Source organism: Frankia sp. Mgl5, from assembly GCF_023242985.1.
GTDB lineage: Bacteria > Actinomycetota > Actinomycetes > Frankiales > Frankiaceae > Parafrankia > Parafrankia soli.
This window is the reverse complement of the sequence record NZ_JALKFY010000681.1, coordinates 1-57671: the sequence shown is the minus strand read 5'-3', so window position 1 is coordinate 57671 and position 57671 is coordinate 1. Positions and strand designations below refer to the sequence as shown.

At 68.2% G+C, this 57671-nt stretch carries 29 protein-coding genes, 1 tRNA gene and 2 pseudogenes; 23 read left to right on the top strand and 9 right to left on the bottom strand.

What is annotated here, in order from left to right; translation table 11 throughout:
* Nucleotides 1–104 precede the first annotated feature (104 nt).
* The 3 genes and pseudogenes from MXD62_RS40875 to MXD62_RS24395 all read left to right on the top strand — a co-directional run.
* Nucleotides 105–485: pseudogene (locus MXD62_RS40875) on the top strand (recombinase zinc beta ribbon domain-containing protein); the annotation flags it as partial.
* 9 nt (nucleotides 486–494) lie between these two features.
* The gene (locus tag MXD62_RS24400; RefSeq protein WP_248831784.1) at nucleotides 495–1169 is read left to right on the top strand and encodes a hypothetical protein; all 675 of its coding nucleotides are present in this window, start codon (nucleotides 495–497) and stop codon (nucleotides 1167–1169) included.
* A gap of 230 nt (nucleotides 1170–1399) precedes the next feature.
* Complete coding sequence (locus tag MXD62_RS24395) at nucleotides 1400–1867, top strand: transposase (RefSeq protein ID WP_368862445.1); 468 nt, start codon at nucleotides 1400–1402, stop codon at nucleotides 1865–1867.
* A 7-nt stretch (nucleotides 1868–1874) separates the two neighbouring features.
* Here MXD62_RS24395 and MXD62_RS24390 read toward each other — a convergent pair whose 3' ends face one another.
* A complete protein-coding gene (locus MXD62_RS24390) occupies nucleotides 1875–3416 on the bottom strand; it encodes an AraC family transcriptional regulator (RefSeq protein WP_248831783.1) in 1542 nt (513 codons plus the stop codon).
* A gap of 168 nt (nucleotides 3417–3584) precedes the next feature.
* On the opposite strand from MXD62_RS24390, the gene MXD62_RS24385 reads away from it, so the two are divergent.
* The 17 genes and pseudogenes from MXD62_RS24385 (at nucleotide 3585) to MXD62_RS24295 (ending at nucleotide 39057) form a co-directional block, all read left to right on the top strand.
* Nucleotides 3585–5450 (top strand): siderophore-interacting protein, encoded by a 1866-nt coding sequence (locus tag MXD62_RS24385; protein WP_248831782.1) that lies wholly within the window; start codon nucleotides 3585–3587, stop codon nucleotides 5448–5450.
* Nucleotides 5451–5714: 264 nt separating this feature from the next.
* Nucleotides 5715–6701, top strand: a complete 987-nt coding sequence (locus tag MXD62_RS24380) for an ABC transporter substrate-binding protein (protein WP_248831781.1) — start codon at nucleotides 5715–5717, stop codon at nucleotides 6699–6701.
* Nucleotides 6698–7741 carry an iron ABC transporter permease gene (locus MXD62_RS24375; RefSeq protein ID WP_248831780.1) on the top strand — a complete coding sequence of 348 codons (1044 nt, stop codon included), beginning with the start codon at nucleotides 6698–6700 and terminating at the stop codon, nucleotides 7739–7741. The genes MXD62_RS24380 and MXD62_RS24375 overlap by 4 nt, the downstream gene beginning before the upstream one ends.
* A 68-nt stretch (nucleotides 7742–7809) precedes the next feature.
* Nucleotides 7810–8847 (top strand): iron chelate uptake ABC transporter family permease subunit, encoded by a 1038-nt coding sequence (locus MXD62_RS24370; RefSeq protein WP_248831779.1) that lies wholly within the window; start codon nucleotides 7810–7812, stop codon nucleotides 8845–8847.
* Entirely contained in the window at nucleotides 8844–9728 is an 885-nt protein-coding gene (locus MXD62_RS24365; RefSeq protein ID WP_248831778.1) for an ABC transporter ATP-binding protein, read from the top strand. The genes MXD62_RS24370 and MXD62_RS24365 overlap by 4 nt, the downstream gene beginning before the upstream one ends.
* Nucleotides 9728–11482, top strand: a complete 1755-nt coding sequence (locus MXD62_RS24360) for an ABC transporter ATP-binding protein (protein WP_248831777.1) — start codon at nucleotides 9728–9730, stop codon at nucleotides 11480–11482. The genes MXD62_RS24365 and MXD62_RS24360 overlap by 1 nt, the downstream gene beginning before the upstream one ends.
* A complete protein-coding gene (locus tag MXD62_RS24355) occupies nucleotides 11479–13224 on the top strand; it encodes an ABC transporter ATP-binding protein (protein WP_248831776.1) in 1746 nt (581 codons plus the stop codon). The genes MXD62_RS24360 and MXD62_RS24355 overlap by 4 nt, the downstream gene beginning before the upstream one ends.
* A 610-nt stretch (nucleotides 13225–13834) precedes the next feature.
* A pseudogene (locus MXD62_RS40870) lies at nucleotides 13835–14863 on the top strand (condensation domain-containing protein); the annotation flags it as partial.
* A 393-nt stretch (nucleotides 14864–15256) separates the two neighbouring features.
* Nucleotides 15257–30724: an amino acid adenylation domain-containing protein gene (locus tag MXD62_RS24340; RefSeq protein ID WP_368862446.1), complete on the top strand. Its 15468-nt coding sequence runs from the start codon at nucleotides 15257–15259 to the stop codon at nucleotides 30722–30724.
* A 31-nt stretch (nucleotides 30725–30755) separates the two neighbouring features.
* Nucleotides 30756–31010 (top strand): phosphopantetheine-binding protein, encoded by a 255-nt coding sequence (locus tag MXD62_RS24335; protein WP_248831775.1) that lies wholly within the window; start codon nucleotides 30756–30758, stop codon nucleotides 31008–31010.
* A 70-nt stretch (nucleotides 31011–31080) separates the two neighbouring features.
* Nucleotides 31081–31923: an alpha/beta fold hydrolase gene (locus MXD62_RS24330; RefSeq protein WP_248831774.1), complete on the top strand. Its 843-nt coding sequence runs from the start codon at nucleotides 31081–31083 to the stop codon at nucleotides 31921–31923.
* A 5-nt stretch (nucleotides 31924–31928) separates the two neighbouring features.
* Nucleotides 31929–33002 (top strand): SidA/IucD/PvdA family monooxygenase, encoded by a 1074-nt coding sequence (locus MXD62_RS24325; RefSeq protein WP_368862444.1) that lies wholly within the window; start codon nucleotides 31929–31931, stop codon nucleotides 33000–33002.
* A 34-nt stretch (nucleotides 33003–33036) separates the two neighbouring features.
* A complete protein-coding gene (locus MXD62_RS40865; protein WP_248831786.1) occupies nucleotides 33037–33288 on the top strand; it encodes an MbtH family protein in 252 nt (83 codons plus the stop codon).
* A 519-nt stretch (nucleotides 33289–33807) separates the two neighbouring features.
* The gene (gene dapB, locus MXD62_RS24310; protein WP_285224165.1) at nucleotides 33808–34554 is read left to right on the top strand and encodes a 4-hydroxy-tetrahydrodipicolinate reductase; all 747 of its coding nucleotides are present in this window, start codon (nucleotides 33808–33810) and stop codon (nucleotides 34552–34554) included.
* Nucleotides 34555–34685: 131 nt separating this feature from the next.
* Complete coding sequence (locus MXD62_RS24305; protein WP_248831772.1) at nucleotides 34686–36311, top strand: (2,3-dihydroxybenzoyl)adenylate synthase; 1626 nt, start codon at nucleotides 34686–34688, stop codon at nucleotides 36309–36311.
* A gap of 67 nt (nucleotides 36312–36378) precedes the next feature.
* Nucleotides 36379–37827, top strand: a complete 1449-nt coding sequence (gene tcuA / locus MXD62_RS24300; protein ID WP_248831771.1) for an FAD-dependent tricarballylate dehydrogenase TcuA — start codon at nucleotides 36379–36381, stop codon at nucleotides 37825–37827.
* Between the two features lie 3 nt (nucleotides 37828–37830).
* The gene (locus MXD62_RS24295; protein ID WP_248831770.1) at nucleotides 37831–39057 is read left to right on the top strand and encodes an FAD-dependent monooxygenase; all 1227 of its coding nucleotides are present in this window, start codon (nucleotides 37831–37833) and stop codon (nucleotides 39055–39057) included.
* Between the two features lie 317 nt (nucleotides 39058–39374).
* Here MXD62_RS24295 and MXD62_RS24290 read toward each other — a convergent pair whose 3' ends face one another.
* From MXD62_RS24290 to MXD62_RS24260, 7 genes are all read right to left on the bottom strand, one after another.
* The gene (locus MXD62_RS24290) at nucleotides 39375–43703 is read right to left on the bottom strand and encodes an amino acid adenylation domain-containing protein (protein WP_248831769.1); all 4329 of its coding nucleotides are present in this window, start codon (nucleotides 43701–43703) and stop codon (nucleotides 39375–39377) included.
* 1179 nt (nucleotides 43704–44882) lie between these two features.
* Nucleotides 44883–46382, bottom strand: coding sequence for an ISL3 family transposase (locus MXD62_RS24285; protein WP_248831768.1), 1500 nt, complete (start codon nucleotides 46380–46382; stop codon nucleotides 44883–44885).
* 30 nt (nucleotides 46383–46412) lie between these two features.
* The gene (locus tag MXD62_RS24280) at nucleotides 46413–46670 is read right to left on the bottom strand and encodes a hypothetical protein (protein WP_248831767.1); all 258 of its coding nucleotides are present in this window, start codon (nucleotides 46668–46670) and stop codon (nucleotides 46413–46415) included.
* Complete coding sequence (locus MXD62_RS24275; protein ID WP_248831766.1) at nucleotides 46667–48400, bottom strand: ATP-binding protein; 1734 nt, start codon at nucleotides 48398–48400, stop codon at nucleotides 46667–46669. Before MXD62_RS24275 ends, MXD62_RS24280 begins: the two co-directional genes overlap by 4 nt.
* Nucleotides 48397–49074, bottom strand: coding sequence for a toll/interleukin-1 receptor domain-containing protein (locus tag MXD62_RS24270; RefSeq protein WP_248831765.1), 678 nt, complete (start codon nucleotides 49072–49074; stop codon nucleotides 48397–48399). The genes MXD62_RS24275 and MXD62_RS24270 overlap by 4 nt, the downstream gene beginning before the upstream one ends.
* 359 nt (nucleotides 49075–49433) lie before the next feature.
* Nucleotides 49434–49506: transfer RNA gene (locus tag MXD62_RS24265), tRNA-Arg, on the bottom strand.
* A gap of 233 nt (nucleotides 49507–49739) precedes the next feature.
* On the bottom strand, nucleotides 49740–50621 hold the full coding sequence (locus tag MXD62_RS24260) for an aldo/keto reductase (protein WP_248831764.1): 882 nt from the start codon (nucleotides 50619–50621) through the stop codon (nucleotides 49740–49742).
* Between the two features lie 426 nt (nucleotides 50622–51047).
* Between MXD62_RS24260 and ssb the strand changes: the two genes are divergently transcribed.
* Together ssb and MXD62_RS24250 are read left to right on the top strand one after the other, a co-directional pair.
* Nucleotides 51048–51899 carry a single-stranded DNA-binding protein gene (ssb, locus tag MXD62_RS24255; RefSeq protein WP_248831763.1) on the top strand — a complete coding sequence of 284 codons (852 nt, stop codon included), beginning with the start codon at nucleotides 51048–51050 and terminating at the stop codon, nucleotides 51897–51899.
* A 104-nt stretch (nucleotides 51900–52003) separates the two neighbouring features.
* Nucleotides 52004–54241 (top strand): phospholipid carrier-dependent glycosyltransferase, encoded by a 2238-nt coding sequence (locus tag MXD62_RS24250; protein ID WP_248831762.1) that lies wholly within the window; start codon nucleotides 52004–52006, stop codon nucleotides 54239–54241.
* Between the two features lie 23 nt (nucleotides 54242–54264).
* Here MXD62_RS24250 and MXD62_RS24245 read toward each other — a convergent pair whose 3' ends face one another.
* Entirely contained in the window at nucleotides 54265–55632 is a 1368-nt protein-coding gene (locus MXD62_RS24245; RefSeq protein ID WP_248831761.1) for a DUF1254 domain-containing protein, read from the bottom strand.
* A gap of 194 nt (nucleotides 55633–55826) precedes the next feature.
* Here MXD62_RS24245 and ettA point away from each other — a divergent pair, with 194 nt between their 5' ends.
* On the top strand, nucleotides 55827–57509 hold the full coding sequence (gene ettA, locus MXD62_RS24240) for an energy-dependent translational throttle protein EttA (RefSeq protein WP_248831760.1): 1683 nt from the start codon (nucleotides 55827–55829) through the stop codon (nucleotides 57507–57509).
* The last annotated feature ends 162 nt before the right edge of the window (nucleotides 57510–57671 follow it).

Here is a 57671-nt window from a genome sequence, read left to right as displayed (position 1 = left end):
CCACGGAACTTCTCATGATCCCTGGGAACGGACACAGGTGTAGGCGCGGAGCGCATCTGGATCGTCACTCTGACGCACGATAACCCTTCAGCGACGGCCTACGCACCAAGACCGGCCTTCCCTGGTCTCCTGCCGCGATCCTCACCATCCTGCGCAACCGCGTCTACCTCGGTTACATCAGCTTCCGTGATGTCGAGCACGCCGCACCACACTCCACCATCATCGACCCCGACGTCTTCGACCAAGCCCAGAAGATCCTGGCGGAACGCGCCAAATCCACCGCCACCAAACGCGCCGCGTCCGGCTCCGACTACCTGCTCACCGGAAAGATCCGCTGCGCCCACTGCGGCAGGCACTACATCGGCACCGCCGCCCGCGGAAACCTCTACCGATACCGCTACTACAGCTGCTGGACCCGCAACCGCTACGGCACCAGCATCTGCCCCGCCGAACGGCTCCCTGCCGAACAGGTCGACGCGGCCATCCTCAACGCCATGATCGAAACCCATGCCGGCAGCGGACTGGTCACCGAGGCCGCCGCCTCGCTCGCCGGCCGCATCGCCGACACCCGCGCCGCCCACCGCGACGAACTCGCCACCGTCGACAGCGAGATCAGCAAGGCCGAGACCGCGATCGACCGCTACTTCACCGCCTTCGAAGCCGGCACCATGACCGACGCGCTTGCCGGTAGCCGCATCGAGAAGCTGACCATCAAGATCAAGGAGCTGCAGGGCCGTCGGGCCGAACTCGTCGACCACCTCGCCGACGACGCCACCCAACCCGTCCCACCCACCGCCGCGGACCTGACCCGCCTGTCCACCCAAATCGCCGACGCCATCCGCGACGGCGCACCGGCCACACTGCGCCGCCTCACCGACGCCCTCGTCGCCGAGATCACCGTCACCAGCCGCAGCCACATCCAGCCCACGTTCCGCATCCCCACCCAGTCAGCCGCACCCACGGGCGGCAGCGACATCGGGCAGCGCGGAACGCAACCATCCAGCGACGCTACGGAGGTTCGCGCAATACACGGATCGGTGCACCCAACCAGCATTAATGCGAACCTGAACCTGCACGTCAACGGCCCGACCGTGTCCGTCGAACCCACCCACACGAAGATCCGACGGGCCGGCTACGCCGGCAATGTGAATGCCAGAAAGATCGGATAGGGGTTGACCGGCGCGGCCGTGCGTCACTCGAAGATCCCGGACTCGAAGTAGCGCTCAGTCCGACTGGCCGCGCTGAATGCCTGGCTACCTCGGGAAGTGCCACTGGCGCGTCAGGGGTTCGAGCCCCCGTTGGTCCGCGAGCCGGCCCGCCGCGAAGCCGATCTAGGATCGGCTTCGCGTTACCGTGCGGCGTCGGGCGCTGGTCTGGTACCCGGAGGACGTGTGGCGCTATGTTCTGGCGGCTGGTCGGCTGCGGGTCAGTCGACCCCCAGGTTCGTCACCGTCAAGGGCGACGCCACGACTCTCGACGAGGCCAGCCTGGCCCGGGCCCGCGGCCTGGTCGGGCTGAAGGGCACGTGACCAACCTGCCCGCGACCGTCCTGCCCGCCGACCAGGTCATTGCGAACTACCACGACCTCTGGCACGTCGAGCAGTCGTTCCGGATGTTGAAGACCGATCTCGCCGCCCGGCCCGTGTTCGTCCGCACGAGGGACACGATCGATGCCCACCTGACCATCGTGTTCACCGTGCTCGCCGTCGCCCGCACCGTCCAGAACCGCACCGGCCTCGCGGTCCGCAACGTGATCCGACAGCTCCGCCCGCTGCGCTTCGCGACCATCGCGATCAACGGCGCTACCCAGACCTTCCCGCCCGCGATCAAACCGGACAAACAGGCCGTTCTCGACGCCCCGAACTGACCCGGTGTCAGGCGGTGCCGATCTCGCGCTCCTGGTATTCGCGCGGGGAGAGTCCGTGGAAGCGCGTGAAAGCGGCGCTGAAGGCAGGTAGGTGGGCGTAGCCGACGCGGCGGGCGACGGAGCTGGGCTTGGCGCCGCCGGCGAGCAGGTCGCGAGCCATCCGCATGCGGGCGGCGTAGCGCCAGCGGGCGAAGGTCATTCCGGTCTGTTCGTGAAAGGCTCGGTGGACGTCGGCGGGCAGGTCGAAATCGGCCGATCCGGCGGAGACCCCGATGCGGCGCAGGTAGTCCATGGCGGCTTCACGGCCGCGCGGGTCGGTGGGCATCGGCACGGACAGTGCCCGCTGCGCGGCGACCTGCTCGGCGAACAGGTCGATGATCTGGGTCTGGTCATAGTCGATCGGATGCAGCGAGGTGCGGGCGCTGATCGAACAGAACATCAGGTAGTCGTCCCACGCTCGGGGGAACTGCACCTGGATCGGTTCGATCAGCTGGAGATCGGCGGTGCTGGCGTTTCCGAGCGGCAGCGAGATGGAGTCCTGATGAAGCCCGGTGATGTGCTCCACTCCCGCTGGTATCCAGGTTGCTACGCCACGCAGTCGCTCGTAGCGCCTGGCGTCGATGTCGAGATATCCGCTGCCGCGATACATCCAGCTGAGCACATGACTGTCGATGGCGTGCAGAGGCGTTTGGGCGGCGGGCAGCAGATCGGGCGCGTGGGCAGCAGCGCCGCCCGTCCGCATCAGGCGTACGAAGTTGTCAGCCTGGCGGGCCGCGCTGGCCCGTCCGGTCAGGCCGCCGGCAGGAGTGCGGGCGGCAAGCGCCCTGGAGAACTCGTGCGGGGTCAGCCCGAACTGCTGGTGGAACGCGCGCCGGAAACCACCGCGGCTGGCGAAGCCCACTCGCGCTGCCACCGGATCGACATCGTACCCGGCGGCGAGGAGCTCGACGGCGGCGGTCAGCCGGCAGCGCAGTCGCCACTGCTCGAAGGTGAGCCCGGTGTCGGCGACGAACTCGCGCAGCAGGGTGCGCGGGCTGGAGGGAACCCGGGCCGCCCACTCCTTGACAGTGAGGCCGAGCGCGGGGTCGCGGATCAGGTCCTCGGCCACCGCCCTCGCCCCGGCGGCCTTCGGCATGGTGGGGGGATCGAGCAGCGCCGAAGCAGCGCTGGCCTCGCCGGGCGCAGGTGCGGTCGGGAGGGTGCCGAGGTCACGTAGGAGATCGGCGACCCCGGCAGGGGAGTACCCGTGACCGGTGAACGGTGTGACCTGAAGGTTGAAGTACTGGATCAGCCAGTCGTGCCAGTCGTCTGGGACGTCGAACCGCATCGGCTCGGTCAGCTCCCAGGTCCCGACGCCGGCGTCGGGCCAGTACGGGAAGGCGACCGTGCCGGGCTCGGTGATCGTCAGGCTGCGGCTTCGGAGCCGCTGAGGCACCCAGATGCCTTCGCCATCGCCGAGCGAGAACTCCGTCCCGTCGTCCAGAAGCACCCGCGCGCGACCGGTACGGACCCAGATCAACATGTGGCTGGGGCGCTCCACCGGAACCATCCGTGCTGCCGGAATCGGCGGCGGAGACGAGCCAACCATGTCATAACTATATGGCGACCTGCGTACCCAATCGTGGGTGAGGTTTACCGTACCTTACCGGTAGCTCGCTGCCGCTGGTGGTGCGCGACCTCCCCACCCCAGGCGCGATTGGAAGGGGCTCCCCTCAGCATGCCGAAGACCGCACGTGGGCTCACAGTGCACCCGCTGACCCTGCGAGAGGTCGAGGTGGTGCGGGTGGTGGACCTGACGTCGGGGGTGCGGCGGATCACGTTGACTGGCGAGCAGCTTGGTGCTTTTACCTCGGCGAACGGCTTCCCGCGGCCCGCGTTCGACTCGACGGGTTTCGACGACGACATCCGGCTGGTGTTCTGCTACCCCGACCAGGCCGAGCCGGTGCTGCCAGTACAGAAGGAGAAGGGTCTCGAGCTGCCGAGAGACCCCCGGCCGCTGTCGAGGGCATACACAGTTCGTCGCTGGAACGCCGCGACCGGTGAACTGGATGTGGACATCGTCAGGCACGGCATCGGTGTCGGCAGCACCTGGGCGTACCGCACCGAACCGGGCGAGCGCATCCACTTCCACGGCCCGAGCGCATCGCGGTCGCTGCCGCAGGACGCGGACTGGCTTCTTGTTGCCGGCGACGACACGGCGATCCCCGCGATCGCCCGCCTGCTTGACGAGTTGCCCGACGACGCGCGGGCGCAGGTGTTCGTCGAGGTCGCCGAGGACGCTCATCGGCTGGAGCTGAGGGCGCTGCCGCAGGTCGAGGTGACCTGGTTGGTGCGCGGCGGCGCCGAGGCGGGCACGACCACGCTGCTGGTGGACGCGGTCAGGAACTGCGCCTGGTGGGACGGCCGACCGTTCGCGTGGTTCGCGGGAGAGCGTTCGGCGGTGCGGGATCTGCGTCGCCATCTGGTCGAGGACCGTGGCGTGCCCAAGGAGGACATCGAGTTCACCGGGTACTGGCGCCGTGGCGAGGTCGTCGCCTTGGAGGGCGACGGAGCGGTGCCCGACCCCGAGAAGTCGATCACTCCCTTCGAGAAGCTCCATCAACTGACCGAACTGGTCCCGCCGATCGCGATCCGCACCGCCGTCGAGCTGGGCGTTCCCGAGCTGATCTCGCGTGGTGTCAGCAGCGTGGCGGACCTGGCCACCAAAGCGAATGCCGACGAGCGTGCGCTGGGCAAGCTGCTGCGCTACCTGCATGCGCTGGACGTGCTGACCGAGACCGAACCGGGCCGTTACGGGCTGACGCCAGTAGGTGAAGTCCTGACCGTCGAGTTCGTCGCGGACTCCCTGCACCCGTCCGGGGTGGGGGGTCGGGAGATGCTCGGCGTTCACGGGCTCACCGAGTCGATCCGCACTGGCCGGTCGTCCTACGCCTCCGTCACAGGGCAGACTTTTGCGCAGGTGCGGGCCGAGCAGGACTACGAGGACCGCTACCTCGAACGTCTGGCCGAGTTCCAGCACGCGCTGGCCATGTCGATCGCCAAGTCCGACCTCCTTGTCGGCGTCCGGCACCTGGTGATCCACTCCGGTGGTGCGGGCGTGCAGGCCAGCGCGTTCGTCGCCGCTCATCCTGAGCTGCGGGTCACGATCTGCGCGTTGCCCGCCCAGGCCGACTGGCTGCGCCGCGACCTGCCTGTCACGATCCCCGACGAGCAGCAGCGGGGGCGGGTCGGCGTGGTCGAGCAGTCGGTGTTCGAGCCCAGCCCCGAATCGGACGCCGTGTTCATCAGCCGTGCTTTCAAGGCGCTACCCGACGCCGACGCCGCTCACGCCCTGCGCCGAGCGTCCGAGAACCTCCTCTCGGGCGGGCGGGTGCTGCTGATCGAGGATGTCTTCGACCGCGACGACCTCGATGAGCATGACGGTGAAGCCGACCTGATCGGACTCGCTGTACACGGCTCCGGGCTACGGACCGCCGAGGAACTGGACGCCGTGATCGCCCGGTCAGGGCTTGCCCGCACAGCGACGCACATCGTCGGCTGGGGAACCACCGTCCACGACCTCGTCCGCAACGACACCAACTGACCCTGAGGTGCGCAATGTCTTCCGGGTAGCTGCCGCCACCAGAATTAGGGGCAGCGCGGAAGATGTAATAGATGGCACAGCGGTGCAGAAAATGATCGGCTGAGTTAAAGGGTCGGGATCTGCCGTCGGCCATTTTCATCCCACCGTTGTTGATCGAGATCGCCACGGGTCCGCGACGACGGTGGAAAGAGCTCGGTGGTGGCTGTCCGGATCTAACGGGCACGTCGCCCTCGCCGAACGAAGAACAGAAAGAAGAACGCATCTATGAGATTTGCCAGACCACGGCGCCACAGCGCGGCCCTGGTCGCCGCGTTGCTGGGCGCCGCGATCCTCCTTGCGGGGTGCGGCGGCGACGACAGCGACGACCAAGGTGACGCGGCCGCAGCGACCCGCACTGTGGAGGCTGACAACGGCACGGTCAAGATCCCGGCGCACCCGCAGCGGGTTGCAACGCTCGGCCGACTGACCTTGTCGTTCCTCGACCTCGGCGGCAAGCCGGTGGGCGTCACGGAGGTCGACGCTCCCGTGGTCGGCCTGCTGCCCGCGGAGCAGCGGGCCGCGTACAAGGCGGCCAAGCTCCTCGGCTCCAGCGCCAGCGAAGCCGACCTCGAGCTGCTGGCCACCCTCAAGCCCGACCTCATCCTGTTCTCCGCACCCGACTCCGACTTCGACCAGATGAAGTCGCAACTGGAGTCGATCGCACCGACGATCTACTTCGGGTTCAGCTCGGACTGGAAGACCCGGCTGTCCGTGACGGCGGATTCCACCGGGCTGACGGATGCTCTCAACGAGCAGAAGTCCGAGTACGATGAGACGCTCGCCGAGTTCAAGAAGAAGTACTCGGAGATCATCAAGACCACCAGGTTCGGCGAGGTCAACAGGGGTTCCTGGCAGGACCCGGGAATGTTCAGTCTCAACGGATCTCAGTGCTCGGAGATCGCGCGCGCGGACGTTCCGCTCAACATCCCCGATCTGGGTGAAGGCGGCGAGGAGCGATCGTTCGAGCGGATCGGCGACCTGTCCGAGTACGACGTGCTCATCTACCCCGTGGACGCTGAGGGCAAGGTCGCCGAAGGCTTCGTCCCCGTGGCGGAGTCGAACGGCTGGAAGGCCCTTCCCGCGGTGACCTCCGGCAAGGCCCTGGGTGTCTACTGCTTCGGTGACATCAGCTTCACCCGGTCCTACCGGACCTACTCCCAGTACCTGGACTCGCTCGGTCAGGCACTGGCGAAGCTCGCGCCGGCGGGATGACAACTCAGACCAGTGACGTCGAGGCCCGGATGCCCGCAGCGGCATCCGGGCCTCGACTGCGCGCCGGCGGCCTGCTCACAGTGCTGGTGACACTGCTCGTACTGCTGGTGCTGAGCCTGCTGGTCGGCTCGACGGTGATTGCGCCGTCGGTGGTGTGGGATGCGCTGTTTCATCCGTCGGCCGACATCGATCAGTACTCGATCCGCGACTACCGGGTGCCGCGCACGGCCGTCGGGCTGGTCGTGGGCATGGCACTGGGGGCCGCGGGCGCGTTGATCCAGGCCCTGACGCGTAATCCGCTGGCCGACACCGGCGTCCTCGGCCTTAGCGCGGGTTCCTCGTTCGCGGTGACCGTAGCCGTCGGTGTTCTCGGAATCCGCGACATCAGTGGCTACATGTGGTTCGCGTTCGCCGGGGCGCTGATCGTAACGATCATGGTCCTGCTCCTGGGGTCGACCCGAAGCGGCCAGTCGCCGGGAGTCATGGTGCTCGCCGGGGTCTGCGTCGGCGCGGTGCTCGGTGGTGCCAGTTCGGCACTTCAGCTGACCAATCCGGACGCGTTCGATGCGATGCGGTCGTGGGCTGCCGGTTCGATTCTGGGGCGCCCCCTCGACGTGATGTGGCCGGTCGTGCCGTTCTTCGCGGTGGCACTCGTGCTGGCCTTCGCGGTGTCGGGCCCACTCAACGCGATGGCTCTCGGCGACGAGATCGCCGCCGCGCAGGGCGTTGCGCTGAACCGTACCCGCGTCCTCGCGATCATTGCGATCACGCTGCTCGCCGGCGGCGCGACCGCCATCGCGGGCCCCATCGGATTCGTCGGGCTCATGGTGCCGCACGTGGCCCGCTGGTTCGTCGGACCGAACCAGCGCTGGATCTTCGCCTACAGCATTCTTCTCGCCCCGAGCCTGCTGCTGGCCTCCGACATCGTCGGTCGAATCGCCATGCGACCCACCGAGATCCCCGTGGGTGTCGTCACCGCCTTCATCGGAGCCCCCGTGCTCATCGCACTGGTGCGGCGGAGGAAGGCGAGCGGACTATGAGCATCGGTGTCGCCTCTCGGTCCGAACCGACTAGCCTTCGTTCGACCGGAAGAGCTTCCGGGGGGCGGGTGGACTTCGGCCGGCGGGTCGTGGTGCTGCGGCGATGGCGGGTCGCGGTCCGGTTCGAGTGGCGCGCGGTCATCGTCTGCGCGGCGCTGGTGGCCGCGATGGTCTGCCTGGCGATGCTCGCGCTGATGACGGGCTCGTACCAGCTCAGCCCCGGCCAGGTGGTCTCCGCGCTGGTCGGTGGGGAGAACGGGCTGGTCCGCGACATCGTGGTCGAGTGGCGAGCACCCCGGGTGGCTGCGGCGCTGGTGTTCGGTGCCGCTCTGGGGGTCAGCGGGGCGATCCTGCAGTCGATGTTGCGCAATCCGCTCGCCGACCCAGGCATCATCGGGTTCTCCCAGGGCTCGTACACCGGCGCACTGATCGTGATCCTCGTCGTCAACGGCAGCTATGTGCAGCTGATAGGCGGGGCGTTGCTGGGGGCGATGGCCACCGCCGTCGCCGTGTACGTGCTCGCCTACCGGCGAGGGGTGCAGGGGTTCCGGCTGATCATTGTCGGCATCGGCGTGTCGGCGATGCTCGAATCGCTCAACACCTGGTTGATACTGAAAGCCGACCTGGAACAGGCGATGGCCGCCGCCGCGTGGGGCGCCGGATCACTCAACGTGGTGTCCTGGAACCAGGTGGCCATCGGCGGTGTGTGCATCGCGGTGCTGCTGCTGCTGGCTGCGATGTTGAGCCGGCCGATGCGCCAGATGGAGCTGGGTGACGATACCGCCGCCTCCCAGGGGGTGCGGATCTCGTCCGCCCGCCTCGGTGTGGTCGTGGTGGGGGTGGCGCTGACAGCGATCGTCACGGCGGCCTCGGGGCCGATCGCGTTCATCTCCCTGGTCGCGCCGCAGATCGGGCGCCGCCTCGTCCGCTCCGCGGGGATCACCCTCGCACCCGCCGCCCTGGTCGGCGCGCTGCTGTGCCTGGCGGCCGACTACCTCGCCCAGCACGTCGCCCCGACCCCGCTGCCGGTTGGGATCATCACTGTCATCCTCGGCGGTGGGTACCTCGGGTATCTGCTGTTCACCGAAGCCAGGAGACGCCTATGAGCACGTACTCCGACACCGTCACCGAGCTGGCCGAGGCGAGCGATGTGCCCACGCCTGCCAGGCCGCCCGGTGGCACCCGCCTGAGGGTGGAGTCGGCGACGATCGGTTACGACAGGCGCGTCATCAGCGAGGGCTTGTCGGTGTCCATTCCGGACCAGTCGTTCACCGTCATCGTCGGTCCGAACGCGTGCGGGAAATCCACTCTGCTGCGCAGCCTGTCGCGGCTGTTGAAGCCCTCCGCGGGTCAGGTGATCCTCGACGGTGCGGCCATCGGGTCGTACAAGGCGAAGGAGGTGGCACGGCGGGTCGGCCTGCTGCCGCAGACCTCGATCGCCCCGGAGGGGATCACCGTGGCCGACCTGGTGGCTCGGGGGCGGTATCCGCACCAGGGGTTCATCCGGCTGTGGACCGAGGCCGACGAGCGGGCCGTGGCGAGAGCGATGGGCCAGACCGGAGTCACCGACCTGTCCGGCCGTCTGGTGGACGAGCTGTCAGGTGGTCAGCGGCAGCGGGTGTGGGTGGCGATGGCGCTCGCGCAGCACACCAACATCCTGCTGCTCGACGAGCCGACCACCTTCCTCGACATCGCCCACCAGGTCGAGCTGATGGAGCTGTTCACCGACCTGCACCACGTCGGCCACACCCTGGTCGCCGTGCTGCACGACCTCAATCACGCCGCTCGCTATGCCACGCACCTGATCGCGATGAAGGACGGCGCCGTGGTCGCCGAGGGGTCACCGTCCCAGATCGTGACGGCCGAGCTGGTCGACGAGGTGTTCGGGTTGCGCTGCCTGGTGGTGCCCGATCCGGTGGCGGGCACTCCGCAGGTGGTGCCGCTGGGCCGTGACCGTCGTGGCGAAGGCGTGCGGGAAAGCCGTTGATGCGCACCGATCCGATGGGGCTGGGGCGAGGACCGCTGACGCGGTGGCTGCCGGTGGTGGGGCAGACCGCGCCGGAGCCTCCTGATGTCGGGCCGTTCGAGGCCGGGGAGGGTGATCGTCCTGGGCAGTTCGTGACGCGCGTCGTCTTCTCGCTGCCACGCATCACGGTTCCCGCGATGCTGCTGGCGATCGTGTGGCAGGTGGGCGAGGCGGCTGTCCCGGTGGTGATGGGGCTCGCGATCGACCGGGCGCTGGTGACCGGGGACACCGGGCAGCTGGTGCTTTGGCTTGGTGCGCTGGTGGCCTTGTACGTCGCGCTGACGGCGGCGGCCAGGTTCACGAACCGGCTCAACACGTACGCGATCCAGTTGTTGCAGCACCGACTGCGCGCAACCCTTTCGACCAGGGCGCTGCATTCCGACGGCAGCGCGGGGCGGGCACCGGCGGACAATGTGGTCTCGGTCATGACCAATGACGTCGGCCGACTGGCCAACGCTGTGCTGCTCGTGATTCTGCCCATCGCGCGGATCGCCGCCATCGCGTTCATCGCCGCCTCGTTGCTGGTGACGTACTGGCCGCTCGGGGTCGTGGTGCTGCTCGGCGCGCCCGCGGCGGTCTGGTTGATGGGCTTCCTGAGCGAACGCCTCTCCCGCGACACCCGCGTCTACCAGGATCTCCTCGCTGAGACCGTTGGACGGGCCACCGACCTGGTCGCCGGGTACCGGGTGATCAAGGGCGTGCGGGCCGAGGCCGAGGCGACCAGGCGATACCGGCAGGCCAGCCAGGAGACCCTGGTCGCCGCCAGGCGCAACGCCGGGCTGCTCGGCAGGTTCCTGGTGGGCTCCGGCGCGGTGAACGGCGTCTTCGTCGCCGCGGTGACGGGGCTGGCGGGCTGGTTCGCGGTGGACGGGCAGCTCAGCATCGGCGAACTGATCGCCGTGGGTGGCCTCACCCAGGCGCTGCTGCCCCAGATGCAGGCGATCGCGAACTACTCCATCCCCAATCTCGCCGGTGCCCGCGCCTCGGCCGCGCGCATCATGGACGTCCTCAAAAACGCAGACACCGTCGCGTCCGGCCACGATGACGCGCTACGACAGCGCCGCAGCCCGCTGCCGGCGCAAGGCGTGGCCGCGCCGTCCGCCGGTGTGCTTGAGGTCGACGTGCCCAGTGGGTCGATCCGGGTGGAGCCCGGTGAGCTGGTGGGGGTGCACGCCGATGAGCGGACTGCCGCCCGCATCGCCGACGCGCTGCTGAACCCGTGGGCCGCCGACGACACCGAGGTTCGTCTCGACGGCCGACCGGCGCACGAACTGACCCCGGCGGAATACCGCCGCGTGGTCACCGCCGCACCCCACCGGGCGACGTTGTTCACCGGCACCATCCGCGACAACCTCACCGTCACCGGCAGCCCGCCCGAGCGGATGGACAGTGCTGTGTGGGCTGCCGCCTGTGAGGACTTCGCGGCCGGTCTGGACACCCCCGTCGGTGAGAACGGCAACCGCCTCTCCGGTGGCCAGCGTCAACGGGTCGCGCTCGCTCGGGCCTTCGCGACCGATGCTCCGATGCTGGTGCTGCACGACCCGACCACCGCCGTCGACTCGGTGACCGAGCAGATCATCGCCGAGCGGCTGGTCGGTGTCCGTAGAGATCGTTCAACCCTGCTGATCGCCTCGTCGCCAGCCCTGCTTGGCTGCTGCGACCGTGTCGTCGACCTGCTCGACGACGTGCCGGCGCTTGGAAAGGCGGCGCCGTGACCGGGGGATCCGTGACGACACCGAACGCGCTGCCGATCGCGGGCGGGCGTGAGACCGCTCGGGAGATGCGGCGGCTGTGCCGTGGGCATCGACTCCAGCTGGCGGCCCTCGTGGTGCTGGGAGTCGTAAGCACCGCCATCGAGCTGATCGGACCGGTCGCGATCGGGTCCCTCATCGATCGGGTCCAGGAAGGCACCGCCGACTTCGGTATCGTGCTGACCGTTACCGCGATCATGGCGGTCTCAGCCGTTCTCGGTGCTGCCGGCACAGCGGCGACGATCGTTCTGGCTACTCGGATGTACCACACCATCCTCGCCGGGCTGCGGGAGGAACTGGTCTCCCGTGCCCTGACGCTGCCGCAGCATGTCGTCGAGGGGGCGGGCACCGGGGATCTGATCTCGCGGTCCAGCGATGACGTCACCGCGGTTGCCGATGCGGCCCCCGCGGTGATCCCGGTGCTCACCGTCACATCCTTCACCATCGTCATGTCGCTGGGCGGGCTGGCCGCGGTGGAATGGCCCTACGCCGTCGCCCTCGCCATCGTGCTGCCCGTCTACGCGCTGTCCATGCGGTGGTATCTGCGCACCGGACCGCGGGTCTACCTGGCCGAGCGCGCGGCGATGAGCGCGCGTGCCCAGCAGATTCTGGAGTCGCAGCGCGGCTACGCCACTGTGCTCGGATTCAGGCTTGCCGAGCAGCGGCACCGCGCCGTGACAACCACCTCCTGGGGGGTGTCGGCGCAGGCGCTGCGGGCACGCACCGTGCAGAGCATGCTCAACACCCGTCTGAACCTCGGCGAGTGCCTGAGCCTGGCCGCCGTACTCGTCGTCGGCTTCGTCCTCATCGACCACGGGGACTCGACCGTCGGTGGTGCGACCACCGCCATGCTGCTTGTGCTGCGCCTGCTCAACCCGGTCAATCAGCTGCTGTTCGTCGTCGACACCGTCCAGTCCGCCCTCGCCTCGCTGAACCGCATGATCGGGGTCGCCACTATCCCCGTCGCGGACGCGCCGAGCATCGCAACGAGCAGCGGCGCCCACCTCCGCGAGGTCTCCTTCCACTACGGGGCCGGCCCTCGCGTGCTCGTCGATGTCACGCTCGACGTTCCCACCGGCCAGCGTGTCGCCGTCGTCGGTTCGTCGGGTGCCGGCAAGTCGACGCTGGCCACGGTGATCGCCGGCATTCACCAGCCCGACGCCGGAACCGTGGCCCGGCCGCAGCGCACGATGATGATCACCCAGGAGGTGTACGTCTTCGCGGGGACACTGCGCGACAACCTCACCCTCGCCGCACCGCAGGCCACCGACGCCCAGGTACGGGCTGCGCTCGAGGTCGCCCAGGCGGTTGGAACGCTTGACCTGCTGCCCGACGGCCTTGACACGGTGCTCGGTGGTGGCGGGTACGAGCTGACCGCCGCCCAGGCGCAACAGATGGCGCTCACTCGCCTGGTCCTGGCCGATCCGGAACTGGCGATCTTCGACGAGGCCACCGCCGAGGCGGGTTCCGCCTACGCCGGAGCGCTCGACCGCGCCGCCGACGCCGCGCTGACCGGACGCACCGGACTGGTGATCGCGCACCGGCTCTCGCAGGCCGCCGCCTGCGATCTGGTCGTGGTGATGGAGCACGGCCGTATCGCCGAGCGAGGAACCCACCCAGAACTGATCGCCGCCGGCGGGGTGTACGCCGCGCTCTGGTCGGCCTGGCAGGCCGGGCAGGAAGCCGGAGCGAACGGGTCGAGATGACGGAACACCAGGCGTCGTCGACGGGACGAGCAGTGCGCCGGAACTCGCGTTTCCTGGATCAGGGGCCAACCGCCGGGCCTGCCTCGGCGGCCGGATCGCCCGCCCCGCTTGCCGCGCTCGCCGTTTCAGGCGCACCCACCCACCGATCACCTCTGGAGAACCCCACGCGCCGTCGAAGTGATCAAGCCGGCTCCATGACCTGCCTGCCCTGGATAACACCGCCATCGATCTCCCGGTCCGCCCACCGGAAAGGGCACTGGTCAGGACCTGGACCGGGCACCTACCCCGCTTCCCAGCGGGGTAGTGAGCAACGGAACAACTCAGTCGAACCCCGGAACCCAACATCAGCGAGGGTGGGATCCCACGATCGTGGGATCCCACCCGGTGAAGGATCGAGGCTGGAGCCTCGGAAAGGTGCACTGCACAGCTATAAGCCCTGCTCAGCGTAAAGATCGATCATTGAAGTCGAATCGGTGGCCGACTCCAGGTGCTACCCGGACATTCTCGTGCGGGGTGGGTGCTGCCGCTCTCCGGGATCGGTCGCGAACATCGCCGAGACAGCTTCCGTCAATCCGTGCAAATTTAGGTTAGGTTACCCTACACTGATGACATGGCTGGTCAGCGCGGTGAGACGGGGAGTGCGTCGGCTGCGGGTGGTGCGCCATCTGATGTGGGAGTGGGTGGTGGAAGGCGGCTGCCTCTTTCGTTTGCCCAGCGGGGGAACTGGGCGGCGCAGCGATTGTTCCCGGGTTCCGCCGGGTTCTGTGTCTGCGATCTGGTCTGGTTTGACGGTGCGATCAACGCTGGGGCGTTCGCTGCCGCGGTGAGCGGGGCGTTCGCGGAGACCGAGGCTCTGCGGGCCGTTATCCATGACGATGAAGGGGCTCCGATGCAGTCGGTCGGCGGCGCCTTTTCGCTACGAACGGTGGTTGCCGAGGAGGAGCTCACAGACGACGAGATCCGGTCTGCGGTTCGCGCCGCAGTGGGTGCGCGAGAGGCTTCGGCGGCTACGGATGTCACGTCGTCGACGTTGTTCAGACGTGTCGGTGGCGGGTGGGTGTGGTCGTTCACGACGAACAATCTTCTGCTTGACGGGTACAGCATGTCGCTGTACATCCGCCGGGTGGCCGAGCTGTATTCGGCTGCGGTCGGTGGAACACCGCCACCGGCCAGGTGGTTCGGTCACCTGGAGGATCTCGTCACGGGTCCGGCGTCGACACCGGGCGGGCCCGCCGTTGTCGGTCACTGGCGTGATGTTCTTGCGGTCGAGGTGTCGGCCGAGCCGGCGGGCAGCACACCAGCCGAGCTGTTCTCGTTCTCCTACCGGCCTGTTCCGGTGGTCCTCCCACCCGAAGCCGATGATCGTCTGAAGGTGCTGGCGCGGGCGGCGCGGAGCACCTGGACCGATCTTGTGATCACAGCGTGGGGGCTGTACACCGCCCTGGCGGAGGGCCGGGATCACCTGGCAGTGCGGGTGCCGTCGATGATGCGCGGCGTGGCGGAGTCGCTGCGGGTGCCCGGTGCGGTCGCCCGCGTCCTGCCTGTCGTGACCGCGCTGCGTCCGGGAGGCACCTTCGCCGAGGTGCTGGCGGTGGTGCGGGCGCAGGTCCGGGACCTGCAGGACAACTCCGCGATCGAGGACCACCAGCTCGCCCGGCTCTGGCAGGGCGGGGAGCACTCCTACCTGGCACTGCCCACTGTCAACATCAAGATGTTCCGGACGACACCGGTCTTCGGCACGGTGCCGGGAGTAACGGAGCTGATCAGTCCGGGTCCGACCGGCGCGTTGGACCTGTCGGTCTACGGCAGCCCCGGGCGGGACCTGCGGATGAATGTCTCCGGCTGTTCACCGCTGGTGGCCGAAGACGCGGCCGAGCGGCACGCAGCCGCGTTCGCTGTGTTCCTCGGCCATCTCCTTGGTGGCGCTGCGGACACGACACTCCACGACCTCGCCGACATTCAGGTGTTCACCGACGCCGGTGCCTTGTCGGTCGGCGCCCTGTCGGTCGATGCGGTGTCGGTGGGCGCGGGGATGGCAGTTGCGGCGGTGTCGGTCGATGCGCTGATTCGGGACCAGGTGATGCGTTCTCCTGGTGCGGTCGCGGTGGTGGATGACGCGGCTGGGGCGGAGTGGAGGTATACGCAGTTCGACAGGCGGGTGAATGCGCTGGCTCGTCTCCTGGTCGAGGGGGGTGTGGCGGTGGGTGGCCGGGTCGCGGTGGCTTTGCCGCGGTCGGCGGACCTGGTGGTTTCTCTCGCCGCGGTGCTACGTGCTGGCGCAGCATATGTCCCCGTCGATCCGGGATATCCGGCGGAGCGGGTGACAGCGATCCTGCAGGACAGCGCCACCCGGATGGTGATAACTGATGCTGCGACGGCGGCGGCCCAGACTGGTGTGCTCACGGCGGCAGGCGTGGCTACCGTGCTCGTCGATGAAGATGCTGTTCGTCGCCAGCTGGATGACGGGGCTTCCGACGGTCCCGTGCTTGGGCGTGCGCTGACTTCCGACGACGCCGCCTATGTGATTTTCACGTCAGGCACCACCGGACGACCGAAAGGTGTCGCGGTCTCGCACGCCGCGGTCGTGAGCCGGCTGCTGTGGGGGCGGGAAGCGCTGGGCTTCGGCCCGTCCGACCGGGTACTACTGAAGACACCGTTCACGTTCGACGTGTCGGTACCGGAGTTCTTCCTCCCTCTGATCGTCGGTGCGGCAGTCGTGGTCGCCCGTCACAACGCACACGGGGACCCGAGCTACATCACCGAAGTGCTGCGCCGACAACACATCACGAGTGTGCATTTCGTGCCGTCGATGCTGCAGGCGTTCCTGGACTCGGGAGTCGAACCGGGGACATTCCCGGACGTGCGCCTGGTGTCCTTCACCGGGGAAGCACTCCCCGTGGCCGCGGCCGTCGGAGCCCGCGAGGTGTTCGACCAGGCGGAACTGTTCAACCTCTACGGGCCGACCGAAGCAGCGGTTGAGATCGCCAGCTACGACATCACCCAGCTCGCCGCCGACGCGGGCTCGACACCGATCGGCCGACCGGTGTTCAACTCCTACGTGCGCATCCTGGACGGCTGGCTGCGCCCGGTACCAGCCGGGTTGACCGGTGAGCTGTACCTCGGCGGCGTACAGCTCGCAGACGGCTATGTGGGCCGGGCGGCACTGACCGCGGAAAGGTTCGTCGCCGACCCGCACGGCGCTCCACACGAGCGGTTGTACCGGACAGGGGACCTGGCCCGGTGGAACGGTCAGGGCGAGCTTGAGTACCTCGGCCGGACCGACGACCAGGTCAAGGTGCGCGGCTTCCGGATCGAACTCGACGAGATCCGCACCGTCCTCGAACGGCACCCCGCCGTGTCCGGCGCCGCCGTCACCGCCCTCGACCACCCCGCCGGCGGGAAGTTCCTCGCCGCCTACGTCACGACCGGCCCGGCCGCCCCGGCCGACCAGACGGAGCTGGCTGACCTGCTGCGAGAGCACACGTCCACGCACCTACCGGAGTACATGGTTCCCGCGTCGTTCACTCACCTGGACGCACTCCCTACGACTGCGAACGGGAAACTCGACCGGAAAGCGCTACCCGCCCCCGACCTCACCGCGGGGTCGGGCACCGGCCGCCCCCCGGAAACCGACACCGAACTGTCCCTTGGCGCCGTCTTCCGCGACGTCCTCGCACTTCCCGATGGCACAGCCCTGTCGGTCGACGACGACTTCTTCCGGCTTGGTGGGCACTCGCTGCTCGCGGCGCGGGTCGTCGCCCGAGCCAACACGGTCCTCGGTTCGGCGCTGACGCTGCGGGACGTGTTCGACCACCCCACCGTCGCGGGCCTGGCCGGGATCATCATCGACGGTTCGACGGCCTCGACGGTGCCAGCGTTGCGGATCGGACAGCTGCCACGGCCCGCCGACCTGCCCGCATCCTTCGGCCAGCAAGCCCTCTGGGTGATTGATCGCCTGGGCGGACCGGAGAGCCGGTATGTGGTGCCGGTGGTGCTTCGCCTGTCCGGAGAACTGGACGTCAGCGCACTCGACGCCGCAGTGAAGGATGTAGTCGCCCGGCACGAGGCATTGCGAACCCTGATTGTCGAAGACGACGGTCGGCTGCACCAGGTGGTCGTTCCTGCCCAGGTCGCGAGCCTTCGCCTGACACTGGTCCCGGAGGATCTCTCCGGTGCCGGTGCCGGTGCCGGTGCCGGTGCCGTGGCGGAACGGATCGCCGATTTCGTGCGGCAGGGATTTGACCTCGCGGCAGACATTCCCTTCCGCGCCGGCCTGCTGCGGGAGTCCGGTACGCAGTGGGTGCTGGTGCTGGCGGCGCATCACCATGCGGTGGACGAGTGGTCGCTGCCGGTGCTGCTGGAGAACCTGTCAACCGCGTACCAGGCACGGTCGGCCGGTGATGAGCCCGGGTGGGCGCCGCCGAGCATTCAGTACGCCGACTACGCGATCTGGCAACGTCACGTCCTCGGGGATCCCGCCGACCCGGATTCCGAACTCGCTCAGCGACTGGCCTACTGGCGTGCTGCCCTCGCTGACGCGCCGGAGGAATCCACGATCACCCTGGACCGGCCTCGCCCCGCCGAGCCCACCCATCAGGCAGGCGATGTCGGGTTCGCCGTCGAGTCCGAGACTGTGACGGGGTTGCGCAGCATCGCGCAGCACAACGGCGTGAGCATGTTCATGATCGTGCAGGCCGCGCTGGCGCTGACGGTCTCCGCTTTCGGCGGCGGAGACGACGTGGTGATCGGCTCCCCGGTCGGGGGCCGCACTGAGGACGGCCTGGAGAACCTGGTCGGCTACTTCGTCAACACCCTCCCGCTGCGCCACCGGCTCCGACCCGACGACACGATCACCGAGCTCCTCGGGCGCGTCCGGCAGACGGTGCTGGACGGGCTCGCACACCAGGCCGCACCGTTCGAGCACATCGTGTCCGCTGTCGGCGTCGACCGGTCCGCGACCCGCAACCCGGTGTTCCAGGTCATGCTCACCTATCAGAACCTGCCCGACGGGCCCGACCTGCTCGACCTTCCCGGAATCACCGCCCAAACACAGCACGCTTCGCTCGGAGCGGTCAAGACGGATCTGGACATCTACGTGGACGAGACCCAGCACTCCCTCGCTGGGTCCCTGAGCTTTGCCACTGACCTGTTCGACCCGGGAACCGTGCAGCGATTCCTCACTCTCCTGCAACGAAACCTCGCCACGATCGCGGCCCGCCCCGACACGCTGATCGCCGACCTTCAGGTGCTGTCCGACGCTGAAGCCGTATCGGTGGGTGCGATGTCGGTGGGTGCGGGGATGGCCGTTGCGGCCGTGACGGTGGACGGGCTGATCCGGGATCAGGTGATGCGTTCTCCCGGGGCGGTTGCGGTGCTGGATGACGCCGATGGGGTGGAGTGGGGGTATGCGCGGTTCGACGCGCGGGTGAACGCGCTGGCTCATCTTCTGGCCGGGCGGGGAGTGCCGGTGGGCGGCCGGGTCGCGGTGGCTTTGCCGCGGTCGGCGGATCTGGTGGTCTGCCTGGCCGCGGTACTGCGGGCCGGCGCAGCGTATGTGCCGATTGATCCCGGATATCCGGCCAGACGTGCGACGGCGATCCTGCAGGACAGTGCCGCCCGGGTGGTGATCACTGATGCTGCGACGGCGACGGCCTTCGCGGATGTGTTCACGGCGGCGGGCGTGGCGATGATGACGATTGATGAGGATGCTGTCCGTCGCCAGCTGACGGACGGGGCTTCCGAGGCGCCGGTGCTGTCGCGTCCGCTCACCCCGGACGACATCGCTTATGTGATTTTCACGTCCGGTACCACCGGGCGGCCGAAAGGCGTTGCGGTGTCCCATGGCGCGGCGGTGAACCGGCTGCTGTGGGGGCGGGAAGCACTCGGGTTCTCGCCGTCCGATCGGGTACTGCTGAAGACGCCGTTCACGTTCGACGTGTCGGTACCGGAGTTCTTCCTCCCTCTGATCGTCGGTGCGGCGGTCGTGGTCGCCCGGGACAGCGCACACGGGGATCCGGGTTACATCGCCGGTGTGCTGCGCCGACAACACATCACGAGTGTGCATTTCGTGCCGTCGATGCTGCAGGCGTTCCTGGACTCGGGAGCGGAACCGGGGTCGTTCCCGGCCGTGCGCCTGGTGTCGTTCACCGGGGAGGCACTCCCGGTTGCGGCCGCTGTCCGGGCCCGGGAGGTGTTCGACCGGGCGGAGCTGTTCAACCTGTACGGGCCGACCGAAGCAGCGGTCGAGATCGCCAGCTACGACATCACCCGGCTCGACGCGGACGCCGACTCGACACCGATCGGCCGGCCGGTGTCGAACTCGTATGTGCGGGTGCTCGACGGGTGGCTGCGTCCGGTGCCGGTAGGGGTGACCGGCGAGCTGTACCTGGGTGGGGTGCAGCTGGCGGACGGCTATGTGGGCCGGGCGGGTCTGACCGCGCAGAGGTTCGTCGCCGACCCGCACGGTGGCCCGGACGTGCGGTTGTACCGAACAGGGGACCTGGTCCGGTGGAACCGCCAGGGGGAGCTTGAGTACCTCGGCCGGTCTGATGACCAGGTCAAGGTCCGCGGCTTCCGGATCGAGCTCGACGAGATCCGCGCTGTTCTGGAACGCCATCCTGTCGTGTCGGGCGCCGTGGTCACCGCGCTCGATCACCCCGCCGGCGGGAAGTTCCTCGCCGCCTACGTCACGACCAGCTCAGCCGCCCCCGCCGACGAGGCGGCGCTGGTCGACGTGCTGCGGGACCACACGACCGCGCACCTGCCGGAGTACATGGTCCCCACGTCGTTCACCCACCTGGACGCCCTCCCTACGACTGCGAGTGGAAAAATCGACCGTCGGGCGCTGCCCGCCCCCGACCTCACCGCGGGGTCGGGTGGCGGCCGGGAACCCGAGACCGACACCGAACTGTCGCTGGCCGGCGTGTTCCGTGACGTTCTCGCTCTCCCGGCCAGCGAAGCGCTGTCGGTCGACGACGACTTCTTCCGACTTGGCGGGCACTCGCTGCTCGCGGCGCGGGTCGTCGCCCGAGCCAACGCTGTTCTCGGTTCAGGGCTTGACCTGCGGGACGTGTTCGACCATCCCACGATCGCCGGCCTGGCCGGGATCATCTTCGACGGTTCGCGTGTTTCGACGGTGCCAGCGTTGCAGATCGGGCAGCTGCCGCGGCCCGCCGAGCTGCCGGCGTCCTTCGGACAGCGATCCCTGTGGATAACCGACCAGATTGCCGGCAGGGCGATCTACCGCATGGCCATGACTGTCCAGTCACGCGAACCGGTCGACGTCAGTGCCCTGCAGGCGGCCGTTCGTCGTCTCGTCGCCCGGCACGAGATCCTGCGCACAACCTTCGTGCTCGACGAGGACGCCGCCGAACTGCGGCAGCGGATCCACCCGGACGCGGAACCGAACGCGGCGCTGGTCACGGTTGAGCAGACCACCGCGGCGGCGTCGAATGCGAGGATCGCCGAACTCGTCGCCGCCCCAATAGACCTCGCGTCCGACCACGGCCTGCGATTCCATCTCCTCCGCCGGGAGGACGACGATCTGCTCGTTGCTGCCGGGCATCACATCGTCTCCGACGAGCAGTCCTTCGACCCCTTCCTCCGCGATCTGAATGCTCTCTATCGCGAAGAGGTGGCTGGAATGTCGGCCGGGCTCGTTGAGCTCCCGGTGCAGTTCGCGGATTTCGTGCTCTGGCACCGGACCGTGCTCGGTGACTCCCGGGATGCGCAGTCGCGCCACCGGCGTGAGATCGAGTACTGGCGCGGTGCGCTCGAAGGTCTCCCTACGGAGACCGCACTGCCGATCGACCACCCACGCACTGACACCGACTCGCGCACGGTCCGACCGGCGACCACCGTGCTGTCCGCCGCTGACGTCGATGCCGTGGACGCGCTGCTCGTCGAGCGCAGGGCGACACCGCTACAGGGGCTGATGACCGCACTGACCCTCGCACTGTGGAGCGAGGGGAGCGGCACCGTGGTGCCGATCGGTGTCCCCACCAGCCTGCGCGATCTGCCGGAACTGGCCGATCTGATCGGCTACTTCGTGAACACCGTCGTCGTCCGCTCCGACATCGACGAGGCGGCCGGATTCGGGCCGGCGCTCGCCAACATGCGGGAGCGCATGCTGGCGGCGAACGAGCGCAAGCTGGTGCCTTTCGACGCCGTCGTCGAGGCGATCCAGCCGGTCCGTGCCCCCGGGATCAGCCCGCTCTTCCAGGTGATGGCCGGCTATCTCGACCAGGCCGATCCGGAGCAGGGCCCAGCCGGGGCCTTCACCCCGTACGTCCCGGTCGCAAGCGGCGGGCCGGGTGCGGCCCGGCCCGCCCTGTTCGACCTCGTCTACTCCATCACGAGGCGTGGTGACGGTGCGCTGGCGCTGCACCTGAACGCGGCCAGGGAACTGTTCTCCGAAGAAACCTCGGCACGGCTGCTGCAGAAGACGCGGCTGTTCCTGACCCTCGGTGCGCGCCATCCTGAGCTTGCGGCCGTCCATCTTGCGCAGCTGGTTCAGGCCGCTGTCGAGTCCGGGCTTCAAGGGGTGGCCTCCGATCAGGAACGACCAGCCTTCCGCCTGGCGCTTCCCGCCTTCGACATCCAGGACGCCGTGCTGTGGCGGGCTGCCGTTGATCACGTCGCTCTCGCGCTGGGCGACGCCGGGTTGCAGCTGCAGGTGCTCGACGACGGAAGCGGCCAGCTGGTCGCCGCACACGACAACGTCGAGACCCTCGACGCGGTGGCAGCGCTGCTCACCGAGCTTGTCGCCGGCTACGCCATGCAGAGCCGGCTGGTGATCGAGACACCGCGGGCCGGCAGCGACCAACGGACTGACGTCGAGCTCAGCACGATCCTCGAGGATCCCTTCTGGGACGACTGGATCGACCAGCTCGCCGCGGTGGGAGACGTCAGCCTCCCGTCGAAGGCAGGCGAAGCACCGACCTTCGCGGTACATTCTGTCGGCATCTCCGGCCAGCGTGAGACGGGCGGCACAACACCACGTGAGGCGTGGGAGGCGATCGCTCGCCCCCTCCACCGGGCGCTCGGTGAAAGCCAGCTGATCGTCGAACGCCGAGAGCCCGCGGACGCCTTCACGGTCTGGAACTACCCGGTACTTCTCGCTGAACCGGCGACCAGCACGAATGCGGGCGGCACTCACCTGCCGCCTGCTCTGAGCCCCGAGCGGGTGGCTGACTACACGTCCCTGCGTGCTCGCCCGCAGCTCGACCGTTTCTTCGACGATCTGCCTGCCCCGAGCATCCGGATCAGTGTGTTCCGCAGCGCGGCGGAGCGCATCGCATCGGTTCCCGCGATCCCCGCGGACAGCCCGATCCAGCTCGACATCTGCATCCTGATCGGCCCGGACCTGACGGCCGAGCCTCAGACGATCCGGGTGGCGGTCGAGACAGCCGCTGGCGTCGACCTGGACGCGCGCGCGTTGGCGCAGCAGATCGCCACCGTGGCCACCCAGGTCGACTTCGGGCTCGCGCTGTCGAGGCCGTCGCCAGGCGGGCTTCATCTCCGTCGAGCCGACCGTCTCACGATCTCGGGAGAGGACGAAAAGCGTATCCGGGCCCGCTACGGAAGGACCGCCGAGATCCTCCCGTTGTCCACGTTGCAGCGCGGCATTTTCTACCACATGGTGCGCGCGCAGGAGTCGGATGACCACAACGCCTACGTTTCGCAGGCCACGAGGGACCTGGCTGGCGCGGTCGACCCGGACCGCATGAAGGGCGCCGTGCGGATCGTGCTCGGCCGGTACCCGAACCTTCGCGCCGCCTTCGTACCCTCGGGTGAGGCGCAGGTGATTCCCGCTGCCGCCAATGCACCGTTCCGTGTCATCTCGCTCACCGAGTGGTCCGCGCTCCGGGTGGATATCGGCGCCTTCCTGGCAGCCGAACGACGTGCACCCTTCGACTTCCAGAACCCACCGCTGCTCCGGTTCACCCTCATCGAGCGAGCGACCGACTCCTGGGTGCTGGCTATGAGCTTCGAGCACATTCTGCTGGACGGCTGGTCGTTGAAGGCCCTGTTCGAGGAGATCCTGACGATCTATGCGGATCCCGGGTACGCGGACCGCGTCCGCCCGGCCTCGTTCCGCTCGTATCTTGAATGGCTCGACGGCCGGGATCCGCAGACCGCGGCCCGGGCCTGGAGCGACTATCTCGCCGAACTGCCCGGCCCGACGATGCTCTGGCCGGCGGGTGGCGATCTCGGCGCGGGGCAGATCGACACGGATGATCTGCATTACGATCTCGATCCCTCCGCTGCTGCTGCGGTGTTCGGCGCAGCGCGAACCGCGGGGGTGACAGCGGGTACCGTCCTGCAGGTCTCCTGGGCTGTCGCCCTCAGCCGCCTGACCGGCAGCAACGACGTGGTGTTCGGCAACACGGTGTCCGGCCGCCTGCCCGAGCTTCCTGATGCGGACCGGACCATCGGGGTGCTCTTCAACACGGTACCGATGCGGGTGCGTCTCAGCCCGTTCGAGACAGCTCAGGAGGTGCTCGCGCGGGTGCAGTCCGAGCAGCTGCGCGTCATCGACCATCCCGACACCGCGCTGACGAGCATTCAGGCGTCAGCTGGTATGGCGAGGCTTTTCGACACGTTGTTCGTGGTGCAGAACCTGCCCTTCCAGGTGCGCGACGAACGTGACTGGGCCGGCATCCGGGTGGTCGGCTCCGCCGTGGACGACGCCACGCACTATCCGGTGACGTTCGCGGTGAACATATGGCAGCGAGCCGGATCCGCGTCCGTGCATGTACGGCTTTCCTACCGCCGCGACGCGTACGAGAAGGCCAGCGCGGAGCGGATACTGGCGCGTTACGTCGCAACACTGAACGCGATCGCGAGCCGTCTGCGCGCGCCGGTCGGCGGGCTGGCGGTGCTACTGCCCGATGAGGTCGAACCGCACACCGGCCCGGCCGCCGATCTGCACCGAGACGTGGCACCCGTCACTGTTGCGGGTCTTTTTGCTGGTCAGGTGGTGCGGTCGCCGGGGGAGATCGCGTTGGTGGCGGGTGCGCGGAGTTTCACGTTTGCGGGTTTGTCTGCGGAGGTGAATCGGTATGCGCGGCTGCTGTTGGAGTGGGGGGTTGGCCCGGAGCATCGGGTTGCGTTGTTGCTGCCGCGTGACGAGCGGATGGTCATCGCGATGTTCGCGGTGTTCGTGGTGGGTGCGGCGTATGTGCCGGTGGATGCGGAGCTGCCGGATGAGCGGATTGGTTACATGCTGGCGGTGGCGGGTCCGACGGTCACGCTGGTGACTGATCGTGATGTGGCGCGGTTGGGGTCCGTGGCGGGGCGGGTGGTGAATCTCGACGATGTGGTGGTGCGGGCGCGGGTCGGGGAGTTGGCGGATGGGCCGGTGACGGTGGTCGAGCGGGGCGGGGAGGTGTCGTTGGATCATCTGGCGTACATCATTTTCACGTCTGGTTCGACGGGTCGGCCGAAGGGTGTGGCGGTCGGTTATCGGGGTCTGACGAACATGTATGCCAATCATGTGGAGAAGATCTTCGATCGGGTGGTGGCGCATCAGGGTGGGCGGCGGCTGCGGATCGCGCATACGACGTCTTTCTCGTTCGATGCGTCGTGGGAGCAGTTGTTCTGGCTGCTGAACGGCCATTCGGTGTATGTGATCAACGAGGAGATGCGTCGGGATCCGCAGCGGTTGCTGGCGTATTACGACGAGCAGCGTATTGATGGTTTTGATGTGACGCCCTCGTACGGGCAGGTGCTGGTGGACGAGGGTTTGTTGGAGCGTGATCGGCCGGCGGGCAGGTCGGTGTCGGCGGAGGCGACGGGTGTGGTGTTCGTGTCGCTTGGCGGTGAGGCGGTGCCGGAGCGGTTGTGGCAGCAGCTGCGGGATGCGCCGGGGGTGGAGTCGTACAATCTGTACGGGCCGACCGAGTACACGATCAATGCGCTTGGTGCGGATCTTGCGGACAGTTCGAATCCGAGTGTGGGTACGCCTATCTTCAATACTCGGGCGTACATCCTGGATCAGAACCTGCAGTTTGCGTTGCCGGGTGTTGCGGGCGAGTTGTATCTGGCGGGTGCGGGTAATGCGCGGGGTTACTGGGAGCAGGCTGCGTTGGCTGCTGAGCGGTTCGTGGCGTGCCCGTGGGAGCCGGGGGCGCGGATGTATCGGACGGGTGATCTGGCTCGGTGGAACGACGAGGGGCGTATTGACTATCTCGGTCGTGCTGACGAGCAGACGAAGATTCGTGGGTATCGGATCGAGCCGGGGGAGATCCGGGATGTGCTGGCGGGGCATCCGGAGGTGGTGCGGGCCGAGGTGATCGCGGCGGATCATCCTTCGGGTGGAAAGTTTCTGGCTGCCTATGTCACGACGGCCGGTGTGGGTGGTGGTGATGATGATGTGCTTCGCCGGTCGCTTCGTGAGTATGCCGCGCAGCACCTCCCCGACTACATGATCCCCGCCTCCTACAACCGTCTTGAGGCCTTCGCGACCACGGTCAACGGGAAGCTGGACCGGCGGGCACTGCCCGCCCCCGATCTCAGTGAGATCACCGGCACCGACGGGCGCGCGCTTGAGACGCCGGCCGAGCACTCGCTGGCGGAAGTGTTCCGGGCGGTCTTGGGCCTCGGGGCCGAGGTCGGTCTACGAGCGAACGATGACTTCTTCCGGCTGGGTGGTCACTCGTTGCTGGCAACCCGCGTCGTCGCGCGGGCCAATGCGGCCCTAGGCTCGGCGCTGACCCTGCGGGACATATTCGAGCAGGCCACGATCGAAGGACTGGCGCGGGTCGTCGACGCAGGGACCCAGGCCGTCTCCCCAATACCACGAGTAGGCGAGCTGCCACGCCCGGATGTCCTGCCTGTGACGTACGGGCAGCGGTCCCTGTGGGTCATCGAGCAGATGGGTGGCCCGGGAGCCCGCTATGTCGTCCCGCTGATCCGGCACCTGTCCGGAGAACTTGACGAGGCCGCCCTGCGGTCGGCGGTGCACGATGTTATGACCCGCCACGAGGCGCTGCGAACGTTGATCGTGGGCGACGACGGGCAGCTCCATCAGGAGATCCTCACGGCGGAGGCGGCGGCCTTGCGCGTGCCGCTGGTTCCCGAGGACTTCATCGGGGCGGGGCAGGACGCGGTCGACCGGCGTCTTCGGGAACTCGTGCGGAGCCGGTTCGACCTCGCCGCGGACATCCCGGTCCGCTCCGGTCTGCTGCGGGTGGGTGCCGCCGAGTGGATCCTCGTCCTCGCGGTGCATCACCACGCCGTCGACGAATGGTCCACGCCGACGCTGCTGGAAGACCTCTTCGTCGCCTACGCGGCGCGCAGCAAGGGGCAGACGCCGGCCTGGGAGCCGGTCCGGATCCAGTACGCGGACTATGCGGTCTGGCAACAGACCGTGCTCGGTCAGCCCACCGATCCGGAATCCGCTTTGTACCACCATCTGAGGTACTGGGCGGACACCCTGGCGGACGCTCCTGGTGAATCCACGATAAGCCCCCACCGGCCCCGGCCAGCCGAACCGACCTACCGTGCAGCAGACGTCTCCCTGACCGTCTCCTCCGATGTCGTGGCTGATCTGCGGCGCGTCGAGGATGCGTACGGGGTCTCGATGTTCATGATCTCCCAGGCCGCCGTCGCCCTGGCGATGTCGGTCATGAGCGCGAGTGACGATGTCGTTCTCGGTGCCCCGGTCGGCGGTCGTACCGAGGATGGTCTCGAAGGCGTCGTCGGATACTTCGTGAACACGATTCCGCTCCGCCACAGATTCTTCCCCGGTGACACGTTCGCCGATGTTCTCGCTCGGGTGAAGCAGACCGTGCTGGACGGCTTCGAGCATCAGGCGGCGCCTTTCGACCAGATCGTCACGGCGATCTCGGCTGACCGGGTCGTCGGCAGAAATCCGGTGTTTCAGGTCATGCTCACCTACCAGCGTGGCACCGGGCGCCGAGCGGATCCAGCGACCGGGGATCTCGTCGTGCGGCCTCGCATGGTGGGGCTGGGTGCCGTCAAGGGAGACCTCGATCTCTATCTGGTCGACTCCGATGCCGGCGCATCCGTACTGCTGACATTCAGCACGGATCTCTTCGAGGAGAAAACGGCGGTTCGTTTCCTCGGCGTGATTCAGAAGATCCTTGGCGCGATCGCCGAGGATCCGAACCGAACCATCGCCGAAGTCGATCTGCTGATCGCGAACGAGAGAGTCGCTGTCGAGTCCTGGACCGCTGGACGTCCAGTCGAGTTCGCCGGCGTCACTGTTGCGGGTCTTTTTGCTGGTCAGGTGGTGCGGTCGCCGGGGGAGATCGCGTTGGTGGCGGGTGCGCGGAGTTTCACGTTTGCGGGTTTGTCTGCGGAGGTGAATCGGTATGCGCGGCTGCTGTTGGAGTGGGGGGTTGGCCCGGAGCATCGGGTTGCGTTGTTGCTGCCGCGTGACGAGCGGATGGTCATCGCGATGTTCGCGGTGTTCGTGGTGGGTGCGGCGTATGTGCCGGTGGATGCGGAGCTGCCGGATGAGCGGATTGGTTACATGCTGGCGGTGGCGGGTCCGACGGTCACGCTGGTGACTGATCGTGATGTGGCGCGGTTGGGGTCCGTGGCGGGGCGGGTGGTGAATCTCGACGATGTGGTGGTGCGGGCGCGGGTCGGGGAGTTGGCGGATGGGCCGGTGACGGTGGTCGAGCGGGGCGGGGAGGTGTCGTTGGATCATCTGGCGTACATCATTTTCACGTCTGGTTCGACGGGTCGGCCGAAGGGTGTGGCGGTCGGTTATCGGGGTCTGACGAACATGTATGCCAATCATGTGGAGAAGATCTTCGATCGGGTGGTGGCGCATCAGGGTGGGCGGCGGCTGCGGATCGCGCATACGACGTCTTTCTCGTTCGATGCGTCGTGGGAGCAGTTGTTCTGGCTGCTGAACGGCCATTCGGTGTATGTGATCAACGAGGAGATGCGTCGGGATCCGCAGCGGTTGCTGGCGTATTACGACGAGCAGCGTATTGATGGTTTTGATGTGACGCCCTCGTACGGGCAGGTGCTGGTGGACGAGGGTTTGTTGGAGCGTGATCGGCCGGCGGGCAGGTCGGTGTCGGCGGAGGCGACGGGTGTGGTGTTCGTGTCGCTTGGCGGTGAGGCGGTGCCGGAGCGGTTGTGGCAGCAGCTGCGGGATGCGCCGGGGGTGGAGTCGTACAATCTGTACGGGCCGACCGAGTACACGATCAATGCGCTTGGTGCGGATCTTGCGGACAGTTCGAATCCGAGTGTGGGTACGCCTATCTTCAATACTCGGGCGTACATCCTGGATCAGAACCTGCAGTTTGCGTTGCCGGGTGTTGCGGGCGAGTTGTATCTGGCGGGTGCGGGTAATGCGCGGGGTTACTGGGAGCAGGCTGCGTTGGCTGCTGAGCGGTTCGTGGCGTGCCCGTGGGAGCCGGGGGCGCGGATGTATCGGACGGGTGATCTGGCTCGGTGGAACGACGAGGGGCGTATTGACTATCTCGGTCGTGCTGACGAGCAGACGAAGATTCGTGGGTATCGGATCGAGCCGGGGGAGATCCGGGATGTGCTGGCGGGGCATCCGGAGGTGGTGCGGGCCGAGGTGATCGCGGCGGATCATCCTTCGGGTGGAAAGTTTCTGGCTGCCTATGTCACGACGGCCGGTGTGGGTGGTGGTGATGATGATGTGCTTCGCCGGTCGCTTCGTGAGTATGCCGCGCAGCACCTCCCCGACTACATGATCCCCGCCTCCTACAACCGTCTTGAGGCCTTCCCGTTGACCACCACCGGCAAGCTCGACCGGCGGGCACTGCCCGCCCCCGATCTCGGGCAGTCGACCGCCCACGGGCGTCCACCCGCAACGGACACGGAGCGAGCTGTCCTCGCTGTCGTCCGTGACCTGCTGGGGCTGAACGACGATGTTCAGCTGTCTGTCGAGGACGACTTCTTCCAGCTGGGCGGGGACAGCATCCTGTCGATCCAGCTGGTGTCCCGGATGCGGCGTACGGGTGTCGTCATCTCGGCCGCGGACGTCTTCTCGACGCGGACGGTGACCGGGCTGGCCCGTCTTTCTGATGCACGCCAGTCGGCGTCGGCGGAGCCCACCGCCCCCCGGAAGGATCTGCGGTCCGCCAGGTTGTGGCCGATCGCGAACAAGGAAGTCGATCTGCCTGGATTCTCGACCCTGGTGCAGGCGGTCACATTCGTGGTGCCAGCCGGAATGACACACGATATGTTGCTGCGGGTACTAAACAGGGTCGTCGCGCACCATGCGGCGCTGGGCGGTTGCCTCGCGACGGCTCCCGACGGATCCTTCCGGTTTGAGGTCCCGGCCCGCGCTGCTGAAGTCGCGCGGGATCAGGTGGTGATCGAGGCGCTGAGGCCGGCGTGGCCGGATCCGGCCTGGCGCAGCGGCAACCGGGCGCGGGTGGAGGAACTGGCGCGTTCGCTGCGCCTCGACGCCGGCATCCTGTGGCGGGCGGTCTGGTACACCGGCTGCGCCGATGCGACAAGCCGCCTGCTGCTGGTCGTTCACCATCTGGCCGTCGACGGGGTGTCCTGGCGGGTTCTTGAAGAGGATCTTCGGCAGGCCTGGGAGCTGGAGACCGGCCGCACCGCGCAGCCGCTGCTGCCGGTGGGCACCAGCTTGCTGACCTGGGCGGAGATGCTCACGGGCCGCGCCGCTGAGCAGGATGTGAGCGCGCAGGCGGACTACTGGGCCGGGACTGTCACGGCGGATGACCCGTTGCTCGGTTCCCGTCCGCTGGACGCAGCGCTCGACACGCGCGGCGCAGCGGAGATCCTCACGATCCAGGTTCCCGCGAAGGTCTCCGGCCCGGTACTGAAGGAGGTGCCTGGTGCCCTGGCCGCCGAGATCAACGATGTGCTGCTCGGCTCGTTGACGATCGCTGTCGGGGTGTGGCGGGCGAGGCGAGGGGTCGGTCATCGACGGGTGCTGATCGGACTCGAAGGTCACGGGCGCGAGGAGACGTTCGTGCCCGGAAGCGATCTGGCGCGCACGGTGGGGTGGTTCACGACATGGTTCCCGGTCGGGCTGGACACCGTCGACATCGATCCCGTCAAGGCGCTGACGGATCCGGGAGCTTCCGCAGCTGTGGTGAGGCGGGTGAAGGAGCAACTGCGGGCGGTGCCCGATCGCGGCATCGGCTACGGGGTGCTTCGTGAGCTCGCTCCTGGCGGCGCGGGCCGGTTGGCGGACGGCGTGGTGCCGCAGATCGGATTCAACTATCTTGGCCAGTTCGGCCCCGGCGGCGTCGTGCGGGACAGCGCATGGCAGCTGGCCCCCGAGTCTCCCGGCATCGTCGGCTCCGCGGCCCGGACGATGCCTCTGATGGGTGTGTTGGACATTTCTCTGGTGGCGGTACAGAGCGGCGAGAACAGCGAGTGGACGTTGCGGGGAAACATCGTTTATGCGGCGGGGATCCTCAGCGCGGCGGAAGTGAGCGAACTGCAGGAGCTGTGGATGCGGTCGCTCGAGACGCTGGCGTCCTACCCGACAGCGACGGACGTGTGAAAGCGCGGTTTCGGTAACCCAGAGGAGAATCATGAGGATCAGCGATAACCGAGTGCTGGCCGACGTCGCCGATGTCCTGTACATCGAGGTGAGCGATGTGGATCAGACCGGAGACCTGCGCGCGCAGGGCATGGATTCCGTCCGGCTCCTGGAACTGGTCGAGCGGTGGCGCAGTGCCGGTGTGGCGGGCATCGACTTCATTACGCTCGCCGAGGACCAGCGGGTGTCACGTTGGCTTGAGGTGCTGGCGGCGTCGACGAACGACGACGCCGGGTCGTCCGAGTGAATCTCGTCTGGCACGGGCGGATGTGACGACTGGTTGTGCGATCGTGCCGCCCCTCCGACAAGGAGACGCAATGCCCACGATGCTCGTGAACGGAATCGCCCTGCACTACGACGAGTATGGCGATGCCGTCAACCCTCTTGTCGTGCTGGTGATGGGAACGGGAGCGAAAGGGCAGGTGTGGATGCCGCACCAGGCGCCCGCCCTCGTCGAGGCGGGGTACCGGGTCGTCACCTACGACAACCGGGGCATCAGCCCGGTGCCTGGGCAGACCGCCACGTCGTGCCCCGACATCGCCGTCTCGGAGCTCGTTGACGATCTGGTCGCGCTCATCGAGCGCTTCGGTACCCCGGCGCACGTGATCGGAACCTCGCTCGGGGCGCGGGTCGTGCAGGAACTGCTCCTCGCGCGCCCCGACCTGGTGCGCTCTGCCGTCGCGATGGGTGGTCACACCCGCATCGACGACGTCGGCCAGCTGCTCACCCGGGGAGAACAGGAGCTGTTCGACCAGAAGATCGTGCTGCCGAAGGCGTACAAGGCAGCGGTCGAGGCTCTGCTGAACCTCTCGCCCGCGACACTGCTGGACGAGATGAAGGCCAACGACTGGCTCGCGGTTCTGGAGTACTCCGCGGGTCCGGCGTCGTCGGGTGAGCGTGGCCAGCTCGGCGCCTCCGAACGGCTCGGAGATCGCGGTGCCGCGTACCGAGCCATCACCCGACCATTGCTGGTGATCGGCTTCGCCGACGACCTGATGATTCCGGCCTACCTCGGACGCGAGCTCGCCGACATCGTCCCGACTGCGCGGTACGTCGAGGTGCCCGACGCCGGGCACTACGGCTATCTCGAGCAGCCTGAAGCGGTGAACCGGCTCATCCTCGACTTTCTTGCCGAGCCGGCCGGGTCGGCTGCCGCGTGAGGTCGATGAGGAAAGTGAACATTCGGTCGGATGAGGTGGGCATGCCACCCGATGTGGTCGACATCGTAGGTATCGGTTTCGGGTCGGCCAATCTGAGCCTGGCCATCGCCATTGAGGAGCGCAACAGTGCCCGGCCGCCCGCCGACCGGGTGACCATCCGCTTCGTGGAGGTCCAGCCGAGGTTCGGATGGCACGACGGCATGCTGCTGTCGGGCGCGACCATGCAGATCAGCTTCCTCAAGGATCTCGCGACCATGCGCTCGCCGACCAGCTCGTACAGCTTTCTGAACTACCTGCACGAGCGCGGGCGGCTGAGCGACTTCATCAACCTGAAGAGCTTTTTCCCCACTCGGCTCGAGTTCCGCAACTACCTCGCATGGGCGGCCGCACGGGTGGACGTGCCCGTCTCCTACGGGGCAAGGGCGGCCCGCGTCGACCACGATGGCGCGGCCTTCACCGTCACGGTGTCGGGCGGTCGCGAGGAGGTCCGGGCGCGGGTGGTCGTGGTCGCGACCGGGCTGAGCCCCGTGCTCCCGGACGGGATCGAGGCCGGACCCCGGGTGTTCCACAACCACGGCTTGCTCGGCAGCCTCGACCGGTTGCCCTCCACGCCGCACGGGCGGTTCCTCGTCGCGGGCGCCGGGCAGAGCGCGGCAGAGGTTGCCGCCTACCTGCACGACACCTACCCGACGGCGGAGGTGCACGCCTCCATCCGCAGCTTCGGCTATGTCCGCCGACAACTCCCCGTATGCGAACCGTATCTTCGACCCCGGTTCCGTCGGGGAGTACTACACCGCCCCGCCCGACGTCAGACAGAACCTGCTGCGCCGGCACTGGTCGACGAACTATGCGGCCGTCGACGTCGAGCTCATCGACGATCTGTACCGACGGGAGTACGACGAGAGGCTACGCGGCCTGCGGCAGCTGTTCGTGCACCGCGTCACCGAGATCGAGAGCCTGTGCGAGGGCCCGGGGGGCGTCAGCGTCACGTTGCGCGACCTCGGGGACCGTGCGCGTCGGCGAGATTCTCGAGGCCCGCGGTCGGCGCACACAGATCTCACCTGGCGACGGGCAGCTGACGGCCCGTTCCCACAGGCAGATGGAGAACACATGATGGCGAAGAACCCGTTCGACGACGAGGATGGCGCGTTCTACGCGCTCATCAACCATGAGGAGCAGTACTCGCTCTGGCCCACGTTCAAGCCGGTGCCCGGTGGCTGGACGATCGTCTACGGCGAGCCGGACGGCAGGCCCAGGCAGGAGGTGCTCGACTGGATCGACCAGACCTGGACCGACCTGCGGCCCAAGTCGCTGCGCGACTTCATCGCCAGTCAGGAGGTCGCGGGGGCTGCCGCCGGCGAGTGAGCGCACGGCGGTGTGCCCGGCTGGGAAGAAGGAGTCGAGGAGATGGTGGATGCGCTGACGGCAGACCCGAGCCGCGTTGCGTCCGAGGTTTGTGGGACCCGGGCGACGATCTGTGCTAATCCATTAGGACTTGTTGACTCAGTCGGCGCCCAGTGGGGCTGCCGGTGATGAAAACGTGTTAGTGTCGTAGCTTTTCAGTCGAGGCCATTGCGGGCGGCTGACAGTCGCGGGATCTTGTTGGCTGATCCTGCCGGCTGCCATCCTGTCGATGGCAATTCTGGCCTGCGCAAAAAGCGGACCGGAATCTCCCGCTCGAGCTGAACAGCCCCACCACCAGCGCAAACGCTGTCAATCGAACCGGCGGCGGAAGCGCCTCGACGACCGACCACGACTTCACTGGAGCCGCCATACACCAATTCAATCAAGGCTGACCACCCCTGCTTGGCGAGCGCTCTGCTTCCGCGCAGCTCGCAACAGACAGCCTTGCGTCGCTCGAATGACTTAAGTTAACCTTTCCTCATGAATCAAGTTGCTGTCCTGGGAGCACGCGGGCGCATGGGTGAGGCATCCGTTCGTGCAATCGCGGCCACTTCCGACCTGAGTGTGGCCGCCGAGATCGATATCGATGACGACCTGCAGGAGATCGTCGACAAGAAGGCCGATGTCGTGCTCGTGTTCTCCCCGCCGGGCCCGGCGCACGAGCAGGTCCAGTGGTGCATCGAGCAGGGGATTCACGTCGTCGTGGGATCGTCCGGCTTCGGTGATGAAGCTGTCCAGAAAATTCGCGCCGCACTCGTCGAACGCGATGAGGTCAACGTTTTCGTCGTCCCGAACTTCTCGGTGGGCGCGGTGCTCCTGACCCAGTTCGCAGCGAAGGCTGCCCCGCACTTCGAGTCCGTCGAGATCATCGAGATGCATCATCCCGACAAGGTGGACGCGCCATCCGGTACGGCCCAGCACACGGCCGAACTGATCTCCAGGTCCCGAGCGGAGGCAGGTTGCGCTACCTCGCCCGATGCCACCTCTCGTGACCCGCATGGAACACGCGGTGGGCAGATCGAGGGAATCAAGGTCCACGCGGTGCGTGTACGCGGCTTCATGTCCTCACAGGAGGTGCTGTTCGGGTCCCAGGGAGAGATCCTGCGGCTGCGCTACGACTCCGTCACACGCGAGTCCCTCATGCCGGGAGTGCTCGCCGCGCTGCGTGCCGTCCCGGGTCTGCCCGGGATCACGATCGGCCTCGAAGCCGTGGTGAACCTGGGCTGAGCACGATTCGACGACGGACGACGGCCTGAACCTCCTGCGCTCAATCGCTCGTCGACGACCGGATCGGCATCGGCAGCTCCACGCGCCGCCGATGCCGCCAGGTCACGAGACGCCGACCCCAAGGAAGTCCGATGAGCATTCAACCGCTGACCCTTGACGGCGTCGTACCCTATCCGCCGGAAACAGTGAACGAGTACCTTGCAGAGGGATACTGGCACGATCAGACCCTTCCCGAGATGCTCTTCGCCACGGCGGAACGCCACCCCGACAAGCTCGCAGTCATCGACCGCGAAACCCGGCTGAGCTACCGGCAGCTCACCGACGAAGTCCTCTGCCTGGCGGCTGGTCTGCAGGATCTGGGGCTGGGTCGTGGCGACCGAGTGGTCGTGCATCTGCCCAACACCTACGAGTACATCGTGTTCGTCTTCGCCCTGTGGGAACTCGGGGTGATTCCGGTGGTCGCGCCAATCGCGCACCGTCGCGCGGAGATCGAGCATTTCGTCGAGATCGCCGAGGCGCGGGCCTACATCACCGTCGCGTCGGACAGCGGTACTGATCTCGCCGCCCTGGCGGCCGACCTGAAGGGCCGTTGGACCAGCCTGAAACACACGGTGATACTCGATCGTGGCGGCGGCGGCGCCGAGTACGACGCGCTGCTTTCGAAGGGGTCACTCGAGCACGTGCGGCGATGTAGCCCGCAGGACGTCGCACTGCTGCAGATGTCGGGCGGCACGACTGGCGTTCCCAAGCTGATGCCGCACACCCATCACACGTACGGCTATGCGCTGCGCAGAAGCGTTGGGGAACGGGGCATCACCGAGCAGACCGTGCATCTGCTGGTGATGCCGATCTGCCACAGCATGTCGACGCGTTCGCCCGGCTTCCTCGGCGCGTTCAGCGTGGGCGCGACGATTGTCATCGCGCCGAACGGCAGCCCCGATGTGGTGTTCCCGTTGATCGAGAAGCACCGCGCGAACCGGGTGACGTTGGTGCCCCCGATCCTGCTGTTCTGGCTGAACACCTCGCTGCGCGACGCCTACGATCTGTCCAGCATGAAAGTGATCATGTGCGGAGGTGCGAAGCTCAGCGAGGAGGTGGCGCGGCGGGTCGAGCCGGTGCTCGGCATGGAGCTGTCCCAGAGCTTCGGGATGGGCGAAGGCCTGGTCGTCAGCAACCCTGCAGACGTCGATTCGGAGACCCAGGTGCGATACCAGGGCCGGCCAGCCTCGGCGGCCGACGAGATCCGGGTCATCGACGACGAGGGAAACGACGTGCCGCCCGCAGCGCCCGGTCACCTGCTGACCCGGGGGCCGTCGGTGATCCGCGGGTACTACCGCAACCCCGAGCAGAACGCCCTGGCATTCACCGGTGATGGCTTCTACCGCACTGGTGACATCGTCGAGCGGGACGAGCGTGGGTTCATCAGGGTCGTGGGCCGGTCAAAGGACCAGATCAACCGTGGCGGCGAGAAGATTGCGCCCGAGGAGCTGGAGAACGCGTGCCTCGCGCACGGCGGCGTGCACAACGTCTCGGTGATCGGAGTCGACGACGAGGTGCTCGGTGAGCGCATCAAGGCGTACCTGATCCCCCGGTCGCCGGCGGACGCGGCCGACCTCACCCTGAGCAAGCTGCGTCGGTTCCTCCAGGAGTGGGGCCTCGCGACGTTCAAGCTGCCCGATTTCGTGGAGGTGGTCGACGAGTTCCCATACACCGCTGTCGGCAAGGTCAGCAAGCGGCTGCAGCGCGAGCAGAAGTAGGCACTCGTCGAACGGAATCGCTCGACGCGAGGTGTTCTCGGGGGTCGGATACGGCGACGAGGTGGTCATGCACAGCGCGGATGTTGTTGTGGTCGGCGGGGGTAACGCCGGGTACTGTGCGGCTCACGCGGCAGCCGAACACGGGCGCCGCGTGGTGCTGTTGGAGAAAGCGCCGCGTGCCCAGGCCGGGGGAAACAGCTACTACACGCTCGGTGCGACCCGGATGGTGCACGCCGGGTTCGACGATCTGCTCGGGATACTTGAGGCTGACGAGCGCCACGGGCGTACCGAGGTTCCGCCGTACCTGGCCGCGGAGTTCCTGGCCGACCTGGACCGGATCACGCAGGGCCGCGGCGACAGGGAACTTGCCGCGGCCGTCGTCGAAGGTTCGCGCGACGCGGTCCGCTGGCTGCACGAGCTGGGGGTGCGATACCGGCTGATGTACGAGCGGCAGGCTCACCAGAACGCCGACGGAACCTTCGTGTTCTGGGGCGGAACGCACGTGTGTAACGTCGACGGGGGCCCCGGGCTGATGTCCGACCACGAGCGCATCGCCTCAGGACTCGGGGTCGAGACGCGCTACGGTTGCCCGGTCACGGGGCTGCTGACCGACGGCGACTCGGTCGTCGGCGTGCGCGCGGGCGATCAGGAGATCACGGCGGAGTCGGTGGTGATCGCCAGCGGTGGTTTCGAGGCGAACGCGCAGTGGCGGCAGCGCCACCTGGGAGACGGCTGGCAGCACGCGAAGGTTCGGGGCACGCCGTACAACACCGGGGACCTGATCGGTGCGGCCCTGGAGATCGGTGCGGATCGTGGCGGCGACTGGTCCACATGTCACAGCGTGCCCTGGGACGCCTCATATCCCGAGAACGAGAGCAATCGTATGCTGACGAACCGACTCAGCCGGTACGGCTACCCATTCGGCATCATTGTCAACAGGCGGGGTCGACGATTCCTCGACGAGGGTGCGGACTTTCGCAACTACACCTACGCGAAGTACGGCAAGGTGATACTGGAGCAGCCCGGCTCGGTGGCGTTTCAGGTCTTCGATGCGAACTCGCGTTCGATGCTCGACGGGTACGAGTATGAAATGCCTGGGATCGACCCGGTCGTCTCCAACACCCTAAAAGATCTTGCCGTGGCCATGGACGTCGACGTCGAGGCGTTCGTGGAGACCGTTCGCGATTTCAATTCGTCGATCGACACCAGCCGCCCGCTCGATCCGACGATCAAGGACGGTCGCCGAGCGATGGTGGAGCCGATCAAGAGCAACTGGGCGTCAGCGATCGAGGCGCCGCCCTACTACGCGTATCAGGTGACGTGTGGGATCAGCTTCACTTTCGGCGGGCTCCGCGGCGACGTCGACGGCCGGGTTCTCGATCCGTCGGGTGCACCCATCCCCGGGCTCTTCGTCTGCGGTGAGGCGCTCGGCGGCCTCTTCAGCGGGAACTACCCGACGGGTGCCGGTCTGATCGCGGGCATGGTGGTCGGGCGACGCACCGGATCGCTCGCCTGAGCGATGATCTCATCGCAGCGCAGGACCCGGGTCGTCATCGTCGGAGCTGGACCGGTCGGAATGGTGTGCGCACTGGCACTCAACCGGCAGGGCATTCCGGTCACCGTGCTCGAGTCGGAGCCGGTACCGGTGCAGGACCAGCGCGCCGCGACCATTCATCCGAGCACGCTGGAGATGCTCGACGAACTGGGCATCGTCGAGAAGATCACGCCGCACAGCCTGGTCTCGAGCACCTATCGCTTCCACGACCGGCCGACCGGTGAGCTGGTGGCGGAGTTCGATCTCGCCCGGCTGAAGGACGAGATCAGGTTTCCCTATGTACTGCAGTACGAGCAGTACAAGCTGACCGCCTCGATCGCTGCGGAGTACGCCGACGGAGCCGACTTCGACATGCGGTTCTCCCACGCCCTCACCGGTCTCACCGCGGTCGCGAACGGCATCGAGGTGGAGTACACCTCGCCCGCGGGCACGGAGCGCATGGCGGCGGCCTATGTCATCGGCTGTGACGGCGGCCGGTCAACGGTGCGCAAGCTCGCCGGCATCGATTTCGAAGGGTTCACCTATCCGGAGCGGTTCATCAAGATCGCGACCGGGTTCGATTTCAAGAGCGTGAAGTCGAATCTGTCGCTGCGGAACTACTTCTCCGACCCTGACGAGTGGGCCAACCTGTTCAAGGTGCGTGGAGAGACGCCCGACGGCCTCTGGCGGCTGATCCTGCCGATCGGCCAGGGCGAAGACGACACCACCGCGCTGTCGGCAGCTCGGGTCGAACAGCGGCTGCAGAAGTTCTTCCCCAAGACGGATCCCTACGACGTCGAGTACGCCCGGGTCTACCGGGTCAATCAACGCGTCGCCGCGACCTTGCATAAAGGCCGCATACTGCTCGCCGGAGACAGCGCGCACGTCAACAACCCGATCGGCGGCATGGGCATGAACGGTGGTATCCATGATGCCATCAACCTCGCGGAGAAGCTTCCCCAGGTGATCCATGGTCAGGCCGGCGACGAGCTGCTCGATCTCTACAGCCGCCAGCGCCGGCACGCCGCGCTGAACTATGTACAGGCCCAGACGATCGCCAACAAGCGACTGCTGGAGGAACGCGACCCCGCCGTGCGCCGACAGAACCTCGACCAGCTGCGTGGCACGGCCGAGAACCTCGACAGCGCGCGCGCCTACATGCGCCGCGCGGCCCTGTTCGACAGCCTGCACGACGCCGCCTCCATTACCTGATTCCAGTCGTAGCGGCGGACGGGCCGGGCTGCTCGACCTGTCCGACTGGCCGCTGGGCGTGGGGGTCGTCGTCCGCCGCGATCGCCCGCATCCCGGCGCCGGGCCACGTGTCACTGACGTCGACGGGCAAGGGATTGCTGCGTCCGCGGTGAGCCGCCGCCGAGACCAGCTTGCCGTCCTGCTGATCCGCCACTGCGGCGGCTGCGATGACCGGATCCGCCACGGCAGGAACACCGGCCTGGCGAACCTGCCCCTGCCGGGCAGCAGATCTGGCGCGCGGTCGGCGCGACGATCGAGGTGGACTGTGGGCGCTAGAATCACCGATCGGTGCTGTCGTCGACTTTGCTCAGCGCGTTCTCGAATGCCAGCGTCACGGCCTGGGTGAACCCGATGACTTTCAGCACGGTGCTGTCGGCTTGCACCCGGTATCGGATCACCGCGCGGTACGCCGCCTCGGTCGGTTCGATTGCCAAGGATTCTGCATTGGCGGAATAGGATCGGCTGACAAGTATCGGCGCGATCGGTACGCCGGCTAGGTGGCGCCTGCCCGAGCCGCTGCCGTAGCGTGCCAATGCGACCCCAGGACTTTGCTGCCAGTTTTTCTGCTCGATAGGCACGGGAACGGTTGCCGTCATCGGGCCAAGCGGCCGCAGGTCGGCAGCTGGCAGAAGCGGAGATTCGTGATCTACGGCACCGCCGAGTCTTGATCCGTACCCTGTCGCGTGCAGTGTTCGTCGGATGGTCTCACGGGCGGTGGCGTCGGTGCGAGAGCCGTACCAGTGTATGACCCGAGCTCGGCCAGCCGAGTACAGTGTCTCGTCGAGTGAACCCGTGCGCTCGATCACCGCGACCTGGTTCGCGATCTGATCCGTTTCGAGCGCCGCGGCGATATCGGCGACTTCACTCAAGGTCGCTGCGACGGATGGTGCTGATGGACTGCTCTTGCTGGCGTTTGCATCAATGAGCGGCCGGAGGGCCTTCAGTAGCTGGTGCACGGTGTATCGATCGGCCGCGGCAGCATGTACCGCAAGCGCAATGTAGGTCTGCGTCGAGGTGCTTGCGTAGGCGAGGCCCGACGGCCGTGCATCGGTGATATCGATCAGCTGGCTGGCCATCGCCCGAAGATCTGTCAGCTTCGTGGCGGGCGGGGCGTCTGCGAGATGCAGTCTGGAGACAGTCGGCGCGACAGTTGTCATAGGGTTTGCCCAGGTGAGCCACAGCCGACGGCTCACCGTCTGAACCGACAAGCGAAGCAGGTCATGAGCTTGAACGAGAGAAGTGTAGGCGGCCAGTATCGCGTCGTGCGATAGCCGGATGGGGAGAACGGCGGTTTCGGTCAGGACCCATGAGTTCGGATCGTCGCGCGACTCACGTAGTCTCTCGAGAGTAGGCGAGGCGGGCACGGCGACGTTGCTTGCTGGCATCGCCTTGGCCTCGACTTCTTGGGTGATCTTTTTGGACAGCTTGGCGACGGTTCGCTGCTCGAAGACGTCCCGCAGGGTGAAAGCGTGCTGCCGTTTTGACGCGCGCGCAACAAGGCGTATCGCGAGGATGCTGTCACCGCCGAGTCGGAAGAAGTCGTCGTCGGCTGACAGGGGTGTGCCGTCGGGGAGTGCGAGGACGTCGCGGAAAACAGCGGCGAGGGACAGTTCGGTGTTGGTCTCAGGTGCCCGGCCGCCACCGGATCCGGCGGTGAGGTCCGGGGTGGGTAGTGCTTTCCGGTCGAGTTTTCCGCTGGGGGTGGTGGGGAGTGCATCGAGGTGGGTGAACGACGTGGGGACCATGTACTCCGGTAGGAGTGTGGTGGTGTGGTCCCGCAGCACCTCGGCCAGCGCCGCCTGGTCCACCGGCGCTGATGGGGCGGTCGGGCTGGTGGTGATGTAGGCGGCGAGGTACTTCCCGCCGGCGGGGTGATCGAGCGCGGTGACTGCGGCACCTGAGACGGTGGGATGGCGTTCGAGGGCGGTGCGGATCTCGTCGAGTTCGATCCGGAACCCGCGCACCTTGACCTGGTCGTCGGTCCGGCCGAGGTACTCCAGCTCGCCGTGGCCGTTCCACCGGGCCAGGTCCCCCGTCCGGTACAGCCGTGTGTCGGGGGCGCCGTGAGGGTCGGCGACGAACCTCTCGGCTGTGAGCCCCGCTCGGCCCGCATAGCCGTCCGCGAGCTGCACGCCACCCAGGTACAGCTCACCCGTCACCCCGGCTGGTACCGGGCGCAGCCATCCGTCCAGCACCCGCACGTAGGAGTTGAACACCGGCCGGCCGATCGGTGTCGAGCCCGCATCTGCATGCAGCTGGGTGATGCCGTAGCTGGCGATCTCGACCGCCGCTTCGGTCGGCCCGTACAGGTTGAACAGCTCCGCCCGGTCGAACACCTCTCGGGCCCCGAGGGCCGCCGCCACCGGTAGCGCCTCTCCGGTGAACGACACCAGCCGCACGTCCGGGAACGACCCGGTCTCTGCTTCCGAGTCGAGGAACGCCTGCAGCATCGACGGGACGAAATGCACGCTCGTGATCCGCTGTCTGCGCAGCACACCGGCGATATAATTCGGATCGCCGTGCGAGCCGTCACGGGCGACCACGACGACCCCACCGACGATCAGGGGGAGGAAGAACTCCGGTACCGATACGTCGAACGTGAACGGTGTTTTCAGCAGCACCCGATCGGCCGGCGAGAACCCGAGCGCTTCCCGCCCCCAGAGCAGCCGGTTCACCACGGCCGCATGAGACACCGCGACACCTTTAGGTCGACCGGTGGTACCAGACGTGAAAATCACATAGGCGGTGTCCTCGGGTGTGACAGGACGTGACAGCGCGGGCCCGTCGGAAGTGCCGTGTTCCAGCCGGCCACGAACAGCATCCTCATCGAGGACGACAGTGGCCACGTTCACGGCCGTGAAAACACCAGCATGGGCCGCCGCCGTCGCAGCGTCAGTGACCACCACCCGGGCGGCGCTGTCCGCCAGGATCGCTGTCATGCGCTCAGCCGGATACCCCGGATCGAGGGGAACATACGCGGCGCCGGCACGGAGAACAGCGGCGAGAGCAACCACCAGATCCGCCGAACGCGGCAAAGCCACCGCTACCCGGCCACCTACCACCACACCCCCCTCGGCCAGCAGATGAGCCAAAGCGTTCACCCGCGCGTCAAAGCCCGCATACCCCCACTCCCCACCACCCGTGTCATCCACCACCGCAACCGCACCAGGAGAACGCACCACCTGATCCCGAACCAGCCCGTCCACCGTCAGCGCGGGAGCCGCCATCTCCACACCCACAGACACCGCCTCAACCGACACGACATCAGTCGAGGAGGAAATGACTGAGGAGGGCGTGGTCGTGAGTTCGGCGAGGTCGTGGAGTGTCCTGTCCGCAGGACCACTTAGGAGATGGCCGAGGAACAGCCCGAACGCGGCTGCGTGCCGGTCGGCCGCGTCTTCCGGCACCAGCGGCGAACGGCCGGAGACATCCATCCGCAAACCCCGCCCGGGGCTGCCGTAGACCGAAAGGTCCAACGCACCCGTCGGACCCGGATTGATCAGCTCCGTGACCCCCGGGACCGCCCCGAAGACCGGCGCCGACCTGAAAATCTTGATGTTCACCGACGGCAGCGCCAGATAGGAACGCTCTCCCCCCGTCCACAGACGGGCAAGCTGGTGGTCCTCGATCGCGCAGTTGTCCTTCAGATCCCGGACCTGTGACCCCACCACCGACAGCACCTCGGCGAAGCTGGCACTCGGACGCAGAACGGTCACGACCGGCAACGCGCGGGCGACCGCACCCGGCACCCGCAACGACTCCGCCGCCCCCCGCATCATCGACGGCACCCGCACGGCCAGACAGTCCCGGCACCCAGCCAGAGCCGTGTACAGTCCCCACGCGGTGATCACGGCATCCGTCCACGTGCTCCTCATCTGCCGCGCCAGCACCCGCATATGATCGTCAGCGTCGGGTGGAAGCACCACCGGAACAGGCCGGTACGAGAACGAGAACAGATCAGCAGGCATGCCACCTGCCGGCTCGGAGAACACGTCGACAGCAAGAACATCACGCCAGTGACCGACAACAGCGGACCCACCCAGTGTCGACGCCGAACCCGCGACGAGATCCTCCAGGCGACCGAACCACCTCGCCGGCGCGGGCGTTCCATCGACCGCAGCCGAGTAAATTTCCGCAACCCGGCGGATATACAACGACATGCTGTACCCGTCAAGCAGAAGATTGTTTGTCGTGAATGACCACACCCACCCCCCAGCAGCCCGCCTGAACAACGTCGACGACGTCACATCCGCACCCGCCGGGAACTCCCGTGCACCCACCCCGGCCCGCACCACAGACCGGACCTCCTCGTCGGTGAACAACCCCCCGGGGACCACCGTCCGCAGCGACAACGCCTCACCCACCACCTGCGAAGGAACCCCGTCATCATCAACGACGACGACCGCCCGCAACGCCTCCGTCTCCGCGAACGCCCCGCTCACCGCATCCGCGAATGCCCCCGCATCGATATCCCTGTCAAACCACACCAGATCACATACACAGAAACCGGCGGAACCAGGAAACAACCGCTGCGCTGCCCAGTTCCCCCGCTGAGCAAACGACAGCGGCAGCCGCTTCCCACCACCCACCCGCACATCGGACGGCACGCCACCTGCAGCCGACGCACGCCTCGCCTCACCGTGCTGACCATCCATACCGTCAGCGTAGGGTAACCTAACCTAAATTTCCTCGGATCGACAGAACTCGCACCGACAGCATTTGCCCACACTTCTGATCATGCCCTTGACCAGGCCGAATGCGGTTCGCGATCGGTGGCGTGAGATTGAGTATCGGGGGAAGGTCCTGGTCGGGGCCTCGACAGCTGGTTCAAGCCCGGTTGGTCGTCCAAGCCATCCGCGCCGTCCGTCCGCCGCGGTCTTGAGCGGCGGTGACCGTGCGCGGCGACTGCTCGACGACATCCAGGGGATCGGGCGGGCTCGTGCGTCGGAATCGCGAGACCGCCACTGGCTCAGACGGCTCGACGGACTGGCGGCGTGCCTGCCCCCTTCACCCACGACACGTGGCCCAGCTGTGCCCTCACACCGGCGCAACGACCCCTCCACCGGCGCCGATCACCCGAAACGGACGGAACACCCATCCCCGCCAAACCGCGATCATGCAAGAGCCCTGGGGGATCATCACCTCGACCCTGCCACTGCTCAAGCGGATCGCGGGCCCGGAGGTCACGCGTAACAGCTGATGCTTCCCGCCGCGCCCCCCACCGCGACGGCGCCCAACTGTGGCCCGCCCTATCTGTCGTCCGGATTCGATGGATGAGCGACTGTCGGCGACCGACCTTGCCTCATCCGTCCGGATCGCTGCGTTCGAGGCTGCCCCGCAACGGCGCCGTCAGGCGAAGTCTCAGGCGCTCAGCCGCAAGACGGCCAGTATTGGAGCGACCCTGCCGTGCCTCGGATCGCCGGCCGGTTTCAAGGCCGGCGAACGCTCCAGAGCGGACAAGGAGAGGCGGCGGACCGGTCCTCCGGGTGATGCCCCTGCTCGGCGATCTTCCTGGCCTCCGAGTGGAACATTCGATCTTCGCGGGCTCGGCGTGCAGGTTGAGCTCGCCGGACCGGGCAAGCTTAGGACGACCGAGTCATCGTGGGTTGCGGCGGCTGTCTGGAGAGCAGTCATGGGGCAGGTGGACCAGGGCTGTAGAGATCTGACGGTGATCTGACAGAAGTTGCATACGCAACAACAGTCAGATCACCGTCAGATCATTTTCTGCTGATGTGGGATCCTCCGCTGAATAGCGAGACTTGCCTGCAGGTCTCCGCCGGGGCGGTTCATCCTGCTCGGCCGTGCATCTGGCGCATGATCCGTTTGGTTTTGGTGTTCACGCCTTCGGTGCCGCCGTTGTGGTGGGGCAGGGTGAGGGCGGCGTTGACGGCGTCGCGGTCGAGGTCGAGACCGCGGGTGAAGGAATGCAGGTGGGGCAGGTCAGCGGCACGGGCGGCGGTGATCCATTCATCGAGTCGGTGGGCGTTGCCGTCGGCGGGGTGGAGGAGGTCCGCGAAGCCGCGGACGAGTCCGGCGAGGGCGATCATTTCCGGGCAGGCGTTGGTGAGTTCGTCGAGCCGGTCGCGTTGGCTGTCGGTGAGGGTGTCGGGTCGGGTGAGCAGGAGTCGGGTGACACGTCGGGGTGAGATCGCGGGCCGGTCGGAGTCGACGCGGCCCTGGTTGATGTAACGGACGAACAGGTTGTAGCTCCCCGGATAGCCCTGTTCCTTGATCTCGCGGAACAGGTGGAGCACGGGCACGGCGGGCTGTTCGGCGCGGCGGCGTTTCAGGTAGTCGCGGTAGGGATCAACCAGGGTCGGCCGGTAGACGGGAGCGCGGACCAGCCGTTCAGGTTCACGGGCCCGCGCGTAGCGTTTGACGGTGTTCAGGCCGAGGTTGAGCCGCCGCGCGCAGTCGAGCAGACCGACACCCTGATCGAGCAAGTCATGGACCTGCTGCCAGCGCTCGCGGGTCGTCTGTGCGCGGGGGCCATCATTCGGCGGTGGGCCGGCTTTCGCCCAGCAGCCGCTGTGTGCGGCGACCTCTTTGAGTACGGCCTGGGCGAGGTTGTGCCAGATGTGCCAGCGGTCGCTGACCTGGATCACGTCGGGCAGGGCACGGCGGACCGCTTCGGCGTAGGCACCGGAGCCGTCCCGGCAGACCACCCGCACGCCGGGATGGGTCCGCAGCCAGGCTTCCAACGCGTCCGCGCCCCGATCGGGCAGGACGTCCACACGCTGGCGGGTCTCGGCGTCGATGAGCACGGTCGCGTAGCGACGCCGGCGGCGCAGCGCGAAATCGTCCACACCCAGCACCCGCGGGACCGTGACCGGTGGGAGCGGCAGGCGTAGCAGGCAGCGCAGAGCGGTCTGTACCGACAGGCACACCGCCAACGCGGACAGCACCCGCACGCTGCCGCGGCCGGCTAACTCCCGGACGACCACGCCGATCTGAGCGGCGAGCCGCGGTGTGCGCCGCTGGTAGCGTTCCAGCACACCGGGTAGCTGCTCACGGAACGTCTGCCGGCACCCGCGGCTGGGACACACCAGCCGGCGGACCCGGACCACCAGTAGCACTCGGCGCTCGTCGAGCGCCACGTCTGCCAGTGTCCGTTCGGCATAGCTGTGCACCCGCGACGTCGGCACCCCGCAGCCCGGACAGGCAACCGCCACCTCCGGAGTCCGCGCCCGCACCCGGACCAGCCCACCCTCGTCCGACACATCCTCGATGACCAGCGGCGACAGCCCTGAAAACACCAGCTTGATCAGACGATTCGCTTCACACATGACACATCGTGCCGATCCGCAACCGGCGGATCACGGGCCTTTAGGATCAAGACCAGACAGAGACCACGCACCGTCACCACCGAATGTGGAACAGAGCCGATCTTGAAACAGTCCCCCGTCAGGCAGGGTGAGGACGGCTAGGGCGGTCACTGGGCTGGTGTGGCCGGTGAGGGGTTGGCCGACGGGGTGTCTGGTGCTGGGGTCCCACAGGCGCACCGTCTCATCGTGGCTGGCGGAGGCGAGGAGGGTGCGTCGGTCAGGCAGGGTGAGGACGGCCAGGGCGGTCACCGGGCCGGTGTGGCCGGTGAGGGTTTGGTGGATGGTGCCGTTCCAGATGGCGTGTGCGGGTCGCCAGGTACGGTCGGGAGGAGTCTGGCGGTGTTGTCGGCGAGGGCGTGGGCCCGGGTCATACGGGCGCAGACCTCGATCCATTTCAGGTGGGACCGGTGGGTGGTGCCGTGTCCGGAGGCGAGTTCGAGCGCGTCGAGGGCGGCGTGTGCCGGGGGGTCGGTGAGGTGGTGTCGTTGCTGGAGCAAGGGTCCGATCCCGACGTGTAGTGCGAAGCCGGGGTCGTGGAGGAGGTCGGGGAGTGTTCCGGCGTGGGCGGCGTGTTCGGCCAGGTGGGTGCGGGTGTAGTCGCCGGTGGCGTCCCAGTCTCGGTGGTTGAGCGGGCCGGGGGGCGTGAACGCGGTGGTGATCTGCTGGTGTGCGGTGCGGGTGGCGGCGGCCAGGGTGTGGGCGAGATGGCGGAGATCTTCGTGGTCGCTGTCCGCGAGGGTGGTGCCGGTGGTGAAGTCGCGCAGGCTTTGGTGCCGGGGGAGGTACAGGTCCGGGTCACCGCCTTGGCGGACGGCGAGGAAGGGTCGGAAGGCGCCGCGGAGAAGGGCGCGGGTGGCGGGTTCGGGGACGCCGGCCCAGGTGGCGATCGTGCCGGCGGTCTGGGGTTCGCGGAGTGCGGTCAGCGTGGCGAGCACGGGGAGGCCGTGCGCCTGCCAGCCTTGGTCGCCGAGGTCGGTGTGCCAGCGGTGGATGTTGTCGGCGTAGTAGCCGGCGAGCCCCTCAGGGAGCCGATCCACGTCGTTCGGGTCACGGTCATCGTCGCGGATCTGGTCGAGGACGGTCAGCGCGTAGATCCACACCCCGCCGGAACGGTCCAGCAGCGTCCGGCAGAACCGACCGGCGGGCATCCCCGCCCGATCTAAGGCGTCGGTGATCAGCGGGTCGTCGGTGGTGACCGCGTTCAGGTAGTCGAGCAGGTCGCGCCGGTTGGTGGTGCTTTCGACGTCGATGCGTTCCACGACCCGTGACCCGGCGGGGATCGTGATGGTTTTGGGCCGGGTGGTGGCCACGATGACCGTGCCCGGTGGCAGCGCCGAGGGAAGTCCCAGAGGAAGGTCTCCGGCCAGAGAGGTGGGGGCTTCGTCGAGGCCGTCGACGAGGAGGACCACGGGCTGGTCGGGTTCGTCCCGGTCGCGGATCTTCGCGGCGTCGCAGAGTCGGCCGTAGAGCCAGGCGGTGCTGTCCGCCCCGTCGGGCAGGACCCCGCCGGGGGCAGCGTCTTCGAGTTTCCAGCGGGCGATGAGCTGTGCGGCGAGGTTGAGTCGGGCCCGTTCGGAGTTGCGGCCTTCGGGGAGGCGGGTGAAGTGCGCGGGCCAGACCCGGGTGAACGCCAGGTAGGCCGCCAACGCCGATTTCCCCGTCCCCGCCTCCGCCTCGACCAGCAGGTAGCCGCCACGGCGCTGCTGCGCACACCGGCCGATGAAGGCGTCGATCTTGCGGATGAGGTCGGTACGCCCCCGGAACCGGGCAACCGGGTTGTCGGGGATGGCAGGGTCAGATAGCCGCAGATCCCCCGGTAGCGGGTCGAGATCGATCGTGGCGTGCCGCAGTAGCTGGAACGGGCCGGAGAACCGCTGTTGCAGGACCTGCCCGTAGTTGACGCCGACGGCCTGGCCGTTTGGGGCCGTGACGTGGTCGACCGCAGGCCGGTCCTGGTCGTCGGGGGTACGGGGAATCATCGGTCGGGGTCGTTGCGATGCTGGGTGATCTGCCCGTAGTTGATGCCGGTGGCCTGGCCGTCGGGTGCGGTGATGTTTCCGATTTGGATGCCGCCTGGTGGGGCGGTGGTGCTGGTGGGTGCCTGCCGGTCTGTTTCGGGTTCGGGTGTGGGGAACGGCGGCGGTGTCGGTGCTGCGCCTGTGCTGGTGGGGAAAGGTAGGGCGGTGGCTGGTTTTGCCTGTCCGCCAGAGACGGCGAGTTCGGCGGTGCGCAGCAGGTCCGTTCGTACGGTGTCCTGGGGGATACCGAACAGGTCGAGGGAGACGACCTGGCCGAGTAGGCCTGGCCGTAGGCAGTCCTCTACTCGGGTGACGAGGAGTTTGCGGGTGGCGCCGGTGGGGTCGGACGCCCAGGCGGCGTGCCATTCGGCGGCGCCGTAGACGGAGCGGGTGTAGGCGGCCGAGAGGACGGCGATCGTCCGCGCTGCGGCGGCGACGCCTTGGTCCATGCCTTGGACCCAGTTCGAGCCGGGGGTGAAGTCCCAGGCCTGGATCAGGACGCGGTAGCCGATGTCTTCGAGGGTCCAGGCGATCCACTCGGCCCAGGGCCGGTCGGGTTGGGTGTAGGAGACGAAGAAGTCCCAGCCCGCGCCGCTGGCGCTGGTGGTGCTGTGCGTGTTGCCCCCGTTGCTCACCCGGACAGTGTGTCACCGGGGCAGGCCGGGTCAGACCGTGCTGGTACGGCGTTGGGCCGGTTCCCGGGTAGGGCGGCGGTCGAGGCTGGGACGCGGTGAGCGGTGTGCTGTCGAGGGCCGGCCCTGTCGCCCCTACATGATCTTCTGTGGTTGGTAGAAGTGCGAAAGTTATCAGGTGTCTGAGCGCTGTGCGTCGGCACGGACGGCTGGTTCTAGGCTGAAGCCGCAGGTCACCGGGCCTGCGGAGGTCCGGCGGGGCGCGGCTGCGGGAAGTGATGCATCCCCTGTGGCGCAGCGCTTCCCGACCCACATGGGGTGGATCTTGAGGTGTGAAGCTGCAGGTCAGGGCGGGTGTTTTGTGCGCCCGGCAGGGATCGAACCTGCGACCCAGTGCTTAGAAGGCACTCGCTCTATCCGCTGAGCTACGGGCGCGTTGTTCCATTGTGGGGCTCGCGGACGAGTCCCGGGTGGGATGGACAGTGTCCACCTCAGGCCAGTCGATGGTGCACCGACCCCCGGTGTCCTCGCACGTCGACCCCGCCTCGGGAGGCGGAGTCGACGTCCCGCGTGCCTGCTGGCAGGCTCGGTCGTCCGGCGCCGGTCGGCAACACGGCACCGGAGTCGGGCCGTGTGTTGCCGGCCGGGGCAGGTTGGCCGAGTCGGCGTCAGCTGGCCAGTTTGGCCAGCTCGTCGAACTCGGAGTCGGTGAGGCTGACTCCTGCCGCGGCGACGTTCTCCTCCAGGTGGGCGGTCGACGACGTGCCCGGGATCGGCAGTATCACGGGTGACCTGCGCAGCAGCCACGCCAGCGCCAGCTGCGCGGGTTGCGAGCCGTGCTGCTTCGCGATCGCGTCGAGGACTCCGCCTGGTCGCGCGAGTGTACCGGTCGCGACGGGGAACCAGGGGATGAAACCGATACCCTCGCGTTCCGCGTAGTCGAGGACGTCCTCGGAGGCGCGGTCGGCGAGGTTGTACCGGTTCTGCACGCTGACGATCTCGGCCAGCGACCGGCTGTGCTCCAGCTCGGCGACGCTGACCTCCGAGAGCCCGATGTGGCGGATCTTGCCTTCCTGCTGCAGCGCCCGCAGTTCGCCGAGGGACTCCTCGACGGGAGTCCTCGGGTCGATGCGGTGGAGCTGGTAGAGATCGATGCGCTCGAGCTTGAGGCGGCGCAGCGACATTTCGACCTGCTGGCGCAGGTATGGGGCGCGTCCCACGGCAGTCCACTGGTCCGGCCCCTGCCGGGTGAGACCGCCCTTCGTCGCGATCACCAGGCCGTCTGGATAGGGGTGCAGGGCCTCGGCGATCAACTCCTCGCTGACGTGCGGGCCGTAGGAGTCGGCCGTGTCGATGAAGTTCACGCCGAGTTCCACCGACCTGCGCAGTACGGCGATGGCCTCCGCCCGGTCCGCGGGTTCGCCCCAGATGCCCGGCCCGGTGATCCGCATCGCGCCGAAACCGAGCCGGTTCACGGGTAGTTCGCCTCCGAGCAGGAACGTCCCGCTCGCCGCCGCGGTCACGTCGCGGCTGGCTGCCTGAGTCGACATACCGTTCCTTCCTCCAGGTGTGCGGGCACCGTCGCCGGGCACCGGCGGACAGGACCCCGGCCGGTGGGGTGGTGCGCCGTCCTGCACGGCGGCAACCCGGATCCGCCTCCAGGTTGTTCCCGCGCTCCGTGCCTGTTACGTGTCCCGCGCTCGATGGCTGGCCGTCGGCCGCCTTCGCCGCCCGTGACGAGAGTGAGCGTGGGGACGCGCCACCGCTCGGGTGCGTCGTGAGATCGGCCTGTGGATGGCGAACAGTTATCCACAGCTGACAAGAACAGGTTCCCATCACGTGGACGGCGGCGCAGAGTGATGGCGTGGGTGCGCGGCCGGCCAGCTCTCGCCGCCTGGACCTCCGGGTCCGTTGTGGTGGGCCGCCGTCCTCCTGGTCGTCTCCCTGTCCCCGAGATGTTCGCCAAGGAGCCTTCCATGCTCGACACCACGATCACACTGATCGGCAATCTCGTGGAGAATCCGGTGCTGCGGGTGACCGCCAGCGGTGTCTCCGTCTGCGGTTTCCGCGTCGCCTCCACGCCGCGCCGGTACGACCGCTCCGAACAGCGCTGGGTGGATGGCAACACCCTCTACCTGCGCGTCTCCTGCTGGCGTCAGCTCGCCGAGAACGTCTCGGTCAGCCTGTCGCGGGGCGACCGGGCGCTCGTTGTCGGCCGCCTGCGGCAGAACAACTTCGAGACGCAGGACGGCGACCGGCGGGTCACCTACGAGATCGACGCGGACGCGGTCGCGGCGGAACTCACCTGGCGCCCGGTCGACGTCCGGCGGGTCGCGCGCGGGGCCGGCCCCGCTGACGAGGTTCCGCTGCCGGAGACGAGCGAGCACCCGGTTGACCCCTTCGGCGCCGACTCCACCGACCTCGACGGCGGCGGTGTGGAGGAGAGCGTCGGCACGGGGGCAACGGGAGCCGGTGGCCTGGTTCCCGCGGAGGCGGTCCGGCAGTTGGCCGTCGAGACCTCCACCAACGGTGGGCCGGGGCTCACGCCGGCGGGGTCGGACCTGGTCGATGCCGTCTCGCGCGACTCTTTCCCGGTCGACTCCGCGCCGGTCGGCGGCAGCGCGCAGACCGGAGCGGCGCCCCTCGGGTGGTCCGAGACCGGCCCGACACCGGCTTCGCTGTTCACGGAGCGCGGGCGTGGCGGTGAGCTCACGACGCCGGCCTTCCGCACCCCGAGCACCTTCGCCTCCTCCGGGGGCGTCACCTTCGGCCTCGCTGACGTCGTCGGCGAGGTCCGCCTGCTGGGGCTGGGCGGGGCCTTCGGATAGTGGGGTCGCCGGCAATCGCGTAATGGGCGGGTCTGACCGACATGCGGTGACCGATGGGGCCACCAGCTGAAGGGCGGTCCAGGCCGCTCGGTACCGTGCCGGGGGTGAGCAGGTCGAGTGATCCCGGCGCCGGCGCGGTCTCCGCGCCGGACGAGCCGTCCGACCGGATCGGCAAGGCCGCCGAGGACCAGATCGGCACGGTCGTCCCGGACCGCCTGGTCGTGACGCCTGAGCCGCTGCCCCGGCGGCTGTGGCGTCGCTGCCAGGAGGTCAGCGCGGCCGGCCGGTACGTGGCGGTCCTGGCCTTGGCCAGTGCGACGGTGGCCGTCCTGCTGCGGCACAACCTGTTCCCGTACCTGTCGGTCAACAACGACGAGGTCATCTACCTCCTGCACGCCCGGACGCTGGCGGACGGCCACCTCTTTCCGCCTGCGCCTGATCCAGCCGCGTCGTACGCACCCTGGCTCGCCGCCATCTCGGGTGATCACTTCGTTCTGAAGTACACGCCGTTCGTCCCGGGGTTGTTCGCGTTGGGCCTCATGCTGACGGGCAGCGTCTCGCCGGTGCTGGCGGTCATCGCAGCGGCGGCGGTGATCGTTACCTACCTGCTCGGTGTCGAGCTGGCGGGGGAGCGGAGGGTCGCGGCGCTGGCCGCGACGCTGCTGGCCTTCTCCCCGCTGGTGATCGTGCAGAGCGCGCTGGTGCTGAGCTACCTGCCGGTGCTCGTGCTGATGGAGCTGACGTTCCTCGGCCTGCTCCGAGGGCTGAGAGCCGGCGGGCCGAGCGATGGCGGGCCGAGCGATGGCGGTCGGCGCTCCGCGCGGCACGGCGGGCGGGCGCTTGCCGGAGCGGGGCTCGCGGTCGGCGTGGCCGTGGCGGTGCGGCCGTATGACGTGGTCCTCCTGCTCGCCCCGGTGGCGGTCTGGGGCGTCGTGACGGCGCGCAGGTCCGGGCGGCTCGGGTGGACCCTGCGCTGGACGGCTGCCGGGCTCGTGCTCCCGGCCGCGGTCCTGCTGGCGTCCAATGCCGCGGCGACCGGCAGCCCGTTCAGGTTGCCGTTCGCGCTGCTCGAATCGGACGACAAGCTCGGGTTCGGCGTGCGCAGGCTGTACCCGTCGGACGGCGGGCACGACTTCGGGCTCGGTGACGGCCTGGCGTCGGTCGGGGATCATCTCTGGCTGCTCGGTGGCTGGGCCTGCGGCGGGGTGGTGCTCGCCGTCGCCGCGATCGTGGCGGCCGCGCGGCGCCGGCTGAATGGCCCGGGGTACGCCCTCGGTGTCGGCATGGTGCTGTTCGTGGTCGGTTACATCGGCTTCTGGGGGGCGTGGAACGCGGCGGAGCTGTGGGGCGGCATCCGATACGTCGGGCCGTTCTACCTGATGCCTGTGCTGATCGGGCTCGTGCACCTCGGCGCGCGCGGGCTGGTCGACCTCGCCGGCTGGTCACGGCGGCGGGCGGCACGGGCGGTGACCTGGGTGTGCGCCGCGGGTGTCGTCGGGCTGACGACGTTCGTCCTCGTCGGCGCGATCGACGCGAACGCGACGATGGCGGACCACGACCGTGACCTGGCGGCGATGCTGCGGGCCCTGCCCGGGCGGTCCCTGGTACTGGTGGCCGCCAGCCCGCCCTACCTGGGCCATCCGAGCGGGGTCACCACCAACGGGGCCGATCTCGACGGTGCCGACGGTGACGGGCCGTTGCTGTTCGCGGTCTCGCGGGGGGTGGCCGACCTGGAGGTCGTCGCCGACCACCCCGACCGCACGCCGTACCTGCTCCGCATGCCGCCGGCCTACAACCGGTCCCCGGGCTCGGTGACACGCTCGCGGGTGGACGCGCTCACGGTGGCCACCGGTCGTACGGTCGGCGTCGAGGTCAGCGTGGACGCGCCGCCGCGCGGGACGCGCGCGGCCCAGCTGGTGTTCGAAGCCGGTGGGGTCCGACTGACCTACCCGGTCTCAGCGGACGGGCCCGTGACCGCGCGGCTCACCCTCGACGCGGACGGCCTCGACACCGACGACGTCACGGAGGTCGTGATCTACGGTGGCGGCGAGACCAGGGGATCTCCGGCGGGCGTGGCCACCGGGCGCCCGCCCGGCCGGGCGAAGATCACGAAGGTGCCCGGGGCGGGGACGTCCGTGACGGTGTCGCTGCTGGCCACCCCGGCGTCCGGGGGCCGTGCGCGGACCGTCGACCGGCAGGTGATCCCCGTCCTCGTCGAGGATCCCAGCGGCGCCGACGCCGGTGGGACGGAGCCGGGCGATGTGGCGGTCCTCGCGCCGAGCGCCCACGTGGACGAGACCGGCCAGGGCCCGCGGCCCGCCGTCCGCATCGCGCTGTCCTGATCCGCGGCGCGCTGTTGTGACAGTCAGGCCAGTCGGTGGATCGGTGGCGGGGCGTAGGTGCCGCTGAGTACCTCCTTGCCAGGTAGGTACATCCGCAGCGTCAGCCGGAAGTCACCCGTCGCGGCCGGCAGCCAGTTCACCGGCATCGCCGCACCGGCGTCCGTCGCGGTCTCCGTTGCCGGAGCGTCGCTTTGGATCAGTATCGGGACGGTTCCGTCGGCGGCGTGGACGAGATCGTCCCGGCTGTCGATCGCGTACCGGTGCAGGGGGTTGTCGACGAGGTAGCTCTCGGGCTCGTCGTACATCGTGACCGTCCAGAACGCGTCGACCGCCGGTGGCGGGAGGCGGAGCAGGTAGCTGTGCGCGCCGGTGAGGTGGCGCCCGTCGGCGTCCACCGAGCAGCACGCCGATGTCGCTTCGTAAGCGTGGACGATGCCGAGCGGCCGGCGCGCTGCCATCGCACGGGCGATCCGGGCCTGCGCCCGGTCCGGGATCTCCCAGTGCCGGTCGTCCAGCACACCCGGGCCGAACCGGTCGAGGTTGTAGTCGGCCTCGTGCAGGGTGCCGGCCCAGCCCTGGTGGGTCCGGCGGCCGGCGGCGGCGAGCCGTTCCAGCTCGTCCCGGCCCGTGCGCAGGCCGCTGCGCAGCGACCAGGCGAGCCGCGGATCGGGGTCGATGTACGGCGACGGGTCTGTCAGCAGGCCGAGCGCCTCGAACCGGCGGGCGTAGTCGCGTTCCGCGGCCGGCGGGGGGAAGGCGTGCATCCAGGTTCGCAGCTCCTCCCAGAAGCGCAGGTCGTCGCAGACGCGCTTGGAGCCGTCCGGTGGCCCCTCCGGCCGCCGCGCGCCCGGGTCGGGTGGGTGCAGGGTCAGCGTGTCCTGAAGGGCCCGGACGGCGGGCAGGTCCGCCGGCCCGCCGTAGCCGAACCGGGCGATGATGCTGACGACCCGCGACGGCGCCTCGACCACACGGTCGTGCGCGGAAGCGTCCGCCGTGCTGGGAGCGTCCGCAGTGCCGGGCGGGAGCAGCAGGATGTCGCCACCGTCGTCCCCGGTGACCCGGGTGCCGAGATAGGCGAACACGTTCAGCCACACGTCGTAGAGCTCCAGGACGAGGTAGCGCCCGGGGGTCGGCGGCACGTGCAGGAGCAGGGGCCCGGGGCTCAGGTCGACCTGGGCGAGTGAGACCAGGACGTCCGGGCTGACGTGCAGGAAGTGTGAGTGCGGACCGGGCGGGTCGGTCTCGTGGGCGAAGGCGTTGAAGCCGGCCGGCTCGATCGGCCCGAGCCCGTCGTGGGCGATCCTGATGATCTGCCGGACCGCGCACACGAGGGGGTATCCGAAGAAGAACGCCTCGCAGGCAAGTCCGACTCGCTGGTCATCCGCTCGCATGTGGCCTCCCGGGAGCCCCGGCCCATCGACGCCGCTCCGATGGCCGATGGTGCTCGCCCGACTCCGGGGAGTACCCGATTCGTGCCCGGTTGAACATCGGGCGGGACCGCCGGCGGCTCACGGTGGAATCGCCGGTGGCTCGCGACGGGATCACCGCCGTGGGGCTTCTGGGCGCCATGCCCTAGGGTTGACGCATGGCGCAGTACGTCTTCCAGATGCGCAAGGCCCGCAAGGCCCACGGCGACAAGGTGATCCTCGACGACGTCACCCTGGCGTTCCTGCCCGGCGCGAAGATCGGCGTCGTCGGGCCGAACGGCGCCGGGAAGTCGTCGCTGCTCAAGATCATGGCCGGCCTCGACCACCCGAGCAACGGCGACGCGATCCTGAGCCCCGGCTACACGGTCGGCATGCTCGCGCAGGAGCCGCGGCTCGACGAGGCCAAGGACGTCCGCGGCAACGTCGAGGACGGCGTCCGCGAGATCCGCGCGGTGCTCGCCCGGTACGAGGAGATCAACGAGAAGATGGCCGCGCCCGACGCGGACTTCGACACGCTCCTCGCCGACCAGGCGGCGCTGATCGACAAGATCGAGGCGGCGAACGCCTGGGAGCTCGACAGCCAGATCGACCAGGCGATGGACGCCCTGCGCCTGCCGCCCGGCGACGCGGACGTCACCGCGCTCTCCGGTGGTGAGCGCCGCCGGGTGGCGCTGTGCAAGCTGCTGCTCGAGGCGCCCGACCTGCTGCTGCTGGACGAGCCGACCAACCACCTCGACGCGGAGAGCGTCGCCTGGCTGGAGCAGCACCTGGCCCGCTACGCCGGGGCGGTGCTGGCCGTCACACACGACCGGTACTTCCTCGACAACGTCGCCGGCTGGATCCTCGAGCTCGACCGCGGCCGCGCCCACCCCTACGAGGGCAACTACTCCACCTACCTGGAGAACAAGGCGTCCCGGCTCAAGGTCGAGGGCCAGAAGGACGCCAAGCGCCGCCGGGCGCTCGCCCAGGAGCTCGAGTGGGTCCGCTCGAACCCGAAGGCGCGGCAGGCCAAGAGCAAGTCCCGGCTCGCCCGGTACGAGGAACTGGCGGCCGAGGCGGACAAGGCCAGGCCGCGCGACTTCGAGGAGATCCAGATCCCGCCCGGCCCGCGGCTGGGCAGCCTGGTGATCGAGGCGAAGAAGCTCACCAAGGGCTTCGGTGAGCGGGTGCTCATCGACGACCTGTCGTTCAGCCTGCCGCGCGGTGGCATCGTCGGCGTGATCGGCCCGAACGGCGTCGGCAAGACCACGCTGTTCACGATGATCGTCGGCCAGGCGTCGCCGGATTCCGGCGAGCTGCAGATCGGCGAGACGGTCGACATCGCCTACGTGGACCAGTCCCGCAGCGGTCTCGACGCGAAGAAGAACGTGTGGGAGGTCATCTCCGACGGGCTGGACCACATCGTCGTCGGGAAGACCGACATCCCGAGCCGGGCGTACGTGTCGTCGTTCGGGTTCAAGGGGCCTGACCAGCAGAAGCCGGTCGGCGTGCTCTCCGGCGGTGAGCGCAACCGGCTGAACCTGGCGCTGACCCTCAAACGCGGCGGCAACGTGCTGCTGCTCGACGAGCCCACGAACGACCTGGACGTCGAGACCCTGCGGTCGCTGGAGGAGGCGCTGCTGGAGTTCCCGGGCTGCGCCGTGGTCGTCTCCCACGACCGGTGGTTCCTGGACCGGGTCGCGACGCACATCCTGGCCTGGGAGGGCACCGAGGCCGACCCGGCCCGCTGGTTCTGGTACGAGGGCAACTTCGCCGACTACGAGACCAACAAGGTCGAGCGGCTCGGCGCGGACGCGGCCCGCCCGCACCGGGTGACGTACCGCAAGCTCACCCGCGACTAGCTCCCACGAGACGGTGACCGCCGCGGGCGCCCCGCGGGGGCCGGGAGCCCGCCCCCGCCCCGCGCGGGGCCGGGGGGCGGGGGGGGCTGCAGACGCGCCCCGACGACCGGTACCGGACAGCGCGGGACTTCTCCGCCGCGCTGGCCCGCGCCAGCTACGAGT

What these genes read in the sequence shown, in the direction of transcription:
- MXD62_RS24295 (WP_248831770.1), top strand. Translation starts at nt 37,831, where the DNA reads ATGATCTCATCGCAGCGCAGGACCCGGGTCGTCATCGTCGGAGCTGGA.
- MXD62_RS24275 (WP_248831766.1), bottom strand. Translation starts at nt 48,400, where the DNA reads ATGATTCCCCGTACCCCCGACGACCAGGACCGGCCTGCGGTCGACCAC.
- MXD62_RS24375 (WP_248831780.1), top strand. Translation starts at nt 6,698, where the DNA reads ATGACAACTCAGACCAGTGACGTCGAGGCCCGGATGCCCGCAGCGGCA.
- MXD62_RS24400 (WP_248831784.1), top strand. Translation starts at nt 495, where the DNA reads ATGATCGAAACCCATGCCGGCAGCGGACTGGTCACCGAGGCCGCCGCC.
- MXD62_RS24330 (WP_248831774.1), top strand. Translation starts at nt 31,081, where the DNA reads ATGCCCACGATGCTCGTGAACGGAATCGCCCTGCACTACGACGAGTAT.
- MXD62_RS24380 (WP_248831781.1), top strand. Translation starts at nt 5,715, where the DNA reads ATGAGATTTGCCAGACCACGGCGCCACAGCGCGGCCCTGGTCGCCGCG.
- MXD62_RS40865 (WP_248831786.1), top strand. Translation starts at nt 33,037, where the DNA reads ATGGCGAAGAACCCGTTCGACGACGAGGATGGCGCGTTCTACGCGCTC.
- MXD62_RS24245 (WP_248831761.1), bottom strand. Translation starts at nt 55,632, where the DNA reads ATGCGAGCGGATGACCAGCGAGTCGGACTTGCCTGCGAGGCGTTCTTC.
- MXD62_RS24360 (WP_248831777.1), top strand. Translation starts at nt 9,728, where the DNA reads ATGCGCACCGATCCGATGGGGCTGGGGCGAGGACCGCTGACGCGGTGG.
- MXD62_RS24385 (WP_248831782.1), top strand. Translation starts at nt 3,585, where the DNA reads ATGCCGAAGACCGCACGTGGGCTCACAGTGCACCCGCTGACCCTGCGA.
- MXD62_RS24365 (WP_248831778.1), top strand. Translation starts at nt 8,844, where the DNA reads ATGAGCACGTACTCCGACACCGTCACCGAGCTGGCCGAGGCGAGCGAT.
- MXD62_RS24305 (WP_248831772.1), top strand. Translation starts at nt 34,686, where the DNA reads ATGAGCATTCAACCGCTGACCCTTGACGGCGTCGTACCCTATCCGCCG.
- MXD62_RS24340 (WP_368862446.1), top strand. Translation starts at nt 15,257, where the DNA reads ATGGCAGTTGCGGCGGTGTCGGTCGATGCGCTGATTCGGGACCAGGTG.
- ssb (WP_248831763.1), top strand. Translation starts at nt 51,048, where the DNA reads ATGCTCGACACCACGATCACACTGATCGGCAATCTCGTGGAGAATCCG.
- ettA (WP_248831760.1), top strand. Translation starts at nt 55,827, where the DNA reads ATGGCGCAGTACGTCTTCCAGATGCGCAAGGCCCGCAAGGCCCACGGC.
- MXD62_RS24390 (WP_248831783.1), bottom strand. Translation starts at nt 3,416, where the DNA reads ATGGTTCCGGTGGAGCGCCCCAGCCACATGTTGATCTGGGTCCGTACC.
- MXD62_RS24260 (WP_248831764.1), bottom strand. Translation starts at nt 50,621, where the DNA reads ATGTCGACTCAGGCAGCCAGCCGCGACGTGACCGCGGCGGCGAGCGGG.
- tcuA (WP_248831771.1), top strand. Translation starts at nt 36,379, where the DNA reads ATGCACAGCGCGGATGTTGTTGTGGTCGGCGGGGGTAACGCCGGGTAC.
- MXD62_RS24395 (WP_368862445.1), top strand. Translation starts at nt 1,400, where the DNA reads ATGTTCTGGCGGCTGGTCGGCTGCGGGTCAGTCGACCCCCAGGTTCGT.
- dapB (WP_285224165.1), top strand. Translation starts at nt 33,808, where the DNA reads ATGAATCAAGTTGCTGTCCTGGGAGCACGCGGGCGCATGGGTGAGGCA.
- MXD62_RS24285 (WP_248831768.1), bottom strand. Translation starts at nt 46,382, where the DNA reads ATGTGTGAAGCGAATCGTCTGATCAAGCTGGTGTTTTCAGGGCTGTCG.
- MXD62_RS24335 (WP_248831775.1), top strand. Translation starts at nt 30,756, where the DNA reads ATGAGGATCAGCGATAACCGAGTGCTGGCCGACGTCGCCGATGTCCTG.
- MXD62_RS24325 (WP_368862444.1), top strand. Translation starts at nt 31,929, where the DNA reads ATGAGGAAAGTGAACATTCGGTCGGATGAGGTGGGCATGCCACCCGAT.